Annotated in this window: 51 protein-coding genes and 6 pseudogenes (1 of these 57 cut by a window edge); 27 read left to right on the top strand and 30 right to left on the bottom strand. The window is 71.0% G+C overall.

Annotation, left to right across the window (positions count from 1 at the left end; genetic code table 11):
• The 8 genes and pseudogenes from ABZY91_RS14580 to ABZY91_RS14545 all read right to left on the bottom strand — a co-directional run.
• Positions 1 to 166 carry the start of a helix-turn-helix transcriptional regulator gene (locus ABZY91_RS14580; protein ID WP_355402435.1) on the bottom strand. It extends 380 nt beyond the left edge of the window, so the window shows 166 of its 546 coding nt (coding positions 1-166); its start codon is at positions 164 to 166; the stop codon falls past the left edge of the window.
• Positions 167 to 228: 62 nt separating this feature from the next.
• On the bottom strand, positions 229 to 597 hold the full coding sequence (locus tag ABZY91_RS14575) for a hypothetical protein (protein ID WP_355402433.1): 369 nt from the start codon (positions 595 to 597) through the stop codon (positions 229 to 231).
• 91 nt (positions 598 to 688) lie between these two features.
• Complete coding sequence (locus tag ABZY91_RS14570; protein WP_355402431.1) at positions 689 to 1,645, bottom strand: hypothetical protein; 957 nt, start codon at positions 1,643 to 1,645, stop codon at positions 689 to 691.
• Positions 1,646 to 1,765: 120 nt separating this feature from the next.
• A complete protein-coding gene (locus ABZY91_RS14565) occupies positions 1,766 to 2,446 on the bottom strand; it encodes a hypothetical protein (RefSeq protein ID WP_355402429.1) in 681 nt (226 codons plus the stop codon).
• 332 nt (positions 2,447 to 2,778) lie between these two features.
• A complete protein-coding gene (locus ABZY91_RS14560; RefSeq protein WP_355402427.1) occupies positions 2,779 to 3,501 on the bottom strand; it encodes a hypothetical protein in 723 nt (240 codons plus the stop codon).
• A 240-nt stretch (positions 3,502 to 3,741) separates the two neighbouring features.
• Positions 3,742 to 4,437 (bottom strand): hypothetical protein, encoded by a 696-nt coding sequence (locus ABZY91_RS14555; protein WP_355402425.1) that lies wholly within the window; start codon positions 4,435 to 4,437, stop codon positions 3,742 to 3,744.
• Between the two features lie 427 nt (positions 4,438 to 4,864).
• A pseudogene (locus tag ABZY91_RS14550) lies at positions 4,865 to 5,399 on the bottom strand (transposase).
• The gene (locus ABZY91_RS14545; RefSeq protein WP_355402423.1) at positions 5,396 to 5,935 is read right to left on the bottom strand and encodes a winged helix-turn-helix domain-containing protein; all 540 of its coding nucleotides are present in this window, start codon (positions 5,933 to 5,935) and stop codon (positions 5,396 to 5,398) included. The pseudogene ABZY91_RS14550 and the gene ABZY91_RS14545 overlap by 4 nt, the downstream one beginning before the upstream one ends.
• A gap of 190 nt (positions 5,936 to 6,125) precedes the next feature.
• Here ABZY91_RS14545 and ABZY91_RS14540 point away from each other — a divergent pair, with 190 nt between their 5' ends.
• Complete coding sequence (locus ABZY91_RS14540; RefSeq protein ID WP_355402473.1) at positions 6,126 to 6,689, top strand: EF-Tu/IF-2/RF-3 family GTPase; 564 nt, start codon at positions 6,126 to 6,128, stop codon at positions 6,687 to 6,689.
• Between the two features lie 1,658 nt (positions 6,690 to 8,347).
• On the opposite strand, the gene ABZY91_RS14535 is transcribed toward ABZY91_RS14540, so the two are convergent.
• Positions 8,348 to 8,659 (bottom strand): hypothetical protein, encoded by a 312-nt coding sequence (locus ABZY91_RS14535; RefSeq protein ID WP_355402421.1) that lies wholly within the window; start codon positions 8,657 to 8,659, stop codon positions 8,348 to 8,350.
• A 95-nt stretch (positions 8,660 to 8,754) separates the two neighbouring features.
• A complete protein-coding gene (locus tag ABZY91_RS14530) occupies positions 8,755 to 9,009 on the bottom strand; it encodes a hypothetical protein (RefSeq protein WP_355402419.1) in 255 nt (84 codons plus the stop codon).
• A gap of 657 nt (positions 9,010 to 9,666) precedes the next feature.
• On the opposite strand from ABZY91_RS14530, the gene ABZY91_RS14525 reads away from it, so the two are divergent.
• From ABZY91_RS14525 to ABZY91_RS14505, 5 genes are all read left to right on the top strand, one after another.
• The gene (locus ABZY91_RS14525; protein WP_355402417.1) at positions 9,667 to 9,927 is read left to right on the top strand and encodes a hypothetical protein; all 261 of its coding nucleotides are present in this window, start codon (positions 9,667 to 9,669) and stop codon (positions 9,925 to 9,927) included.
• A gap of 623 nt (positions 9,928 to 10,550) precedes the next feature.
• Entirely contained in the window at positions 10,551 to 11,051 is a 501-nt protein-coding gene (locus ABZY91_RS14520) for a hypothetical protein (protein WP_355402415.1), read from the top strand.
• A 65-nt stretch (positions 11,052 to 11,116) separates the two neighbouring features.
• A complete protein-coding gene (locus ABZY91_RS14515) occupies positions 11,117 to 11,980 on the top strand; it encodes a hypothetical protein (RefSeq protein ID WP_355402413.1) in 864 nt (287 codons plus the stop codon).
• 105 nt (positions 11,981 to 12,085) lie between these two features.
• A complete protein-coding gene (locus tag ABZY91_RS14510) occupies positions 12,086 to 12,217 on the top strand; it encodes a peptidoglycan-binding domain-containing protein (protein ID WP_355402411.1) in 132 nt (43 codons plus the stop codon).
• Positions 12,218 to 12,333: 116 nt separating this feature from the next.
• A complete protein-coding gene (locus ABZY91_RS14505; RefSeq protein WP_355402409.1) occupies positions 12,334 to 13,317 on the top strand; it encodes a hypothetical protein in 984 nt (327 codons plus the stop codon).
• A gap of 906 nt (positions 13,318 to 14,223) precedes the next feature.
• Here the strand turns inward: ABZY91_RS14505 and ABZY91_RS14500 are convergent.
• Together ABZY91_RS14500 and ABZY91_RS14495 are read right to left on the bottom strand one after the other, a co-directional pair.
• A pseudogene (locus ABZY91_RS14500) lies at positions 14,224 to 15,023 on the bottom strand (FAD-dependent oxidoreductase); the annotation flags it as partial.
• A 36-nt stretch (positions 15,024 to 15,059) separates the two neighbouring features.
• Positions 15,060 to 15,488: an arsenate reductase ArsC gene (locus tag ABZY91_RS14495; RefSeq protein ID WP_355402407.1), complete on the bottom strand. Its 429-nt coding sequence runs from the start codon at positions 15,486 to 15,488 to the stop codon at positions 15,060 to 15,062.
• A gap of 139 nt (positions 15,489 to 15,627) precedes the next feature.
• Between ABZY91_RS14495 and ABZY91_RS14490 the strand changes: the two genes are divergently transcribed.
• On the top strand, positions 15,628 to 15,933 hold the full coding sequence (locus ABZY91_RS14490) for a metalloregulator ArsR/SmtB family transcription factor (protein WP_355402405.1): 306 nt from the start codon (positions 15,628 to 15,630) through the stop codon (positions 15,931 to 15,933).
• The gene (arsB, locus tag ABZY91_RS14485; protein WP_355402403.1) at positions 15,933 to 17,027 is read left to right on the top strand and encodes an ACR3 family arsenite efflux transporter; all 1,095 of its coding nucleotides are present in this window, start codon (positions 15,933 to 15,935) and stop codon (positions 17,025 to 17,027) included. The genes ABZY91_RS14490 and arsB overlap by 1 nt, the downstream gene beginning before the upstream one ends.
• Before the next feature lie 381 nt (positions 17,028 to 17,408).
• On the opposite strand, the gene ABZY91_RS14480 is transcribed toward arsB, so the two are convergent.
• Together ABZY91_RS14480 and ABZY91_RS14475 are read right to left on the bottom strand one after the other, a co-directional pair.
• Positions 17,409 to 17,882, bottom strand: coding sequence for an N-acetyltransferase family protein (locus ABZY91_RS14480; RefSeq protein ID WP_355402471.1), 474 nt, complete (start codon positions 17,880 to 17,882; stop codon positions 17,409 to 17,411).
• Positions 17,883 to 17,926: 44 nt separating this feature from the next.
• A complete protein-coding gene (locus tag ABZY91_RS14475) occupies positions 17,927 to 18,286 on the bottom strand; it encodes a metalloregulator ArsR/SmtB family transcription factor (protein WP_355402401.1) in 360 nt (119 codons plus the stop codon).
• Positions 18,287 to 18,415: 129 nt separating this feature from the next.
• Here ABZY91_RS14475 and ABZY91_RS14470 point away from each other — a divergent pair, with 129 nt between their 5' ends.
• Positions 18,416 to 19,768: an NAD(P)-binding domain-containing protein gene (locus ABZY91_RS14470; RefSeq protein WP_355402399.1), complete on the top strand. Its 1,353-nt coding sequence runs from the start codon at positions 18,416 to 18,418 to the stop codon at positions 19,766 to 19,768.
• Between the two features lie 758 nt (positions 19,769 to 20,526).
• On the opposite strand, the gene ABZY91_RS14465 is transcribed toward ABZY91_RS14470, so the two are convergent.
• Positions 20,527 to 21,792 (bottom strand): MFS transporter, encoded by a 1,266-nt coding sequence (locus ABZY91_RS14465; RefSeq protein ID WP_355402397.1) that lies wholly within the window; start codon positions 21,790 to 21,792, stop codon positions 20,527 to 20,529.
• A 284-nt stretch (positions 21,793 to 22,076) separates the two neighbouring features.
• Here ABZY91_RS14465 and ABZY91_RS14460 point away from each other — a divergent pair, with 284 nt between their 5' ends.
• A complete protein-coding gene (locus ABZY91_RS14460; RefSeq protein ID WP_355402395.1) occupies positions 22,077 to 22,673 on the top strand; it encodes a TetR/AcrR family transcriptional regulator in 597 nt (198 codons plus the stop codon).
• Between the two features lie 459 nt (positions 22,674 to 23,132).
• Positions 23,133 to 23,675, top strand: coding sequence for an SMI1/KNR4 family protein (locus tag ABZY91_RS14455; protein ID WP_355402393.1), 543 nt, complete (start codon positions 23,133 to 23,135; stop codon positions 23,673 to 23,675).
• A gap of 153 nt (positions 23,676 to 23,828) precedes the next feature.
• On the opposite strand, the pseudogene ABZY91_RS14450 reads toward ABZY91_RS14455, so the two are convergent.
• Positions 23,829 to 24,377 (bottom strand): annotated as a pseudogene (locus tag ABZY91_RS14450) (transposase).
• A 296-nt stretch (positions 24,378 to 24,673) separates the two neighbouring features.
• On the opposite strand from ABZY91_RS14450, the gene ABZY91_RS14445 reads away from it, so the two are divergent.
• Both ABZY91_RS14445 and ABZY91_RS14440 read left to right on the top strand, forming a co-directional pair.
• On the top strand, positions 24,674 to 25,099 hold the full coding sequence (locus ABZY91_RS14445; RefSeq protein ID WP_355402391.1) for a hypothetical protein: 426 nt from the start codon (positions 24,674 to 24,676) through the stop codon (positions 25,097 to 25,099).
• A 780-nt stretch (positions 25,100 to 25,879) separates the two neighbouring features.
• Positions 25,880 to 27,049 carry a serine hydrolase domain-containing protein gene (locus tag ABZY91_RS14440; protein ID WP_355402389.1) on the top strand — a complete coding sequence of 390 codons (1,170 nt, stop codon included), beginning with the start codon at positions 25,880 to 25,882 and terminating at the stop codon, positions 27,047 to 27,049.
• Between the two features lie 857 nt (positions 27,050 to 27,906).
• Here ABZY91_RS14440 and ABZY91_RS14435 read toward each other — a convergent pair.
• Positions 27,907 to 29,529: an amidase gene (locus tag ABZY91_RS14435; protein WP_355402387.1), complete on the bottom strand. Its 1,623-nt coding sequence runs from the start codon at positions 29,527 to 29,529 to the stop codon at positions 27,907 to 27,909.
• Between the two features lie 359 nt (positions 29,530 to 29,888).
• Here ABZY91_RS14435 and ABZY91_RS14430 point away from each other — a divergent pair, with 359 nt between their 5' ends.
• On the top strand, positions 29,889 to 30,014 hold the full coding sequence (locus ABZY91_RS14430) for a hypothetical protein (RefSeq protein ID WP_355402385.1): 126 nt from the start codon (positions 29,889 to 29,891) through the stop codon (positions 30,012 to 30,014).
• 752 nt (positions 30,015 to 30,766) lie between these two features.
• Here ABZY91_RS14430 and ABZY91_RS14425 read toward each other — a convergent pair.
• From ABZY91_RS14425 to ABZY91_RS14405, 5 genes and pseudogenes are all read right to left on the bottom strand, one after another.
• Entirely contained in the window at positions 30,767 to 31,201 is a 435-nt protein-coding gene (locus tag ABZY91_RS14425; protein ID WP_355402383.1) for an insecticidal delta-endotoxin Cry8Ea1 family protein, read from the bottom strand.
• 131 nt (positions 31,202 to 31,332) lie between these two features.
• Positions 31,333 to 31,410, bottom strand: a pseudogene (locus ABZY91_RS14420) (hypothetical protein); the annotation flags it as partial.
• A gap of 560 nt (positions 31,411 to 31,970) precedes the next feature.
• A complete protein-coding gene (locus ABZY91_RS14415; protein WP_355402381.1) occupies positions 31,971 to 32,870 on the bottom strand; it encodes a hypothetical protein in 900 nt (299 codons plus the stop codon).
• Positions 32,871 to 33,496: 626 nt separating this feature from the next.
• A complete protein-coding gene (locus ABZY91_RS14410; RefSeq protein WP_355402379.1) occupies positions 33,497 to 33,910 on the bottom strand; it encodes a hypothetical protein in 414 nt (137 codons plus the stop codon).
• Between the two features lie 93 nt (positions 33,911 to 34,003).
• Positions 34,004 to 34,258: a hypothetical protein gene (locus tag ABZY91_RS14405; RefSeq protein ID WP_355402377.1), complete on the bottom strand. Its 255-nt coding sequence runs from the start codon at positions 34,256 to 34,258 to the stop codon at positions 34,004 to 34,006.
• A 101-nt stretch (positions 34,259 to 34,359) separates the two neighbouring features.
• Between ABZY91_RS14405 and ABZY91_RS14400 the strand changes: the two genes are divergently transcribed.
• The 5 genes from ABZY91_RS14400 (at position 34,360) to ABZY91_RS14380 (ending at position 39,326) form a co-directional block, all read left to right on the top strand.
• Positions 34,360 to 34,806, top strand: a complete 447-nt coding sequence (locus ABZY91_RS14400; RefSeq protein WP_355402375.1) for a transposase — start codon at positions 34,360 to 34,362, stop codon at positions 34,804 to 34,806.
• Positions 34,807 to 35,252: 446 nt separating this feature from the next.
• Complete coding sequence (locus ABZY91_RS14395; protein WP_355402373.1) at positions 35,253 to 36,110, top strand: serine hydrolase; 858 nt, start codon at positions 35,253 to 35,255, stop codon at positions 36,108 to 36,110.
• 140 nt (positions 36,111 to 36,250) lie between these two features.
• Entirely contained in the window at positions 36,251 to 37,165 is a 915-nt protein-coding gene (locus tag ABZY91_RS14390; RefSeq protein ID WP_355402371.1) for an endonuclease/exonuclease/phosphatase family protein, read from the top strand.
• 123 nt (positions 37,166 to 37,288) lie between these two features.
• Complete coding sequence (locus ABZY91_RS14385; RefSeq protein WP_355402369.1) at positions 37,289 to 38,059, top strand: response regulator transcription factor; 771 nt, start codon at positions 37,289 to 37,291, stop codon at positions 38,057 to 38,059.
• 4 nt (positions 38,060 to 38,063) lie between these two features.
• On the top strand, positions 38,064 to 39,326 hold the full coding sequence (locus ABZY91_RS14380) for a HAMP domain-containing sensor histidine kinase (RefSeq protein WP_355402367.1): 1,263 nt from the start codon (positions 38,064 to 38,066) through the stop codon (positions 39,324 to 39,326).
• Here ABZY91_RS14380 and ABZY91_RS14375 read toward each other — a convergent pair.
• A complete protein-coding gene (locus tag ABZY91_RS14375) occupies positions 39,256 to 39,549 on the bottom strand; it encodes a hypothetical protein (protein ID WP_355402365.1) in 294 nt (97 codons plus the stop codon). The two genes, ABZY91_RS14380 and ABZY91_RS14375, sit on opposite strands and share 71 nt — an antisense overlap.
• A 387-nt stretch (positions 39,550 to 39,936) precedes the next feature.
• Between ABZY91_RS14375 and ABZY91_RS14370 the strand changes: the two genes are divergently transcribed.
• Positions 39,937 to 40,071 carry a hypothetical protein gene (locus ABZY91_RS14370; RefSeq protein WP_355402363.1) on the top strand — a complete coding sequence of 45 codons (135 nt, stop codon included), beginning with the start codon at positions 39,937 to 39,939 and terminating at the stop codon, positions 40,069 to 40,071.
• A 397-nt stretch (positions 40,072 to 40,468) separates the two neighbouring features.
• A complete protein-coding gene (locus ABZY91_RS14365) occupies positions 40,469 to 42,733 on the top strand; it encodes a glycoside hydrolase family 97 catalytic domain-containing protein (RefSeq protein WP_355402361.1) in 2,265 nt (754 codons plus the stop codon).
• Between the two features lie 909 nt (positions 42,734 to 43,642).
• On the opposite strand, the gene ABZY91_RS14360 is transcribed toward ABZY91_RS14365, so the two are convergent.
• Entirely contained in the window at positions 43,643 to 44,641 is a 999-nt protein-coding gene (locus tag ABZY91_RS14360; RefSeq protein ID WP_355402359.1) for a WYL domain-containing protein, read from the bottom strand.
• Positions 44,642 to 44,741: 100 nt separating this feature from the next.
• Between ABZY91_RS14360 and ABZY91_RS14355 the strand changes: the two genes are divergently transcribed.
• A complete protein-coding gene (locus ABZY91_RS14355) occupies positions 44,742 to 45,143 on the top strand; it encodes a Rid family hydrolase (protein WP_355402357.1) in 402 nt (133 codons plus the stop codon).
• Between the two features lie 593 nt (positions 45,144 to 45,736).
• Here ABZY91_RS14355 and ABZY91_RS14350 read toward each other — a convergent pair.
• From ABZY91_RS14350 to ABZY91_RS14335, 4 genes and pseudogenes are all read right to left on the bottom strand, one after another.
• Positions 45,737 to 46,138, bottom strand: a pseudogene (locus ABZY91_RS14350) (hypothetical protein); the annotation flags it as partial.
• A gap of 41 nt (positions 46,139 to 46,179) precedes the next feature.
• Complete coding sequence (locus ABZY91_RS14345) at positions 46,180 to 47,109, bottom strand: Crystal protein ET79 (RefSeq protein ID WP_355402355.1); 930 nt, start codon at positions 47,107 to 47,109, stop codon at positions 46,180 to 46,182.
• Positions 47,110 to 47,221: 112 nt separating this feature from the next.
• Positions 47,222 to 47,710 carry a hypothetical protein gene (locus tag ABZY91_RS14340; protein ID WP_355402353.1) on the bottom strand — a complete coding sequence of 163 codons (489 nt, stop codon included), beginning with the start codon at positions 47,708 to 47,710 and terminating at the stop codon, positions 47,222 to 47,224.
• Positions 47,707 to 47,883 (bottom strand): hypothetical protein, encoded by a 177-nt coding sequence (locus tag ABZY91_RS14335; protein WP_355402351.1) that lies wholly within the window; start codon positions 47,881 to 47,883, stop codon positions 47,707 to 47,709. The genes ABZY91_RS14340 and ABZY91_RS14335 overlap by 4 nt, the downstream gene beginning before the upstream one ends.
• A gap of 869 nt (positions 47,884 to 48,752) precedes the next feature.
• On the opposite strand from ABZY91_RS14335, the gene ABZY91_RS14330 reads away from it, so the two are divergent.
• From ABZY91_RS14330 to ABZY91_RS14320, 3 genes are all read left to right on the top strand, one after another.
• Positions 48,753 to 48,968 (top strand): hypothetical protein, encoded by a 216-nt coding sequence (locus ABZY91_RS14330; protein WP_355402349.1) that lies wholly within the window; start codon positions 48,753 to 48,755, stop codon positions 48,966 to 48,968.
• Between the two features lie 106 nt (positions 48,969 to 49,074).
• Positions 49,075 to 50,295 (top strand): response regulator, encoded by a 1,221-nt coding sequence (locus tag ABZY91_RS14325; protein ID WP_355402347.1) that lies wholly within the window; start codon positions 49,075 to 49,077, stop codon positions 50,293 to 50,295.
• Between the two features lie 528 nt (positions 50,296 to 50,823).
• Positions 50,824 to 51,252, top strand: coding sequence for a peptidase inhibitor family I36 protein (locus ABZY91_RS14320; protein ID WP_355402345.1), 429 nt, complete (start codon positions 50,824 to 50,826; stop codon positions 51,250 to 51,252).
• A gap of 627 nt (positions 51,253 to 51,879) precedes the next feature.
• Here the strand turns inward: ABZY91_RS14320 and ABZY91_RS14315 are convergent.
• On the bottom strand, positions 51,880 to 52,656 hold the full coding sequence (locus ABZY91_RS14315; protein ID WP_355402343.1) for a hypothetical protein: 777 nt from the start codon (positions 52,654 to 52,656) through the stop codon (positions 51,880 to 51,882).
• Positions 52,657 to 54,087: 1,431 nt separating this feature from the next.
• On the opposite strand from ABZY91_RS14315, the gene ABZY91_RS14310 reads away from it, so the two are divergent.
• Both ABZY91_RS14310 and ABZY91_RS14305 read left to right on the top strand, forming a co-directional pair.
• Entirely contained in the window at positions 54,088 to 54,681 is a 594-nt protein-coding gene (locus ABZY91_RS14310) for a hypothetical protein (protein WP_355402341.1), read from the top strand.
• Positions 54,682 to 54,858: 177 nt separating this feature from the next.
• A pseudogene (locus ABZY91_RS14305) lies at positions 54,859 to 55,107 on the top strand (helix-turn-helix domain-containing protein); the annotation flags it as partial.
• 5 nt (positions 55,108 to 55,112) lie between these two features.
• Here ABZY91_RS14305 and ABZY91_RS14300 read toward each other — a convergent pair.
• Positions 55,113 to 56,375: an MFS transporter gene (locus ABZY91_RS14300; protein ID WP_355402339.1), complete on the bottom strand. Its 1,263-nt coding sequence runs from the start codon at positions 56,373 to 56,375 to the stop codon at positions 55,113 to 55,115.
• Positions 56,376 to 56,644 lie beyond the last annotated feature (269 nt).

Below are 56,644 nucleotides of genomic sequence, written 5' to 3'. Positions count from 1 at the left end.
CCTTGAGCCAGCGCTGCACGGTCCGCTGGCTGACGCCGAGCTCGGCCGCCAGTGCCTTGGTGGAGCCCTTGGTGCCTTTGAGTAGGAACCGCATCCGGGCAGACAGGGACTGCGGGATCGGGCGAGTGCGCTCGGCGCGCTCCAGGCCCTCGTCGATCTCCCCCATTGGGCTGTCCTTCCTCGGGGTCTTGATGGTGGTGGGGACCACCCGGCGCCGGGCGGTCGGGTTCAGCGGGTCCAGCCGATGAGGGTGAGGCGGTGGCCGCGGTCTTCGAGGTCGCGGCGGGAGACGGCTTCCTCGCGGGCGGTCACCAGCGGCAGCGCCAGGTCGTCGTCGCCGCCGTCGGTGGTCGGGGCGTCGTTCCACACGCCGCCCTGGTCGTCCAGCCACAGGGCGGTGTGGTCCTTGCTCGGCGCGGCGGCCGGCGCCACGATGCCCGCGGTCTGCGCGGCGCGCAGCCAGGCGTCGGCCTGCCCGGTCAGCTCGGCCCGGACCTCCGGCTTCAAGCGGGTCCAGGCGGCGGACCCCGACCTGGTGTGGTTCCAGTAGGCGGCGGCGAGCTGCTCGGCGCGCGGGTCGTGCTCCGGGTGCTCCATGGCTCCTCCCCTGTCGGTCGCCGGTCGGCGGCCCACTGCTGGTTGTGGTTGTGAGGCCGGGCCCGGCCGGTGCGGGCCCGGCCGGGACCGCCTATTCGTCGTTGGAGACGACGCCGCCGGTCTTGATGTGCCGGGCCGGGTTCGCGTCGGCGGCGAGCAGTTCGGCGATCTCGTTCATGGGCCTGCTGCCCTCGAACTTCACCAGCCCTGGCGACACCCCGAGGCGCAGGGAGGTGGTGAGGGTGCCGTCCGGTGTGGTGAGGATGTCGAGGGCGCCGGGGCCGTGGGCGGCGAAGACGGCGCAGTCGGAGAGGATGGCGATGGGGTGGCGGCCGGTGTCGCCGGCCATCTTGCGGAGCTTGCGGTGGCGGTTGACGATGGCGGTGTCGATGACCAGGGCGCGCATCAGCGGGTCCCAGGTCGGCCGCTCCAGTGCCGCCCAGCGCTCGGGCTTGTAGCCGTGCCCGCGGGGGCGTTCGCGCATCTTGCCGATGGCCCCCTTCGCGGTCTGCTTGATCGCGGTGAGCACCGCGAGCTCCGCCGGATCGCCCTGGCCCGCCTTGATGGCCGCCATCTTCTCCAAGTAGGCGACGGGGTCGGTGTCGGCGAGGTTGAGCGGGACGCCGAGGGCGGCCATCGTGTCCAGGTACGCCTGGCGCAGCCGCTTGTGCCACGGGTCGAGGTAGGGGCCGCTCTCGTGCCGCAGCCAGCCCTCCAGCGGTTGCGGGCGGGCGCCGAGCTCGATGGCGTAGGCGACCTTCACCGTGGAGTACCAGGCCGGCCCGGTCGGCCGGGAGCCGTCCGGGGTGAACGGCGACGGGAGCAGCGGGTCGGTGTCGACGTGAGAGAGGTCGACCAGCCAGGAACCCGGCAGGTTCGGGTCGAACACCGGGTTCAGCTCGTGGACCGGCCCGGAGAGCGGCAGCGTCAGGCGACCGGCGGCCGCGAGGAACGCCGTGTTCACGTCCAGGCCGACCGCGTACGGCGCCGCTTGCTCCTGCTCGGTGAGCGGGCAGGACCGGTCGGGTCGCGGCCTCGACCCGCGCACGGCGGGCGGCCGGGCTGGTCTCTTCCAGCAGGTTCGCAAGCCTCAGCCCGCGCTCCTCCCCCGGGTCGGGCACAGGCAGTACCGGACCCGGCGCGGGGACGGCCGGGGCGGTGGCGTTCCTCATCCGGCCGCTCCCGGCGCCGTGTGTCCGCGGTCGCCGGCCGGAACGGCCGCTACCGGGTTGGTGGACGTGCCCGGGCCGTCGCCGGGTTCGTCGGCGTGGGGCAGGATCCGCACCGCGGCCGGGTCGTAGAGCAGCCAGGCGCTCTGCCTGTCCTCGCCCCAGCGCGCGTGGGCGATCCACGGCACGTCCGGGCCCGGGCGGCGGCGCGCGGTGACCAGGCCCGAACGCCAGCCTCCCCCGATCCGCACCCACGCCAGGCGCCAGCACCGGTCCGCACCCTCCGGGTCGGGCACGCCCGCGAGCTCGGACGGCAGCGTGAGCGCATCGCGCCACACCCCGTGGAACGGCGCCCGGGCCGGCGGCCCGTCGCCGGGCTCGGGCAGCGGGCGCACCGTCGTTTCGTCGTAGAGAAACCAGCCCCAGGCCTGTCCCTCGGATGCGGTCGCGTCGTCGTCCCACCGCACGTGGACCACCCAGCTCGTACTGCCGGGCGGGCGCCGCCACACCGTGAGCAGCCCCGGCCGCCACCGCCCGCCCAGCAGGATCTCCACCAGCCGCCACCTGCGCACGTCCCGGGACGCGCCGGGCAGTGTCATCAGCTCCCGCGGCGCCCACACGGCGTCGCCCGGCCGCTCGGGCGAGCGGTGGGGGCGGGAGAAGGGCACGTCGGCGGTCACTCCCCCATTATTCGAGCACGTGTTCGAGTGACCAAACGTCAGCCAGGCCCCACCCTCGCATCGCCTCCTGTGCCTGAACGCGATACCTGTCACTTCAACGCGGAAGGTGTCACCAAGATCGTCCCGGAGGTCCGGACAGGTGAGCCGTGACACGGTAGTTGGAACTTGGTCACGGTTGTCGGAACCGGAGCGGGCCAGCACTGGAATCGCCCGCCGCCGGGGCCTGGTAGAACCGGGCCCAGTGGCGCCTAGGCCACGAGGCTCTGGGGGTGACATGTCGGGACCGGCGGTCGGACAGGAGGGTGTGTCGGCGGATGGCGTCCGGATGTGGGTCACGGTGTGAGGGCGGCGGAGACCCGGGCGAGGTGGTGGGCTGACAGTGCGAAGTGGTTGGCGGGGTTGCGGTAGGAGTGGTGGCCGTCGTTGATTCGGATGCCGTCTTCGGTGGTCGTCCAGTGCGCTGGTCCGGGCTGTCCCTGTTCGGTGAGGAGGAGGGCTGCGAGCCGGTCGGGGTCCTCGACAGTGGTGCGGGCGTGCAGCGCGGCCGCGAGGCGGGCGACGGCGCGGCCGGGTACGGCGTGGTCTCCGAGGGCGGGCAGCAGAAGCAGCAGGCGGGCGTGGGGGTCGTCGGTGCTGCCGCCGGGGATGCCGTTGTCTGCAGCGGCGGCGAGTTCGGGCCAGGACAAGGCCGGGCCCATGAAGTGGCCGTCGTCCTGGGCAAGGAGTTCGGCGCGTTCCCAGTCGGGGTGGTGAATCAGGTAGTCGGTCCCCCGGTCGCCGTCGAAGGTGCGATAGACGACATGGAAGCGGTGGCCGGCGGTCAGCGGGACGGTGACGAGCGGCCAGTCGGCTCTGTCCCAGACCTGGCGGTAGAACTCCTCGCCTGCCTCGTAGTCGGGGCCGAACAGCAGTTCCTGGGCCTCCTCGAGGTGGGCGCAGGAGGCGAGGTGCGCGAGCCAGAAGAGGTGCTCGTCCAGGAGTTCAGGGTGTGGTGTGTAGGGGCCACCGTCGTAGCCCGGTATCTGGGCGGGGTGCGGGTCTGCGCTGTTCGTCATGGCGGCCATCATGGCGTGCGGCCGCCGATCCCGCCGCGGCGAAGGTGGTGGCGGTGCTGCCCCGCGAGGGCGACGACGTGCGGGTGCTCCAGGGCACGGTGGCCTTTCTCGGCGCAAGTGCCTTGGGCGCGCTCGCCGTCGGCAACGACGCACGGGCGGCGGCGGCCATCGCCGAAGCGAACGCGATGGCGGCACGTACCCACATGCAGATGATGGACCCGTACATCCAGTCCTTCCAGGTCATGCTCGACTGGCAGGCCGGACGCTGGGAGAATGCTGAGCGGGGACTGGCCGCCTTTCACGAGCGTCATCCGGACAATCCGCTGGACGCGGGTGGGTTTGCAGGCCACCGTCCGGGGCCTGATCGCCGGCGCCCGTGGCCGCACCGCCCAGGCCGCTACCGCTTTCGAGCAGGTCCTCACCCGCGAGGGCCTGCACCTGGACGCGCTCGGCGCCGCCCGCCTCCACCTCAATCGAGGCGACCGCCAGGCCGCTTGGCGCGCTCTGGCGGACCCGCTCGACTTCCTCGCCTTCCTTGACCGCAAGGAGGCCTGGGCCCACGCGCCGCACCTTCTCTGCAGCCATCAGGACCGCATGCGCCATGGAGGTGCGAGGACGTGTGGACGTCCACACGAGGGTGCCCTTCCCGTCCGGTGCGTCGAAGCTGGTCGACATGTCCGGGAAGCGACGGATCGTGATGTGCACGTCACTGTTTCGGCGACGAAGAATCCACCGCGCCTCTGCCGGTTCAAGGTCGAACGAGAACCGCTGGATGCCATGGGGGCCATAAAGGCCCGACACGCCCTTCAACAAGTCGGCGAGCGCGTTTGTACAGTAGCTGACGCCCTCCCGGTGCTTCGTCGAGCTGTCCCAGATCCTGCACGTCGCCCAGCCGGAGCCGCTCAGTTCCCAGCTGAAATGCAAGGACCTCGTCACTGAACCCCCCTGATCGTCTGCGGACAACGCTACAGCGGTGCTGAAGACGGGGGACGGCCGGGTACGCCACGCGAGAGTCAGCTGGACCAGTGCGTCAGGCACTCCGAGGAACCCAAGGGGCTCGATCACGGCATGCTGTCGCAGTGCTCTCGCTTCGTGTGGGGCGGGCCCTGGCCACGACTTGTCAGGGAGGCAACCCGGGCCCGCGACCACACGTTATCGACGACGCCGACCCGGTCATTTCGGACACTCCGCCCAGACCCGCCCGGTCACCCGATCCATACCGTTCGTCGTGGGCCGTTCCGGTCATTCGTAGGATCGGGGCACCCAGGGGTGCTGGGTATGGCTGTCACCCGACCGCCGATGATGTGGCTTCCACTGATTGGCCGCCCGGCACCCCGCGACGACTCGGCCGCTACTGAGGTTTTCAGGGTGGGGTCGGTGGTCTGAGAGTCAGGCCGGTGGCGGTCAGGCAATCCGTCGATCAGGTGGGGTCGGAGTTGGATTCGGCGCAACTCGCGGCGGAGTGTGCGGTCGACGTCGTCGGGCGTTCCGAAGGCGGTGTTCGCCATCGCTCTGCACACGAGTGACCAGGGGGCCTCGACGGGGTTCAGGTCGGGTGCCTAGGGCGGGAGACGGACGGTGGTGAGCCAGTCGTGTTCGGCCTCGTACCGTTTCAGCCCTGCTGACAGGTGGGTGTTGAGATTGTCCCAGACGACCACGATCGGTCCGCCGAGTTGGATGTGGGCCCGGACGAGCAGATCGCGGTAGTCCTTCCAGGAGAAGCTCTTGCGGGCTCCCTTGAGGAGGAGATGGTTGCGGGGCCGGTAGATCAGCCGGCTCTCGCCCGGGCGATAGCAGCACAGGGCGGCCACCGAGGTCCGGCGGCGGGATCTGCCACGGACCCGGACGACGGGGGTGTCTCCGCGCCGGCCCCAGGTGCGGGCGCGGGGCGGCGTCATGGAGAGTCCGGCCTCGTCCTCGAAGACGATCCAGCCCCCACACGCCGCCCCGATGCTTCTACCCGCGGCCACACCTCCTTCTTCCACAGCTCCACCGCATGCTCGTCACGCTCGAGGGCCCTGCGGGCGGGTGCCTGCCAGGACCAGCCGTGCCGTTTCAGCAGCCGCCACACCGTCGGGACCGAAAGACTGAGCTGCAGCCGGCGCTGAATCACGCTCCGCACCCGGGCCGGCGTCCACCGCTCATCCGCGAAACCATGCGCGGTCGGCCCCTTGCCGAGTTCCTCCTCGAGCACGGCGAACTGGGCGTCGGTGACAATCGGGGAGTTGGCCGGCCCAGCTGAACGCAGTGCCTCCATCCCGCCCTCACGCCAGGCACGACGCCGGCGTTCCACCGACCGCACGCTCACCCGCAGATCCTTTGCGATCACCGTGGTCTTCTCACCCACCGCGAACCGCATCCCGGCCTGGAACCGGATCCCCTCACGAAACGCCCGACGCTCAGCGGTCAGGCCCCCACCCTCCGGACACCTCACACCAACGGCATACCGCAGGGATCACGAACCGTCACTACCCGACGACAACCCGAAATGCTCAGTAGGTCCTGTCCGAGTAGTCGCGCGGGGGTATCTATCCAGTAAGCGCTGGACGACCCGTGATCATTGTTAGTCTCGGACATCTGTTCGCAACTACGCACGAGGCCCTCGGGGAGCACTGGTGAGCGCCATGGAAAAGCCGTTCCTGATGCTTGTCGAGGATGTCTTCTTCCCGAGCGAGGGCAGGCTGGTCATGCCGACGGGCCGGATCGAGCGCGGTCGGGTTCGCAAGGGCGACGCGGTGGAGCTCGTCGGCTTCGGCGGCGATGCGCTCGCTCATGTCACTGACATCGACGTGAGCAGGCTGCGTGCCAACGAGGCGAACGCGGGCATGAACGTGGGGCTGCTGCTGCCTGGTGCGATGGCGGGAGCAGTTGAGCGGGGGCAGATTCTTGCGGCGCCGGGCTCAATCGGCGCACACGTCGCCTTCGCTGCGGACATCACGCTGCTGCCGGAGGAACAGGGCGGAGCGGAAGTGCTCACCGGGGAGAGCCTCGACTTCTACATCCGGGCTGCCGCAGTGAGGGGCATGGTGACGCTGCCTCGTGAAACGGACGCGCTGCAACCGCTTCACATGGGTGCGGTGACGGTCAAGCTCGAACGGCCCGTCGCTCTTGAGGACGGCCAGTCATTCGCCTTCCGTCTCCACGGCCGCGCTGCCGGCTCGGGAACTGTGACCCAGCTCCTGCACTGAGTCTCATGAACGGATCCACAGCCTGGTCTGGAGAGTCCCCCGTCCGAGTGAAGCCGCCGGGCGGCGAAGACGTGCTACCTGTCCCGGAAACGAGACACGTGCTCTCACGAGCCTGTGTATGTCACCTCAACCTGACCGCCGTCAAAAAGCGACACGAGCCCTATGGGACACGGCGGTCGCGGAAACAAACTTCTTCGAGCAGTACTTCGGCCGCCGGCCCTTGCCCGCCCATGCCAGCTCCGCCCCGCACACCGCGCAGGCCGGACCGCCGAACAGCATCGACTCGGACACCGCACTAACCCCCGGGGAGAAACTCATGGTCGCGATGCTAGCCCCGCGACCAGCGCTGCTTTCCCCCGGGGTGAAACGGCCGGACGACAGGGCTGCTGCGAAGCGCCCCGCCGTACAGCTGTCCCCGCCGCGCAGCAGGTTGTCCCGCACCACGCATGCGCAGCGGGCGGCGCGCAGCACGGGCGGGCGCGCAGCACAGCGCCGCACCGGTGTAGCAAGGCCGCCTGTGCCGCGATGGGGGCAGCAGCACGCCTCGGTGCAGCAAGGGCGGCCGCATCCGCTGCTCGTGCTGCTGCCGGTGACCGGCCGGGTCTCCGTCTGGTTGCACGGGTATGACGCCTTCTCCGTTGTCCCGGCCATCGGCCGCGGTCCCGCTCGACGGCACTGCCGCCGGGCTGACCGATGAGGAACGCGCCGCGCTGCAAATCGTTGCGACCGCAGGTGAGCGGGCGGCCGCGCGGGTGCGCGCACTCGCCGCCCGGCAGCCGACCGACATCCACGGCACGGTGCTGGACTTGGCGGCCGCCGCGATCGAGCGGGCCACCGGTCACAAGGTCATCCCCGCGGCGACCCGGCGGGGCGGGATGGGAGTTCGAACGTGTGGGTGCGCCGGATCCGGTGCTGATGGAGAACGTGCGCTCGCCGGCGCGGCCTCAAGGCGGCCGCGGTGTGGTTCACGGCGCTGGTCTACCTCAACCCGAACGACAACCTGGGTGCCCGGTTCATCGCCCCGGACGGTCTCCGAGACTACCGGTTCTGAACAGTGCGGAAGGCTGCCACCCCGCGGGGTGGCAGCCTTCCGCGTGTCCGGGGCGGCCGGCGTGTACGTCCGGCCGCACCTGCGGGCGGTGCCGTGCGCGTCCGAGCGCCGTGGGGGTGTTCTTAAGAAAGTTTCTTCCAGGGCCACCGGCGTCGGGCCGAAGGAGGGTTCGAAGAGTGATTTACCTTCAGTTCCGAATATGCCTCTTCCGGCCTATTGTAGCCATAGTCAAGCTCTTCTCCAGAACTGCTATAAATTGAACCAGGACCATAGCTTGACCATACCGAAATTCCATCCGGCGTCACCTGGACGACAAACGGCACTTCCGTCTTCGCTGGAACCTCGCTAGTCACTGTCAGCGACTCTCCGGGAGCAATCCAGAAGTCACCGCCCTCAGGTTCGAGTGTCAACTCGACACTTTGGTCGATTTGATTCTCGATCTCGATCGTGTATTTTACCACTAAATCCACCGATCTATTATTGCGCGTGCCGGATTCGAACGTGAGGCCCTGTCGCGTCGGGCCCGGTTCCGCCGCGGACGAACGCGAGCACCCCTCCTTCACCGCTATCACGTGCGGCGTGGGGTAGCGAGGGCGGGACCCTCAGATCACCAGACCATCTCCCACCACCCGAAGCAGGCGAACACCGCCTTCTTCACCGAGCAGGACGCCAGATGTCCGACAGCCTTAAAGAACACGAAAGCCACGACCAGCCCAACGGCCGATACGCCAAACACGCTGGCGCCAACCATCGGACTCACGGTCAGCACCAAGACCGTGGCCAGTGCGGACATGATGAGAATTCCCCACAACGTCTCCCGAAGGATGGCAAAGAACGATACCAACCGAGGCTCCTCCTTCCATGCGTCAATCTTGGTGACCAGGTGGCGGGACGTATTGCAGAGACTTCGATCTACCATCAAGGATTCTCCTATACCAAGAGAGCGGGGTGGGCATCACTCCCCACCCCGCTCGGATTCTTACTGGAGAACTTGCCCATGAGCTCCCTGGGCGACTACTCCCCCTGGGTTCGTCGGGCCCGCCGCGGTGGTGACGTGAACCCGGCTCGCCGGGACCGGATGACGCCGGCGACCAACCCGGCGAGGACACCGAAGCCGACGGGCAGGACATAGGCGAGGTTCGCCCCCGGCTTGTTCCCGATCCGCTCGACAAGGGCTGCGGTGACGATACCGAAGGCCACCGCGTAGAGCAGAGCGTCGGCCCCGTCAAACCCTTCCCAGCCGTGGGCCACGAGCGCGGCAACGGTCATAGAGGGTCGTCGACCTGGTCGAGGGGTCGGCGAGCTCCGCGGTGGCGGCGGTGACCGCGTCGGCGCTCTCCAGCAGCACCGAACGGCGCCCGGGCGACATCCCCGCCTCCACCAACAGCCCGAGCGTCAGAACCGAGGATATTCGGCGCATCCAGCGCGATGAAAAAGCCCCGCCCGCGAACGCGGGCGAGGCCTGTGGCCTACGTGACATTATCCCTCAAAAGTCGTCAAAGAGTTTTACTGGCTTCGTCGAAGCCGCAGACAACCTTTCATTCCCCGGCGACTCCCAGGAACCGCCCAGGATGACACTCAAGTAACGAGATACTGACACGCCGTGACGTTGCCCCAGTTTGTCAGTAGACGATCAGAATTGACCAGCCGTTTGCACGCCAATCATGCCCATGCCAGTCTCGGATATTGAAACAGAACCGGAGCCGTCCACGCCGCCTCGACGAGGTCGACCCCCTGAACGACGGACACGGGGATCCGCAGAGCCCCTCCAGCCCGTCGGCGCGGCCCCGACCCTCCGTCCGAACCGAGCACACACCGGAGCACCGGCCGGGTGTGTTCGATCGGCCGAGAAGGTGGACGAGGGCGGCGCGAGCAGCGCCGTTCCGCGTCCTGACGGGATCGGTCGGATCAACGGGCGGACGCGGCTTGACCGTTCACCCCGAGCACTGCGGGTGGCCCGGGGCGCAGAGGCGCGCCTGCGGCCCCGGCGGCGCCACCGGCAGGACCGCCGGAGCCCTGGCGAAGTACGCGGCCGCCCTCTCCCGCCACGGGCGCATCGACGCCACCTCGGTACTGCGCGGCGGCCGGCCCGGCGACGCCCCGTACGAAGTCGACGGAGACGGACCCCCGCCCCCGGACCAACGGCACAACCGGTACACCGCCATCGAACTACGCCTCACCCGGTAACAGCCGTGAACAGAACCCGCCGCGCCGCGAGCCGGACAAGGACGCCCCCTGTGGCTGGCGTCGGCCAGGCTGTGGAGGCCAGCCGATCAGGCGGGACCGGCCGCCGTCAGGGGCCGTGGTGATCACCGCGGCCGGTCACGCGGGAGAATAGTGCGGGTGACCAGCACTCAGCCGCGCGGCCTGAACTCCCTGATCCCTACCGCCCGCACCGAGGCGACGCCCGGCGAGAAGGCTGCCGCCCAGCTTCTCCACCTGCGGTCGGCGACCGTCCCCGTGCCGATCCTCGCCGCGGCCGCCGAGCTCATCGCCCCGCACCTGGAGGACCCGGCCCCTGCCACCCGCGAGGCCGCCTGGCGCCGTCCACGCCCACCTGGTCGCCGCGATCGAGGACGCCGCACCCTGCCGGTAGCCGACCGGACGGGACGGATGTCCCAACGCGCTGCTGCTCTGCCTCTACAGACGCGGCCGGGCGCTGTGTGCAACGGACGGCCAGCACGACGCGCCCAGCCTCGACCAGTGCGTCGCCGGCTGCGGCAACACCGTTCGCACCGACCAGCACGCCACCCGGCTCCGCCGGCGAGCCGAGGACCTCGACCGCAAATCCGCCCACGTCCCCGGCCCCCTTGGCCGAACGCCGACACACCACCGCCACCAAGCTCCGCGAGCTGGCCGACGAACACGACCACACCCGCTTCACCCTCCAGGAGACCCCCGCGGGAGCCCCGCCTGACGAACGCGACCGCATCCGTGCCGCCATGGACCGTATCCTCGCTGGCGCCCCCGAACGCTCCAACGGAGCCCTCACCATCGTCGCCCTGGCCATCGCAGCCGGCATCCCCAGAAACGCCCTGGCCCAGCGCCACCCCGACCTACGCAACGAGTTCTACGAACACGTCAAGGCCCGCGGCGGCACCCCCGACGTCGAGACCCGCTTCCGCAAGAAGATCGTCGGCCTCAAGACGACCATCTCGAACACGAACGACGAATTCGCCCAGCTCAAGGTGGACGTCCAGGGTTTCCTCGCGGAGAACACCCGGCTCACTCTGGAGAACCAGGAACTCCGCGACGTCCTCGTCGGCAACACGACCAACGTCGTCCCCCTACGACTCGCACCACACCGCTGACAGGTCCGAGGGATGATGGTCTGCACAGGTCATGGTGCGGGCGAGTTCATATGGGGGATGCGACAGTGATCGAGGTAGAGCGTCACGGGGCATTCAACGTCAACCGTGTTGGGCTGGGTCGTCTGCCGTTCCCGCTGAGTTTCAGTGTCCGCGAGGCCGACGGCTCGTGGATGATCAGCGCGGCGGCCGCCCAGGCCGTAGAGTTGATCGATGTGCTCACCCGCACGGCGAACGACACGATCGTCGTCGTGAACCTGGCGACGAACAGCTTCCTGCACGAGGACTACCAGCAATGGCGGTCATCTCTGATCGCCGCGGAGCAAGGGGTCGACTGCACCGTCCACCCGGTCGGGGCATGGGCCTCTGACTCCATCGAGCTCGGCGAGGAGTTCCTGGTGATGCACCGGGAGAGCCTGCCCCGATTCCTGAGCAGCGACTGGTCGCCCTACGAGCTGTCGCTGGTCGACGTGCCGATGGGGGCGACCCCTGAGCAGCTTGATGGGCTCGCTCTGGTCATCGGCACGGCCACTGGCGATGAGCCGATCCTGCCTCGCCTCGATGGCTCGCGTTTCTGGTTCTCCGGGCACGACGACTGCTACCTGGCGGTCGAATCGACGGATCCGGCCATGCCCGCATCGGTCCTCGGCCGACTTCTGACCTTGCTGGCCGGCTCCGCTCTGATCGGTACCGATGGAGCCCCATCAGTCAGAGTTCCGGAACCGGACGGTGCGCTGCCAGAGCAGCTGATTCGTGAGAGCCCGCACTGGATCGGAATCATCGGGACCGCATCCGAGACCATGGTGACCGTCAAATTGTCGGCCCTGTCCCAGCGGTGGCGTCTCGGCCAGGAGCTACCGGAGCGGGCCAACCATGTGGCGACGCTCAACCTGGACCACGGCGTGTGGCATCTCGCCCCCGCCGCGTCATAGGGGCACACCTTCGGCCTCGCCAGTGACGTCGAGCAACGATACGAAGCACTGGCTGTCGGCATACAGGTGAACGTGGCTCTGGCGAGATTTTCGTAGAACGGCCTGTTGGACACCGAGAGCCGGAAGGCGCTCCAGCGCTTCCTCCAGGAGAGATGGGGCTACGTCGGTCCGATCGACGGCGTCGCCGGACCGAGTACCCGGGAGGCGTTCAAGCGCTTCGCCGCACCCAAGTACTGAACCCGGCGACGGACCCCGGCAGGGTCCGGGCCTCCGGGCGGGTCGGGGCGCGCTGCCGGTTGCTACGCTCCGGTGCGGCCGGGGAGCGCCCGGCGCGATGCCGTGGAGGTGCCGTGATGACGGACAGGTCAGCGGAGTTCAGGCCCGGCACGATCGACACGCGGCCGGTGCGGCGGGCCGCGTTCGCGGCGCTCGTGAGACCCCCGGCGGGGACCTCGACCCTGTTGGTGTCGGACGCGGACACCGGTGAACTCGTCGAGGTGGCAGGTCTCCCGCGCCGTCCGGAGCCGGTGCCGTTGGCACTCTCCTGGGACGGCACTCACCTACTGGTCCGCACGGGGCCAAAGGACCAGCCGGACCGGGACCTGGTGCTCCTCTGCCTCGCGACGAGGGAGCGGCGCGTGTTCGACGCGGACGCGGACGGCCTCGTCCAGCATGCGGCGCTCTCGCCCGACGGCCGGTCGATGGCCACGCTGGCCGACGAGAACGGCGTCCGGGTGGGCGTCACCGACCTGGCGACGGGCGCGCGGAAGCCGCTGTGGTCGGCCGAGGGCTGGCGGTCGGACGGCGGGGTGGCGTGGTCACCGGACGGCACACTGCTGGCGGTGGACTTCATCGACGAGGAGGAGGACCGCACCGACACGGTGGTCCTGTCCGTGGCGGACGGGTCGGTCCTCGCCCGCTACGAGGGGCTGGTCATCTTGGGCAGCTCCAACGGCGCGTGGACCGGCGGGCGGGAACTCCTGCTGGTCGAGGAGTTCCCCGAGGAGACCGTCCCGCCGCTGTTCCTGCACGACGTGACCACCGGATCGGTCCGGCGCTTCGACCAGGTGCCCTCCCGGGGCGGCGGGGTGTCCGCGGTGACCGCCGGCAGGCTGGTCCAACACCTGCCCGGCGGCCTCTTCAGCTGCGCGCTCGACCGTAGCGACCCCCGCCCCGTGCTCGGACTCCCCCCGACGTACGGGGTCGAATTCTTCGACGTGAGCGGTACCGGAGCGCCGGGACCGGCGACGAGGTCGAGCTCGCCACCAAAGTCCGACACGTCGGCGTCCGGGCCGCCGAGGCACTCCCCCACCACGGCGCAGCCACAGGTGCGATAAGCCCGCACCGGATCAGCGGCCCGCCACACCGCGGCGACCGTCCCCCGGTCATCGACAGCCGTCACATCGCCGTACTCCCCGCCGGCCCCGGCACCGACAGGCTCTTCTACCGAGTCCACCCCGACGAAACCGACCCTCCGACGCGGTTCGCCCCGATGCCGAACGAGCCGGCGACGAGCCCATGCCAGCGCCACCGGTAGAAGACACCGGTCATCGCCAGAAACAGCAGCGGACCACCGGTGGCGGGGCCGGGCAGGGCGGCCCGGCCGAGGGCGCGGCCGACGGCCGCGTAACACCCTCGTCCACCAAGTACGCACCGACCTGCCCGACCTGCTCCCCCGCCTCGACGCCCTGCGTCTCCCCGGGGCCCGCCGGATCCCCGAAACCCTGCACCTGACCACCGGCAACGACGCCGTCACCGCCCACGACGTGCCCGTCCTCACCGACCTCGGCCCGCTGCGCCGCCCCGGAGGCTTCGAGGGACACCCCGCCTACGGTGCGCCGGAGGCCGGACAGCGGGCGGACACCGACGCCCTGGCCGCTGTCGTCGCCGAGCGCACCGTCTGGATCGAAGCCTCGTTCTCCACCGCCCAGGAAGCGGAGACGATCCCCTGGGCCGAGACCGAGACCGAGTTCCGCTGGGCCGCGGGAGCCGGCATCCGGCCGGCTCGGCCGCTGGGCCAAGCCGGCCACGGAGGCCCTGGAAGCAGACGCCGAGATGGCCGAGCAGGTCGAAGGGCGGCGTCGGATTCCCGGGGAACGGGCGGCCGACCACCTCGACATCAGCTACAGGTGCGACTGGCCGTACGTCATCGCCGCAGGCTCGATCACCCCGGCCGGCTCACACCGCAAGAGTGTCGGGACGGTGCGTACCCTGGAGGTCGTGCTCTACCGCACAGGCGAGGGGGTGGAGGGGGCGTGGACCTTGAGGTAGCCCACGGCGTCCGGCTCCAGCCGGCCCCTGAAGAGTTCGGTGCGGGGGTCGTGGCCGACGGCGACGACCAGTCCGGCGGCGGGGTGCTCGCGCGGTTCGCCGGTGAACGTGTCGCGCAGGACGAGGCCGGCGAGCATGCCGTTGTCGGTCTCGGGAGTTCGGCGACCTCGATGTCGAAGGCGAAGGAGATCCTGTCGTCGGTCAAGGTCCGGTCCTGCCTGGCCTTGGAGGCCCGCAGGCTGGAGCGGCGGTGGACGATGGGACGGAGTCGGCGAAGCGGGTGAGGAAGGCTGCCTCCTCCATGGCGGTGTCGCCGCCGACCACGACGATGCCCTTGCCGCGGAAGAGGAAGCCGTCGCAGGTCGCGCACCCGGACACCCCGCGGCCGGAGAGTCTGTCCTCGCCCGGGAAGCCGAGTTTGCGGTGGCCGGCGCCGGTGGCGACGATGACCGCCCTGGCGCGGTGGACGGTGCCCCGGAGCCGGTGAGGTCCTCGACGTCGCCGGAGAGGTCGACGGAGACGAGGTCGTCGACGATCATCTCAGCGCCGAACTTCACGGCCTGGGCGCGTATGTCCTCGATCAGCTTCGGGCCGTCGACGGCGTCGGGGAGGCCGGGGAAGCCGGGGAAGTTCTCCACCTGGGTGGTGGTCAGCGAGCCGCCGACGAATATCGCGCGCTGCCGAACAGCAGCGGCTTGGGCCGGGCGCGGGCGGTATAGAGGGCGGTGGTGTACCCGGCGGGGGCGGAGCCGATGATGATGACCTCGCGCACGTCGGCGCCGGCCCGGGTGGTATCGGTGACGGGTAATCAGTTCTCCTGGCCGGTCGCGGTCTTGGCGTCGATCTCGGCGATCAGGCCCTCGATCAGCGTCTTGATCTCGTCGCGGATCGGGCGGACGGCTTCGACACCCTGGCCGGCCGGGTCCTCCAGCTCCCAGTCCAGGTACGTCTTGCCGGGGAAGTACGGGCAGGCGTCGCCGCAGCCCATGGTGATCACGTAGTCGGACGCCTGGACGGCCCCGGTGGTGAGCACCTTGGGCGTCCGGTCGGAGATGTCGATGCCGAGCTCCGCCATCGCCGCGACGGCGGAGGGGTTGATCTGGTCGCCCGGGACGGACCCGGCGGAGCGGACCTCGATCCGGTCGCCCGCGAGGTGACGCAGGAAGCCGGCGGCCATCTGGGAGCGGCCGGCGTTGTGGATGCAGACGAACAGCACGGCGGGGGCGGGGGCGGTCATCGGTGATTGTCCTTCGCTCGGTCAACGGCCGGGGCCGGGGCGCCGGGCCGCGGTGCGGGTCCGGCCGGGGCGGGGCCCTACTGCCGAACATGTCAGCCCGGGCTGGTATCAGCAGTAGCTGATGTGACAGTATCAGCCCATGCTGATGTCAGTCGACACTGAACTGTTGCGGGTGCTGTCCGACCCGCTCAGGCTCCAGATCGTGACCCTGCTGGCCCGCGAGACCCTGTGCACCACGCACCTGGTCGAGGAGACCGGCGCCCGCCAGACCAACCTCTCCAACCACCTCAAGGTGCTGCGGGAGGCCGGGGTGGTGGACACCGAACCCTGCGGACGGTTCACCTACTACCGGCTCAAGCCGGAGGTCATGGAGACCCTGTCGGGCCAGTTCGCCGACCTCGCCGCCACCGCCCGCGCGAACGCCGACGCCAAGAGGTCCTGCTGATGGCCCGCGCCGAAGCAGCCCGGGACACCAGACCCGGCCAGGCGGAGTCCGTCGCCGGAAGGCTGTCCTTCCTCGACCGCTACCTCGCGGTGTGGATCCTCGCCGCGATGGCCGCAGGCCTCGGCCTGGGGCGTCTGGTACCCGGGATGAACGACGCGCTCGCCAAGGTCGAGATCGGCGGGATCTCCCTGCCCATCGCCCTCGGACTGCTCGTCATGATGTACCCGGTGCTGGCGAAGGTCCGCTACGACCGCCTCGACGCCGTCACCGGCAACCGCAGGCTCATGGCCTCCTCCCTGGTCGTCAACTGGGTGCTCGGACCCGCCCTGATGTTCGCCCTCGCCTGGATCTTCCTGCCCGACCTGCCCGAGTACCGCACCGGCCTGATCATCGTCGGCCTGGCCCGCTGCATCGCCATGGTCATCATCTGGAACGACCTCGCCTGCGGCGACCGCGAGGCCGCCGCCGTCCTGGTCGCCCTCAACTCGGTCTTCCAAGTCATCGCGTTCGGCCTGCTCGGCTGGTTCTACCTCGACCTGCTCCCCGACTGGCTGGGCCTCGGCGAAGGCGAGCACCTCGACATCTCCATGTGGAAGATCGCCCTCAACGTCGTCGTCTTCCTCGGCGTCCCCCTGCTGGCCGGCTTCCTCACCCGCCGCCTCGGCGAGAAGAAGCTCGGCCGCGAACGCTACGAGACGAACTTCCTGCCCCGGATCGGCCCCTGGGCCCTGTACGGGCTGCTGTTCACGATCGTGATCCTCTTCGCCCTCCAGGGCAGGACCATCACCTCCCAGCCGCTCGATGTCGCCCGCATCGCGCTCCCGCTGCTGGCCTACTTCGCGATCATGTGGTTCGGCACGTTCGCCCTCGGCAAGGCCCTGGGCCTCGGCTACGACCGCACCGCCACCCTCGCCTTCACCGCCGCCGGCAACAACTTCGAGCTTGCCATCGCGGTCGCCGTCGCCACCTTCGGCGTCACCTCCGGCCAGGCCCTCTCCGGAGTCGTCGGACCCCTCATCGAGGTCCCGGTCCTGATCGCCCTGGTCTACGTCTCCCTCGCCCGGCGAAGGAAGTTCACCACCGCAGCCACCTGAAAGCCACACCCGGCACCCCCGGGTGATCCGGACCTCACGACCGGCCCGACCGACCCATCGACAACGTAGGGCCGCCGGACCGATCGCGGCGGCGAGGACCCGCGCGGGCCGGTGACAGGATGGCCCCGTCACCGGCCCGCGCCGTTCGTTCAGGACGGCAGGGTCACGGTCTCGACCCGGCGGACCAGAACGCTCAACGCGCCAACTACTCCGGGGCCTCGCCCTCGGGCAGCCCGGCCCCGGGACTGTCGGAGCCGCGGACAGTGGCGAAACAGCCCTCCCCGAAGGCCGCCCCGCGCCGCGGCGGACGCCGGCGAAGGTTCTGCTGCCCCCGTCGACCAACAGCCACCAGCAATCTTGCGAGTCCCGGCAGGATGCCGCTCAACCCACCAGGGCGCTGCGGCGCTCGATCACCACCACGTCCCGCCACACGCCCCGGTGGCGGGCGATCCGCTCCCGGGTCCCGATGACCCGGAAACCCGCCTTCGCGTGCAGGGCCAGGCTCGCGGTGTTCTCCGGGAACACCCCGGACTGGATCGTCCAGATCCCCGCCGACTCGGTCGAGGCGACCAACGCCTCCAGCAGAGCGCCGGCGATGCCGAAACCACGGAACCCCGGGTGCACGTAGACGGAGTGCTCGACCACCCCCGCGTACGCGGGCCGCGCCGAGACCGCACTGACGGCAGCCCAACCCAGCACCTCGCCGGCGAGCCCGAGCGCGACGTGGCGGTGGCCGGGCAGGCGAGCGGCGCCGAACGCCTCCCAGGACGGTGCGGCGGTCTCGAAGGTGGCGTTGCCCTCCTCGATCCCGGCCCGGTAGATCGCCAGGACCTCGTCGGCGTGCCCCGGCGCCATCGGGGCGATGAGAGGGATGACGTGCGGCAACAAGCGCTCCCCGGTCAGCGGTTGAGGTCGAGCAGGGCGGCCATGCCGGCCACCACCGAGGGGGCGACCCTGTAGTAGACCCAGGTGCCACGGCGCTCCGAGGTCAGCAGCCCGGCCTCCCGCAGCTTCTTCAGGTGGTGGGAGACGGTCGGCTGGGAGACCCCGACGTCCTGGATGTCGCACACGCACGCCTCCCCTCCCGGGTGCGAGGCGACCCTGGAGAACAGCCGCAGCCGCACCGGGTCGCCGAGCGCCTTGAACATCGCCGCCATCCGTACCGAGTCCTCCGCCGAGAGCTCGGCCGAGGTCAGCGGCGGGCAGCACGGCACCACGTCCGGCTCGGCCAGCGGCAGCTCAACACTCAGATTCGACATACGTCTATGTTGACATCCGTCTAATCCCGGTGGCAAGGTCGGAGACGCCACCACATCGATAATCGTCGAATCAAGAGGGTGGGGGCGGCCCAGCGCCGCCCACCCGACGCGAAGGGGAGAGAAACCGCCATGACCTCCGACACCGGCCTGCCCGTCCTCGTCATCGGCGCCGGCCCGATCGGCCTGGCCGCCGCCGCCCACCTGCTGGAACACGGCATCGAACCGCTCGTCCTGGAATCCGGCCCCACCGCCGCCACCGCCGTACGCTCCTGGGGCCACGTGCGGCTGTTCTCCCCCTGGGCCGAGGTCGTCGACCCCGCCGCCGAAAAGCTGCTCGCCCCCACCGGCTGGACCCGCCCCGACGGCCAGGCGTACCCGACCGGCCGCGACTGGGCCGACCTCTACCTCCAGCCCCTCGCCGACGCCCTCGGCGACCGCGTCCGCTACGACACCCGCGTCACCGGCGTCGCCCGCGCCGGACGCGACCGCGTCGTCGACGCCGACCGCGACGAACAGCCCTTCACCGTCCACACCGTCCACCCCGACGGCCACGAGGAACGCCTGCTGGTCCGTGCGGTCGTCGACGCCGCCGGCACCTTCTCCACCCCCAACCCGCTGGGCGCCAACGGCCTGCCCGCCCTCGGCGAGCGCGCTGCCGCCGACCGCATCTCCTACCGCGTCCCCGACCTCAAGGACCCCGCCGACCGCGCCCGGTACACCGGCAAGCGCACCGCCGTCGTCGGCACCGGAGCCTCCGCCTTCACCGCCCTCGCCCACCTCGCCGACCTCGCCCAGGAGGAGAGCGACACCCACGCCGTCTGGGTCCTGCGCCGCGGCATCACCGGCTCCACCTACGGCGGCGGCGCCGCCGACCAGCTCCCCGCCCGCGGCGCCCTCGGCCTCGCCGCCAAAGCCGCCGTCGACAACGGATACGCCGACGCGCTCACCGGCTTCCGCACCGCCACCGTCGAGCAGAACGCCGACGGGAAACTCACCCTCGTCTCCGAGGACGGCACCCGCACAGGCCACCTGGACCAGATCATCATCCTGACCGGCCTGCGCCCCGACCTGTCCTACCTCACCGAACTACGCCTCGCACTGGACAACCGCCTCCAGGCCCCCACCGCCCTCGCCCCGCTGATCGACCCCAACCAGCACTCCTGCGGCACCGTCTACCCCCACGGCGCCGCCGAGCTCTCCCACCCCGAGAAGAACGTCTACCTCGTCGGCATGAAGTCCTACGGCCGCGCCCCGACCTTCCTCGCCATGACCGGCTACGAGCAGGTCCGCTCCGTCGCAGCCCACCTCGCCGGCGACCACGCGGCCGCAACCCGCATCGAACTCACCCTCCCCGAAACCGGAGTCTGCGGCGGCACCGGCCTCCACAACCAACCCACCCCGACCGAAAACCCCGACACCGGCTGCTGCACCACCCCCACCACACCCCACCACACCACCCCCACCACCAACCGCAGCTGCTGACGCCCGACGAACAACCAGAGCCCCGACCACACCCACCAGAAGCACGGCCGGGCCTCATGATGGCAGTGCAGCATCGAGCGGGGTTCCTCCGAATGCGGCTCGCCGGCGCCCGCAAAGAGACCGAAAAGGGTCCAGCCGAGCGGGCCCGCAACAGCAGACGGCTGCTGTCGGCGGCGCGGACTCGGGTGCCAGCGCCACACCATCCCGTGCAGCATGCCGAGAGACAGCCCCATGAACGGCAGCTCGCGAAGGCCGAAGCCGCGATTGCGGATCAGCGCCCCAGGCACGGCGAAAAACCGGGTCTCGGCGGGGCGGTGACCCTGCCGGGCGGCCCCGTAGGCCACACCGACTGCACGAAGGGTTCCGGAGCCGCGAGGCGGGGCAGCGAGCGGACGAACGTCTCCAGCGCGACGAGCTGCGAGTGACCACAGTGACCGACACGGTAGGCGAACCGCCTCATGACCCCGTCGTCTCGCTCAGGGGAAGAAGTTCCGCCCGCACCCGGCCCGGTCGGCTTAGCCCTCCAGGACCTTGACCTGATCCTCGGCACCGGCCAGGAACCGATCCGACACATTCAAGGGCTTCATCGCCGCGACCGGACCCTTCCTCGACCCCCACCGCCAGCACCTTGAAGCACCGAGGTCAGTAACGATCGCCTATACGAAACGATCGCCTCCCACCCGCACCTGTCCATCGACCACCAAGCGGTACTCCGGGACCTGTGGTGGGCGGCAGCGGACCGCCCTGCAGCGTCGTCGTCAGCTCTCCGAGTCGTGCTGGTGCGGGATCCGGGGAACGTCAGACTGCTGCGGCTGTGCGTTCTGAGTCGACATGACCTGGGTGGCCTGCTGCGGTACTCGGGTGGCGCGGGCGGTCGCGAGACCGGCCAGGAGGCCCAGAGGGAGCGCGGAGAGCCATATCAGGGCCGGAGGTCCGATGCGGCCGAGGGCGAGTCCGGACATCGGGCCGATCGCGGAGCCGATGTCCTGTGTGGTGGACAGGGCGGCCTGGTAGGTGGCGCTGCGCCCCGTGGGGGCATGGCGGCTGATGAACGCCGAGGCGGTGGGGCCGTAGATCATCATCCCGAAGGAGGTGACGAGGGCCGCCGCGACGAGGGCGGGGTAGCCGAGGCCGGCGGCGGCGAAACCCGCGAGGCCCACGCCTTGGAGGGCTGCGCCCAGGAAGAGCAGCCGACCGGTGTCACGGCGGCGGGCCCAGCGGCTGACCGGTAGCTGGAACAGGATGATGGCGATGGCGTCGACGGCGAACAGGACTGCGTAGGCGGTGGGGCTGATGGCGTCCAGGCGGTTCAGGAGGACCAGACCGTCGGCTTCCCACCAGGTGAAGGTGATGGTCAGCAGGCTGCCGCCGACTATCAGGAGTGCCAGCCTGCGGTCGCGCAGGATGTGGGTGAACGAGCTGTACACCTCCTTGGCCTCTCCCCCGATTCCCTCCGCTCGGGCCTCGGGGCCCAGGACGCGATCCGCAGGGACGGCCACGAACACGGCGACCGCGGCGCCGACAAGCAGCACGCCCGCTGCGGCGAACACGCTCGACAGCGAGAAGGTGACGGCGACCGCTCCCAGGATCGGGCCGATCACGCCGCCGATGCTGGAGACCACGCGGGTCTGTCCGTAGGCGTGGTGGAGGTCCTCCTCCGCGTGCAGGTCGCCGATGAGTGCCGCGATCGTGGGGTGGAACGCCGACTCGAAGAGCCCTGCCGCCAGGAACAGCAGGACGGCGAACACTGCGTGGTGGACCAGGAAGAGACTGCCGTAGCCCAGAGCCATCCCCGTCGTGGAGAGAAGCAGCATGCGACGGTGCCCGATCCGGTCGGCCAGGGCGCCCCCGGCCAGGCCGCCGGTGAACTCGCCGACGGCCTGGACGAGGAAGAGGGCCCCGGCCGCCGCTCCGCCGAGCCCGCCGACACGGTGCGCCCACAGGACGACGAAAGGCAGCATGATGCCGTCGGCGAGCGCGCCGAGCAGCCGTACCGTGAGAAGTCCCCGAAACGCGAAGGTCACCTGCCGTGGAGTCGGTCCGCCGCCGACCCTGGGCGCCGTGGCGCTCACGTGAGGTCCCTCTGAACGGCGGCCGGCCGACTGTCGGAGGTCGGGCGGGCCTTCGCGGGTCCGGCCGGGTGAAGGGCCTGCAGCGGCCTCGTGCGGCGCTGTGTGGTGTGCATGAGAGCTTCTTCCGCCGTCGAGGGCAGTCGGGCATCGCGCAGCCGCCCACCCAATTACGTGACATGCTGTCTCGAAAAAGGCTAGCACCATTCCGAGACACTGTGTCTTGATAAGCTGATCCCATGCAGAGCACCCCCCAGGAGCACGCTTCACCCGGGCGCCCCCGCAGCGAGGCGGCGCGGGTCGCCGTCCTCCACGCCGTCGACGACCTGCTCGTCGAGCAGGGATACGCGGCGATGACCATGAAGGGAATCGCCGAGCGGGCCGGCGTGGGACGCCAGACGGTCTACCGGTGGTGGTCCACCAAGGCCGAGATCCTGCTCGAAGCCAGCGCCTGCGACGCCGCCCACGAACTGGCCACGGAACCCCGGGCCCGCCCCACGGACGACCTCACCGCATTCCTCGAAGCGCTGACGTCCTTCCTCACCACCTCACCCGCAGGCCTCGCCTACCGGGCCCTGCTGGGCGAAGCACAGCACGACAGCGCCGTACGCGACCTCGTCCGCACCGCCGACCTCCTCTCCACCGCAGCCCAGGCCGTGCTCACCCGCATCAGCCCGCACGCTGCCCACATGCCCCCCGCCCCGCTGGCCGCGGCCCAGCTCACCGGGCCCGCCGTCACCGTCATCCTGGAGACCGGCAGCCCACTGCCATCCGCCCTCCTCGCGGACCACGCCGAAATCCTGTTCGGCGCCTGGACCACGAAGCCCGCCCACTGACCCGCCCCTGCCGTGCGCCCGGGCATCGCCTGATCCGCATCCCGGCGCGCACCGGCGCCCGGCACCAGGACCCGGCGGTCACACGGGCTGCTCGCCGTCGCCAGGGCCCACAGGGGGCGACGGCCCGGCCCCCGGGCCCGAAGAAGGGGCGGTTTCCAGCGGTCCTTGCAACACGCGGTCGGTTGACCAGGCCGGGGTGAAGGAGCAGATCGACAACAAGAGGGTCGTTCTCTATCAGGTGACCCCGCACTATGCCGGGGGAGGCTCGCCCCCTATGAGGTCGAGACGACCTATGTGGCATGGGATCGGAACGGGTTTCTGGTTGGCGCCAGTTCGGACACCGTAATCTGATCTGCACGACCGGAAGCGGCTGGAAGAATCTCGGCCTGTCGATGGACAGTCGATCGGGCGAGGACGCCGGGTCGTTCGGCGATGGGTGACGAGGAAAGACGAGAATTCATGCACCAGATGATCGGTCGCTTGTCCGGCATCCTCGGGATTTCGGAAGCTCAAGGTGATGTCGTCGACTGGGAGGAACTTGCGCGGAGCACGGGCCTGCGGCTTCCGGCGGACTATCGGGACTTCGTCGCGGTGTTCGGCGACGGTGAGCTGAACGAGTACCTCGCGGTCCGCATCCCGCCGGCGGAAGGCCGCCCCGAGAGCCGGCTGCTGGACGGACTCGGGTTCGATCCGCGGGAGGAACCACAGCCGGACGGCGGAGCCGGCGCCATGGAGCTGTCCGAGGAGGGCAGGCTTCTTCCCTTCGCGACGACCATCAACGGTGACGTGGCGTTCTGGATCTGCGACTCGCTCGATCCCGAGAGCTGGGACGTCGTCGTCTTCAGGCGCCAGGTGTCGTACGGAACCGACCCGTGGCGCCGGTACGGGATGGGCTTCGGCGAGTTTCTCGCCAGTGCTCTGGACGGGGCACTGCCCAATCCCTTCAGCGACGATTCCTGGAACCTTCCCCCGCACGAGTACCGGGACTGGCGAAAGGACTGACGGCCTCAGCTCGACTCTGCCGCTCAACGAAACCTCTTCAACCGCTTCATGGGGATGCTCTTCCACTGCCTTCAAGCCGGAGAGCACTACGACGAGGCGAAGGCCTTCCCGACCCAGCCGGCCCAGGCCGAGGAAGGCCTCCTCCTGAGGCGTTCAGGGTGGAGTCGGTGGGGTGAGTGGCAGGCCGGTGCCGGCCAGGCATCCATCGACAAGGGCGGGTCGACGTTGGATGTGCCGTAGTCCGCGTCGGAGGGTGCGGGTGAGATGATCCGGATCGGTGAACGCGGTATTCGCTGTCGGGCCGCGACGCAGGAGTGACCAGATGCCCTCGACCGGATTGAGGTCCGGTGCATATGGGGGCAGTTGGAAGACGGTGAGCCAACGGTGAGCCAGTCGTGCTTCGCCGCGTACTGCTTCGTGCCGACGGCCAGGTGAGTGTTGAGATTGTCCCAGACCGGGCGATCGGGCCGCCGAGCTGAATATGTGCTCGGACGGCGAGATCGCGGTAGTCGGTCCAGGCGAAGCTCTTGCGGGCTCCCTTGAGCGGCATGTGGAAGCGGGGCCGGTAGATCACCCTGCTCTGCTCGCCGGGCTTGTAGCACCACAGCGCGGCACCGAGATCCGGGTCCGGGAACGTCCCCGGACCCGGACCACGAGCGTGTGCCCGCGCCGGCCCCAAGTGCGGGCGCGCGGCGGCGTCATCGCGAATCCTGCCTCGTCGCCGAGTAGGCCAGGGGCGCGGTGCCGGGATTGCTCCCGGCCCGTTTCCCCGGACCTCTCGCCGAACCCGCCAGACCCAGGCCGTCCTCGCCCTGGCCCGCCGCCGCGTCAACGTCATCTGGGCCCTCCTACGCGACCAACGGTGCTACCAGCCCGCACCACCGATGTCAGCCACGGCATGACGCCCCTGCTGACGATCCCTGCCTCCGCACAACCCGGTCGCCAGATCCCGCTGCGTGCGGCAGGATCATCCAGATCGATGCCGTTGGGAGAGACCAGTGATCACCGCCACCCAGGGAGTGAAGCTCACCTCGCAGTGTGACAGCTGTGGTGGCGAACTGGTCAGAGACGTCGGTCAGTTCATCGAACAGGGTCGGTTGCGGTGGGGCGCTGAAGGGCAGTGCCAGGACTGCCCGAACGCATGGTGCGAGACGGACACAGGCTCGGCTCCCGAAGAGATCAGGCAGGCCCTGCTGACTAAACACGGGGCCGCTCGGCTTCGCCTCGCGAACCAAGACGCGAGCCTCGTTCCAGTGCTGCGGGCGCTGCGCGAGATGCAGCACCTGTCGCCGGGCGAGGCGCGGCGGATGACCACCGACTTTAAGGAAGTCGGCCTGGTCGGCACATCCGTTGAAGTGGCCTACCTAGCCCAGGGTCTACACAACCGATCCGTCGCCGTGACCATCGCCCCGTCGCCCAGCTGACCCCCTGAACCTGACCGGAACGGGTTGACAAACAGCATTAGAAATCGATGCGACGGGTCAGCCCGCCGCGAGGCCGCGTCCTCGGACACGGGTTCGGACATGGCGATCGGGCAGCTCCCACACGGGGTCCGACGGCGCATACAGGCCAAGCCCAGGACGCAGCGACGCAGACAGCGCGCCGATGCACGCCGGACCCCCGGCACCGACGACCGCACCGGGGCGGGAGGGAAGCCGCCCCGGCGCGGCAGAAGGCCCCGGCTGCGCGAACCTCCCGGACGGTGCCACCCGCGCGGGGAGGCCGTCACCCGGCCGGACCGACCTCCCGTTCCCCGTCCGCAGGCGGTCCTGCGGGGGGAAGCGCCGGTCGAGGACCCCGGCCCAGACGGGCAGGGTGACGAAGCGGCCGGTGAGGTCGAAGAGGCAGCCGAAGACCAGGCCGCCGGGCAGGGAGTGCTGCATCCCGCCCGGCCGCTCGCGCCGGATGCACACACGGCCGTCGTGCACGCACACCCGCGCCCGGACCTGGCCGGTGCCCGCGTTGGCGGTCATCGTCGGTACCAGGTCGGGCAGGCGGGGCCGTGCCCGCCGTGGCCCCGCCCCGCACGGCACCCCTCGGGGTGTTCCCGGGGTTCGCTCAGGGTTCCCGATGCGCCGTCAGGACGACGGCGAGGGTGCGTGGTCATCCTCGGTGGCGACGGCGGCCGACAGGGCCGCGTGATGTCCTGATCCCGCCCGGAACACCGGCACCTTCGTACACGTTCCTGCCCGAGGAGGCCTCTCGTGAACTCTCCTTCCCCGTACCGGTCCCGCTCCCTGCGCCGGGGGGCGGTGGCCGCCGCCGTCGCGGCCGGAGCCCTCGCCCTCGGCTCCCTGGCCCCGTCCGCCGTCGCGGTGCCGGGAGACGGTCCCGCCGCGGCCCCGGCGAAGAAGGACGCCGTCCAACTGCGGCTGAGCGCCCTGGTGGCCGACGACGGTGCGCCCGGCGCGCTGGCGGCGGTGCGCGACCGCAGCGGCCGTACGCGGACCTACACGGCGGGTGTGGGCGACCTGGCGACGGGTGCGAAGGTGCCGGCGGACGGGCAGGTCCGAGCCGGCAGCAACACCAAGAGCTTCGTCGCGGTAGTGGTCCTCCAGCTGGTGGCGGAGGGCAAGGTGGAGCTGGACGCCCCGCTCGACACCTACCTGCCCGGCATCGTCCGGGGCGAGGGCGGCGACGGCCGCAGGATCACCGTCCGTCAGGTGCTCCAGCACACCAGCGGGCTGCCGAACTACACGGAGGTCATGGAGCTCTCCGACCCGTACCGCTACCACGAGCCGCGCGAGCTGCTGGACGCGGCGCTGGTGCACAAGGCCGACTTCGCCCCGGGGGAAGGGTGGAAGTACAACAACACGGGCTACGTGGTGGCCGGGCTGATCGTCCAGCAGGTCACCGGGCGGCCCCTGGGGGAGGAGATCACCAGGCGGGTGATCGACAAGGTCGGCCTGAAGCACACCTACTTCCCCGCGCAGGGGGACATGACCATCCGCGAACGCCACCCCCACGGGTACGTCAAGGAGGACGGCGCCCCACCGCTGGACATCACCGAGATGGATCCCTCCTGGGCGTGGGGCGCGGGGGCCCTGGTGTCGACCCCCACCGATCTGAACCGGTTCTTCTCCGCAGTGATCGGCGGTGAGCTGATGCCCGCGGCGCAGCTGGCCCAGATGCGCACGACCGTACCGGCGGAGTACGTGGGCCCCGGCGCCCGCTACGGGCTGGGTCTCGCCAGCCGCCCGCTGCCCTGCGGGGGCCTGTCCTGGGGCCACGGCGGCACCCTTCCCGGGTACGTCACCCGGGGCGGTGTGACGGAGGACGGCCGGGCCGTGAACGTCGCCGTGACCGCGGTGCCCCCGTCGCCGGGGGCGAAGCAGCGGGTGGCCGACGCCGTCGACGAGGCGCTCTGCCGCTGAGAAGGTGTCGGGCAGTCGATCAACTGCGTGAGGTGGTGTGCCGGCGGTGGTCCTCGCGGTCGAGGTGTCCGCGGAGATCACCGCTATGTGTGTCTGCGCGTGCAAGCCGCCCTGCGACTCGTCGCCGCGTGCACGGCTGTGACCTGCACCGGTGAGGCCGGTTGGGCGGAACCCACCGGCCGCCCGGGGGCGGAACCCACCAGGGCGGCGGAGAACTCACCGGCAGGTGTGGGTGATGGGGATCGTTGAATTTGGCTCTGACCGGATCTGCGTGAATGATCAAGGCGAGAGCTGACGGCAGGTCATGTTGTGGGGCGGGGCGGGCCGGTACCTTCCAGGCGTGCATCAGGGCAAGTACGACGCGTCTTGCGTCCCGACGGTCGTAGCCCGTTGCCGAGCGGATTTCGCTGATCGCCGCTGCCACTTTCCCGTGTTGGATGAGCTCGCCGGCGCGCTCCTGTGCCGAGCGCGGCACCGGCAGCCGCAAGGCCCTGACGATATCGGGATCCCAGCCCTGCCTTCGCGCACGCCACGATCGCAGCCGTGGCCCCATCGACCAGTTCACTGTTCCCCCAGAGCTGCCGTGGCCGTTCAGTAGTTCTTGGTGAGGATACGGATCCGCAGGAGGCGGAAGGAGGCCCGGCCGTACATTTGCCTCTTGATCGTTCTGACCCTGTCGACGTTGCCCTCCACGATGCCGGAGCTCCAGGGGAGGCCGCCCCACCCGCCCGGCCGTCCGGGCGCCCGGCACCCCGAAAAGCCGTCGGCCTCGGCGGCCACCGGGGCCGGACACTGTCCGCGTCCGGCACGGTGGCCGCCGAGGCCGACGGCCCGCGCGGGTCCCACCCGCGGGCCGGTCAGGGCAGGGTGGGGAGGTAGTTCGGGGCGTGGCGGGCGTGGGTGGCCTGCTCGAAGGCGTAGGCGTAGCCGAGCAGACGGGCGTCGCTGAAGCGCGTCCCGAGGAAGGAGACCCCGAGCGGCAGCCCCTGGTCGGTGTAGCCGGCCGGCACGGTGATCTGGGGGTAGCCGGCCACCACCGAGTTGTCGGTCGTGCTGGCGAACGGGCTGGGTGCGTCGGGCTGGAAGTCCACCGGCGTGGCGGGGAGCGTGGTGGGGGTGACGATCGCGTCGAGCTTGTGGACTGCGAGGGTGTCGTCGATGGCGCGCCGGGCCAGGTCGACCGCGGCGGCGCGGTGGGCCCGGTACTGCGGATCGTCCACGTTCCCGTCGGTCCGCTGCGCCAGTTCGAAGTACTCCTGTCCGAACCTCGCCATGTCCTCGATGTCGGCGTGCTCCTCGTTGTACGCGATGAGGCCCGCCAGGTCGGCCGGGTGGGAGCCCGGCGTGGCCGCGAGGTAGGCGTTGACGTCGTGCTTGAACTCGGTCATCAGGGCCGGGAGCAGGTGCTCGTGGAGCTTCTCGGGCTGCGGCACGTCCGCGCCCTCGACCACGGTGGCGCCCAGCTGCTTCAGCCGCCGGACGGTGGCGTCGAAGACCCGGTCCGCGTCGGGGCTGATGCCCGTGTGCCCCTCGCGCCAGACTCCGATCCGCTTGCCGCGCAGCGCCCCCCGGTCCAACACCGCGCGGTAGTCGGCCGGGAGCGTGCCCGCGGCGGGTGCGGTGTCCGGGTCCGCGGGATCCGGCCCCTGAATCGCCCACAGGGTCAGCGCGGCGTCGGTGACGTTGCGGGCGATGGGGCCGGCGGTGTCCTGGCGGCTGGTGATCGGCACAATGCCGCTGCGGCTCACCAGCCCCAGCGTGGGGCGCACGCCCACCGTCGACGTGGTGGCCGCCGGGTCCACGATCGAGCCGCCCGTGTCGGTGCCGATCGTCACCGCCGCCAGACTCGCCGCCGCGGCCGCCGCCGACCCGCTGGACGAACCGCTCGCACTGCGGTCGAGCACGTACGGGTTGTGGGTCTGCCCGCCGACCGCGCTCCAGCCCGCGACGGCCATCGGGGAGCGGAAGTTGGCCCACTCCGTCATGTTCGCCTTACCCAGGACGACGGCCCCGGCCTCGCGCAGCCGCCGGACCAGTTCCGCGTCCTTGGCGGGCTTCGCCCCCGACAGCGCCGTCGAACCGGCCGTGGTCGGCTGCCGGTCGGCGGTGTCCATGTTCTCCTTGAGCAGGACCGGGATGCCCTCCAGCGGTCCGCGCGCACCGTGGACGCGCCGCGCGCGGTCGCTCGCACGCGCGATGGCCGCCGCGTCGGGGTTGACGGCCACCACCGCCCCCAGACGCGGGTTCAGCCGACGGATCCGGTCGAGGTAGAGCCCGGTCAACTGCTCGGAGGTCAGCCGGTGGCGTTCCATCGCCTGCTGCAGATCCACAATCGTCACCCGGTCCAGATCCACCCCCGCGATCCGGTCCACAGCCCCGGCCGGCGCGGCGTCGGCCTGCGCCGCCACCGGCGCCAGCAGAGCCATCGACACAGCCGCGACCGCCGCGCAGCGCAGCGGAGTCCTGACGAACGAACGCATGGTTGTCTCCCACCCCTGATGCCGAGGCACCCGGCGCGGAGCACCCTTGCGGCTCCGCTCCGACGACGCCACCCAGCCCAAGTACGGAGGGTGCGGCGCGCGGCCTCGATCTCGTACCCACCACGCTAGGCACTCCGCCCGCCCACCGACACGAGGCACACCCCCCAAACGATCAAGGGCTCTCCCCCGAACCGCGAGTAGGGATTACCCCACCCCGTCACCGGCCGACCAGTGCCAACAGGCTGTCAGACCGGAAAACCGAGGAGCCGAGGAGCCGAGGAGCCGACGTACGACCTGGCGGCCGGGGTCGTCACCGGCAGCCGACCCGCAGACAGGCTGCCCGAGCGCCGGCCGCGGCAGTGCCCCGCACGGTGTTCGGCGATCCGGAGCGCGAGCTGACCGTGCTGGCCAAGACCACGGACGCCGCCGTCGAGGCCCGCCAGGCCGCCGCGCCCGGCCCGGAGGATCAGAACCCGACACCCTGAACGCCACCGGCCCCGGCGGTGGCCGGGGCCGGTCTGGGCGGGCGGGCGGCGGGCAGACGCGCGCCTCCAGCCCTCCAGCCGCTCCGCACTGTCCCGGCCCTCGGCGGCATCTTCGTCGAGGCATCGCTCAGCGTCCACGCGGTCGACCGCAAGGAGGTCGACGGCCGGGCCCGGTCGGGTTCGACGACCGGCGGGCGTGGTCTCGGCACTCCCGGCCTTGGCAAATCGGCCCCGGAGGGGGACATGCCTCGGCGCACTGCGCCGCGGGTGTCCCTTCCGCACGGGCGGAAGGGACACCCGCGGCGCGCGGGCGGCTCGCACCGATCAGGTCGCGCTGCACGGTGCACACGAGCGGCGCGGGCGCACCGGGTATTCGTCGTCCCTGACCCAGACCCGCTCGATCCTCCGCGCTTCTCGGCTACGACGCCGTCGAAGGTGCACTGGAAGGCGTCGAACTTGTCGTGGCACCAGACCGGGATCCGGTCCATGTGCTCGGGCGGGAGGGACTTCGGGAAGGCGACGTACTTCTGCAGGAAATTCCAGTCATCGCCGTCCAGGACGCTTCCCCACCGACCCCAGTAGACGTGGATGGAGCGGTAGACCTTGTGCCCCTGGGAGTACTTGTCGGGGTCGAGGTAGGGCCAGATCTCCTTGACGTACTCGACGGCGGAGACCGTCATCTCCCGCTGGTATTCCAGGCGCTCGCGCATCACCCGGCCGTACTCCTTGATGACCTGGTCCTGGCCCGCCTCCTACCTGTCCAGGATCCACCAGGCGCAGGAGTCCTTGGAGTCGGGGTCGATCTCCTTGAGCAGCTCGTCCTTGTACCTCTGCACGGTCGAGCTCGCGAAGCCCCACTTCTCGCCGTGCTTGACCACGTCGGCGAGCAGGAGCATCCGCATGTTCGTCAGCTGCGCGGACACGGGGATCAACGCGACCGAGTACCGGCTGTCGCGGAAGGAGGGGTCGGCGGCGAGGATGTCGTCGTGGGCGACGGTCCAGTTCGTCCTGATGTGTCCGAGGTCGGCGCCCTCCTTCGCGAGGTCGACGTAGAGGGAAGCGACCTGCTGGATCCCGGACAACCGGTTCTGCAGGTCGGCGAAGTACGCCTTCTCGATCTCCTCCTCGACGAGCTTCTCGACCCGGTCCTCGTGGGGCAGGTGGGCGGTGAAACCAGGTGCCGACACCGGAACGGCGCACTCTCCCCCGGACGCTCGGTCTCATGGTCCTGGACGAAGCACAGCACCGGCGGGTTGGGCAGCACCGCCAGATCGAGGCCGAGTTCCTCAAGCAGCTCCCGTCGCAGCGCCTCGGTGAAATCCTCGCCGTCCTCGGCCACGCCGCCGGGGAAGGAGAACTGGTCTCCGGCCGGGCGCTGGCGGCGGATCAGACACACCCGGCCGTCACGGACCAGCACCGCACACACCCGCACCCGGCCCGGACCGGCCACCCGTGCCGATGGTCACCGGGCAGGCGGGCTCGTGCCAGGTGGTGCGGACGACTACTCCGCCCGGAGTCAGGTGCTCGCTCGACCAGGCCCGGCAGCACGCGGCCCTGGCCCGGCCGGGCCAGGGCCGGCGCCATCCGGCGCAGACCGGAAAGGCGGGCGCGATGGGCGCGGCCGGACGGCGGCGCCCGGTCATGGGTGTCGTCATGTGCAGGCTCTGCCCACCCCGCCATCCCGCCGAGCCCCGCCACCACCCGAACGGCGAACCACAGTCCGTTCCAACCGGCCGCTGACCTGCGACGACGCCCGAAGCTCACCGGGTCCGAGGGGAAACTCACCGCCCCCAGCGGCGAAACTCTCCGGTGCAGGTCAGCGGCCTGCACCGGAGAGGGGGGCCGGGACAGAACGGGCGCCACCAGGAACCGCTGCACCCTTCCCCGCGCAGGTCCACGCCACGGTATTCGCCGGGTGCTCTTGGCTCCGTGCGAGGAGTCGACGACAGTGGCGGGTCAGCTGGCGGTGGTGGTCGGCGCGGTGAAGGTCTCACGCGGCCCGAAGTCGGTGTAGGTCAAGGTGATGGTGCTGGTGACGGCCTTACCACCGGTAGTCACCTTCATGGACTGCGTCTGGGCCAGGACGCGGCCGGCCCGGTCGATCCAGACGTCGAACTGCTTGCCGTCGACGCCCTTGTCGAGCATCTTCTGGTACTCCTTGGGGTCGATGGCCTTGATCTGGGCGGCCGTCAGAGCAGCACCGAGATGGTAGGCGGGGACCCCGTTCTTCTGTTCCATGCCCTTGCCGGCGGCGGGGCCGGCATCGACGAGCGCCTTGACGTAGGCGTTGAAGTCGTCGCCCCGGGCCTCGTTGACGACGTCCTCGGCGCTCCACGTGCTTCCCGGCTTGGTCCTGTCACGCGTGAAGATCATCGTGCCGGTGCTGACCGTGTCCATCCACAGCATCGGCTCGTCGTCGCCCCCGAGCGTCATCTTCGACTCGGTCCGGCCCTCACGGGTCGGCGTGTTGTAGTTGACCCGACCGGTCCCAGTGAGAACGGACCCCACCTGGCCGCCCGCCGTCGCGGTGGTCTTCATGGTCTCGGTGGCGGCGTAGGGCGCCCGGTCGGCATTCGCCAGGGCCACCGCTGGGTCGAACGCGCCGGCGGCGTCGACCGGCGCACCGGCGGGGCTCGGCATCGCGGTCGCTGCCGGAGTCGGTGCGACGGTGGGCGTGTCCGCGGTCGCAGCACTGCTCGCTGTCCCGGTCGGAGCGCTGCTGGTGGTCCCGCTCGGCGTGGCCGGGGCTCCGGCAGCCGTTGGGGCGGACTGCGCGTCGCCGTCGTTGCAGGCGGCCACGGCGGACAGGGCGAGCACCGTGGCAGCGGTGATCAGGGCGGAACGACGGCTCGTCACAATTTCTCCATCAGGTGAGGTGAACAGGGGAAAGATTCTCACGAACCACCGACATTCCCGAACGTAATTTCGACAGCCTCGCCGGATGCCCCACGGTCGACACCAGCGCGGGCGCAAACGGGAATCGGCGACTGATACCTCGGCATGGGGTCCGCTTCACCACTGTCCCCGAGCCGACCGAACGACGGCGCCGGACCGCGCGTGTCACTGCTGCCACCGGCCGGGTGACCGCTGTCCCGACCGGGGCGTCCACTCCGCGGGGCCGACACCGCAACGGCACCGGCCTGCCCTCCCGGGGATGAGAGCCCGCCGGGGTCCGGCGCGAGGAAGACGATCGACGCCGTGTCCGGGGAGCGGTCACCAGGACAGGCGGCACTCCCGACAGTGGCCGGCCCGTACTCCCGCGCGCGCCGCAGGCCGGCGTACCTCCGATCCCGGCTCAGGCCGGCCGGTCGGTGAGGGTCCGAGCAGTGTCCTGCCGTGCCTCGTCCTCGTAGATGCCGGTGAAGATGCCGCCGCTGCGGCGGGGCCCGGGCGAGTTCCGCGTGGATCTGGGGCAGGGCGGGGGCGTCGGCGAGCGGACGGACGCTCTCCAGGACTCAGGCGGCATCGGTTCAGAAACCGGCCTACGCGTGGAGGGCCGCGGTTGCGCCGCGTTGCTGGTCCTGGCGCACGCAGGTGGTGAGGGCCTCCGCGAGTGCGGGCACGGCCGCCGGGTCGCCGAGCTGGCGAAGGACGGCAACCAGCGCGCAGGCTTCCGACCAGGACCAGCCCTGGGAGAGGTCCGCGTCGGCCAGGAGCCGGGGCAGCCAGGGAAGTAGTTCGCCTGCGGCCTGTGGTAGGTGGACGACGGCGCGCCAGGCATCGACATCGGTGTCCAGTGCCCTGCGTCCACCGGCACAACCGGGACCCGAAAACCGCCCGTACCCGAGGCGTTCGGCCGCCGACGCAGGTGGTGCCGCGCGGACTCGGGCGGGTTCCTCGGTACGGCGGCGTCCTGCCGTTGCGTTCCGAAGCCCTCCGCCATGGGCAGTGATCATGGCGGAGGGCTTCGGAGCGGAACGCGGCGGTCGTCCCGGCGCCGGGGATCACCTTCGACGCGAATCCCGGGCCGGCATCGGCCTGTGAACGGGTCAGCGCAGGGTGCGCAGGAAGATGTCCGCCTTGCCGTTGGTGTCGCCGGGGACGAGGTCCTCGGCCGCGGACTGGAAGACCACGTGGCGCCCGCCGGCGCTGACCGTGTCGATCCCGGCCGTGGTGGGGCGGTCGGTCACGGTCTCGTCGGTGCCCGTCTCCAGGTCGCGCAGCGTGAGCGGCGCCGGCCCGACCGTACCCGACGGGGTGTGCAGGAGGTAGCGGCCGGTGGGGTCGACGGCGACGCCCTTCACGCCGGGTACCACCAGGGCGGTGCCGGACGCGACGTCGTGGACGTACGTGTCGGGGCCCGAGAGGTAGACGACCTTGTTGCCGTCGTCACTGAGCTGGACGAGTGTCGATAGCAGGGATGGCCTGCTACAAGCAGGGCGAGCGGTCCCGACTGATCTACGGCTTCCGTGTCCACCGGGGCCGCAAGGGTGAGCCGAAGGCCTCTACCTGCCTGGACTACCAGGACCTGATCGTGCGAGCTCGAATCCGGCTCGGCGGCCCGATCGTGCTGGTCCGGGACAGCTTGTCAGTCCATCTGCTGCCGCAGATGAAGGAGTTCATCGCTCCGAACAGCGACTGGCTCACCGTCTTCCAACTTTCGTCGTACGCACCGGACCTCAACCCGCAGGAGGGCATCTGGGCGCTGATGAAGCGCGGAGTCGGCACCTTCGCCTTCATCAACGTCGACCACCTGGCCAAGACAGTCGAACGACGCCTCAGGAAGATCCAGTACCGCCCTCACCCGATCGACGGCTGCCTCCGCGAGGCCGGGCTGATCATGGACGGCTGACGGCGACCAGGCCCGACACCACGCTTTCAAGTTCAGCAGCGGAGTGAGGACACCGGCTGGCCCGGTGGTCCCCCCACCGTCGGGACCACGGCAGTCATTCAGTACACGGCTGATACACACCCGCGCGTCAACGGAAGCCCCGCTACGCGCAGGCTGAAGTGCCGGTCGCGGAGTCTGTAGGCACACCTGGTGGCCACTGCCACCGGGGTTCTTCGTCCCTTTGGCTCCGGGAGGCCGCTGTCGTGTCTGTGCCCACGCAACCTGAAGTCCGAGACCCGCACACCACCGCCGGTCGGCTCCCTCTGAGGCGCCGTGGGGCGATGTGGGCCTTGGCCGTCGTCATACTCGTCGGTGTCGGCGCCGGGGGTGGCACGCTGGTCCCTCGGGAGGGCGGCGGTGCCGGACAGGTCAACGACAGCCGGGCGGGCCGGGCGCTGGTGCTACCAGTGTCGGACGCAATCGCCGCTCTCGGCCTCCCGTGGCCGCAGGAGGGGCAGTCGGCCGTCGCGGCGGCGAAGGTCGGCGTACTCGGCGTCAGAGGGGGGCAGCAGCCGGTGCCGATAGCGAGCGTGACCAAGGTGATGACGGCGTACGTCGTTCTCCGGGACCATCCGCTCAAGGACGGCGAGGACGGGCCGACGATCACGGTCGACGCGCAGGCCGCCGCCGAGGCGGGTTCGGCGGACGAGTCGACCGCTCCCGTCACTGCTGGGCAGCGCCTGACCCAGCGCAAACTGCTGGAGGTGATGCTGCTGCCCTCCGCCAACAACGTGGCGCGGCTGCTGGCCCGGTGGGACGCGGGCAGTGAGGAGGCGTTCGTGTCCCGGATGAACGCGGAGGCCGCCCGGCTGGGGATGACGGGCACCACCTACACCGGGGCCAGCGGCCTGGAGGCCACGACCGTGTCCACCGCCGCCGACCAGCTGAAACTGGCCCGTGAGGCGATGAAGGAGCCGGCGCTGCGGGCCACGGTGGCCCTGCGCAACACCTCGCTGCCGGGCCGGGCCGAGCCGCTGCACAACACCAATCGGCTGCTCGACCTGCCCGGGGTGGTGGGTCTGAAGACCGGTTCGACCACCTCGGCGGGCGGGAACCTGATGTGGGCGCTGGAGGTCGCCGACGCCGAGAGCGGCTCGGGGCGCCGGCTCGTCTACGGTGTGGTGCTCGGCCAGCGGGCCGGCGCCGCTCCCGCGGACGGCATGCGGGCGGCTCTGGAGAACAGTGGCCGGCTCGTGGACGCCCTGCGGCGGAAACTGCCCGGCGTCCTGCCGACGCTCGACGGCGGCCAGCGGGAGTGGGCGTGAGCACCCGCACCGGCACGGTTCCGGCGACGACGCCTCCGGCAACGGTTGTCACGGTCCCGGCCCACGGGTCGGGCGACGGCGACGGGCCGCGCCGCCGGACGGTTCGCAGCCGTCTTCCTCGCCGTCCAACCCGTCGGGCCGTGCGGCGGCGCGGGCGGCTGATCGCGGGGGCCGCCGCTGTGCTCGCCGCCCTGACGGGGCTGAACCCCTGGCTGCCGAACGGCCCGGTCAACCTCGCCAGCCTCTGGCAGACCGTGCTGCCCTGGTCGGGCCTGGGCATCATGGTGCTGCTCCTCCTGGCGGCACTGCGACGCTCCGCCCCGGCCGCGGTGGCCACGCTGCTGCCCGCCCTCGTCTGGAGCGTCCTGTTCGCACCGGCTCTTCTCGACAAGCGCACGGGCGGCGGGGACTTCACGATCGTCAGCCACAACGTCAACGAGGACAATCCCGACCCCGCCCGGACGGCGCGTGCCCTGGCCGGTTCGGGAGCCGACGTCGTGGCGGTGGAGGAACTGGCGAGCCGCGCGCAGGAGGCATACCGGCGCGAGCTGGCCACCGCCTACCCCTACTCCCAGGTGCGCGGGGGCATCGGGCTGTGGAGCAAGTACCCGCTGCAGGGCGTGGAGCCGGTGGAGATCATGCCGTGGACCCGGGCCCTGCGCGCGACCGTCCAAACGCCCAAGGGCCCCGTCGCCCTCTACACGGCCCATCTCGCCTCGGTCCGGGTGCGCTTGGACGCGGGATTCACCACCGCCGGCCGCAACGACGCGGCCGCCAAGCTCGCTGCGGCCGTCCGGAGCGAGCCGCTCGCGAGGGTCGTCGTCCTGGGCGACTTCAACGGCTCCTTCGGCGACTCCGCGCTGCGCGCGCTCACCGGGCAGCTGCGCTCGGCCCAGCAGGAGGCCGGGGACGGTTTCGGCTTCACCTGGCCCGCACAGTTCCCGGTGGTGCGCATCGACCAGATCCTGGTGAAGGGCATCACCGCGCGGTCCGCGTGGACTCTGCCCGACACCGGCAGCGACCACCTCCCGGTCGCGGCGTCCCTGCAGCTGTGACCGCTTCCGCCCGCCCGCACCCGCCGGGGCAGCGACCCGCGCACCACTGCCCCGGCGGCCGCGAACGGTCCCCGACGTGTTGGAATGGGCACCCCACCCCCAGGCGACGACATCGGAGAGCTCTTGTCCGCCACCCGAGTACCCCACGCGGTCAACGTGCTGCTCGTCGAGGACGACGCGATCATCCGCCGCTCGGTCCAAATGGCCCTGGAACGCTACGGGTACCAGGTCGACGTCACCGGCGACGGGCTCGACGGCCTGGACGCCGTCCGGGCCGGCGAGCACGACGTCCTGATCTTGGACGTGATGCTGCCCGGCCTCGACGGCATCAGCCTGTGCCGACGCGTCCGTGAGCAGACCCTCACCCCCATCCTGATGATGTCCGCCCGCGGCGACGCCCTCGACGTCGTGGCCGGCCTGGAGGCCGGCGCCGACGACTACGTCGTCAAGCCCGTCGACATCCCCGTGCTCGTAGCCCGCATCCGCTCCCTGCTGCGCCGCGCCACCTTCCACGACCGAGCCGCCGCGCAGCCCCCACGGGAGGAGCAGCCCGCGCCGGGCGAGCCGCACAGCCCGCCCCCGCGCTCCCCCGCCGGGCACGTGCCGGACCTGCTCACCTTCGGTGCCCTCACCATCGACCTCCGCGGCCTGGACGTGTGTGTGGACGGCCGGGCCGTCCCCCTCACTCCCACCGAGCTCCGCCTGCTGCTGGTCTTCGCGGAGAACCCCGGCACGGTCCTGGACCGCCGCCGCCTGCTGCGGGAGGTGTGGGACTACGGCTGGGAGGGCGACACCCGGGTCGTCGACCTGTGCGTGGTGCGGCTGCGGAAGAAGATCGGCGCCGAGCGCATCGAAACCGTCCGGGGCTTCGGCTACAAGCTCGTGCGGAGCTGACGCGATGACCGCACGAGGCGTCGGCCCGCGCCTGCTGGACCCGCGCTCCCTCCGCTGGAAGATCACCGCCCTGGTCGCGCTCGCCTGCGGTGCGATCGCCGTGGTGATCGGCGTGCTCGTCCACCGAGCGACCGCGGAGCGGGGCGACCGGATGGGGCGCGACCTTGCGATCGCCCGGCTGGGCTCCGCGGAGCAGGAGTTCTCCCGTACCGGCCGCCGCCCCGACTACGCCTCCCTCCAGCCCAGGGACAGCCTGCCCGGGCCGCTGGCCCAGGCGGTCCAGGACTCGCCGGTCCCCGGTGAGTACGCGCTGTGGTACGACGTCAAAGCACCGAACTGGTACTGGATGTGGGCGGCCGTCCCGGTCGGCGACGACCAGGTGCTCACCGTCCGTACCGACTTGAGCGCCACCGTGCGCAGCCTCCAACTGCTGGACCGCAGCATCGTCAAGGCCGCCCTCGCGGCCCTCGCCGTCGTCGTACCCGTCACCGCGCTGGCGGCGGAGCGGATGAACCGGCGCCTGCGCCACACCTCCCGGACCGCCCGCCGGATCGCGGACGGCGATCTCGACGCCCGCATCGGCCCCCGGGGCCGCGCCCGCGACGAGATCACCGAGATGTCCACTGCCGTGGACGAGATGGCCGCGACGCTGCAAGGGCGGCTCGCCGCGGAGAAGCGCTTCACTGCCGACGTCGCGCACGAACTTCGCACCCCGCTGATGGGCCTGGTCACCGCCGCCGGCTTGCTGCCCGAGGACGATGAGGCCACTGACCTGGTGCGTACCCAGGTCCGCGCCCTGCGCGGCCTGGTGGAGGACCTGTTGGAGGTCTCCCGTCTCGACGCCGGTGCGGAGAGCGCCCGCCTCGACGAGGTACCTCTGGGAGACCTCATCGACGAGGTGAGCAGGAAGGGCGACGGCGCCGTCCGGCTCCGGCTGACGACACCCGCCACCGTCCGCACCGACCCGCGCCGCGTGGAGCGGATCATCACCAACCTTGTCGCCAACGCCCATCGGCACGGCGCCGCCCCCGTCGAGGTCATCGTCGCCGGCAGCCGGATCACCGTGCGCGACCACGGACCCGGTTTCCCGGACACCCTCCTCGCCGATGGGCCGCAGCGCTTCCGCACCGGGGCCGCGGAACGCGGCCACGGCCACGGCCTCGGCCTCACCATCGCCACCGGCCAGGCCGCAGTCCTCAACGCCCGTCTGACCTTCGCGAACGCCCCAGATGGCGGAGCCGTCGCCACCCTCGACCTCCCCGCCTGACCCCGGTGGCTGCGGTGGCGCCGATGGGACCGGGGATGTACGCGACCTCGGCGACGACCTCGACCGTCTTCCTGAGCCACTTGGGCATGCCCCAGTTGCCGTCGAGGTCGGTGCAGTTGACCGGGTCGCCGGTGCAGTAGTCGTACGGGCCGGCGTTGCCGCCGGTGCCGGCGGCGAGCCGGTCCTCCGGCGGCGGGTGGGTGGGCGGGTGGGCGGTGGTCATGGCTGTTCCGTTCGGTGTGGGGTGGGGCGGCTGCCGGGGCGGGGTGGTGGCGGGGTCCTCGTGGGGGCCCGGCTGTTGTGGTTGCCGCGGTTCTCGACCGGGGGGCGTTCCAGGCGTCACGGGTGCATGCCGGATGCTGTCGATCGGCGCGTACCGTCCACCGAGACATGGGATGTACTGTCGAGCACTTGCGCCCGGCCGTCCGGCCTTCCGTCGGGAAGAACGGTAGACATGCAGTTCACCGCAGCAAAGCCGTCCGCCGGAAAGAACAAGTTCCGCCGGGAAGGACTCAATTGATGGGATGTCCATTAGGCTGGTTCCACCCGCACAGCCCTCCAGGGCATGCTCCGCCGTGTGCCGCCCGGCCGTCGCCCGAGGAGTCCGCCGTTGTCACTGACCGACATGACCGTCGCCCGGATCCACGTCACCACCGGCGAGAACCGGCCCCGGACGCACCTCCGCCGACCGGAGGGCGGCGACCGGGCCACAGCCCCGGCAGGGGAAGCCCGGGTGGCGCCCTGACCCACCACCCGCCCCGTCGGGATCACCGAACAGCCTGAGCGGCCCGAGACCCGGCCGACCAGGCAGCCCGACACCTGTTCCGACCGACCCGGCCGGACTACGCACGATTCACGCACAGGTCAACAGTGCACAGGTCGACAGTGTCGCAACCCGATCGTGGCCGACCGTGAACCCGCCCCCACCAACACCGCTGTGCCGGAACGACATCCCGATCAGCGCCGGGGCGCATCTCCGATGCACCGTCATGTCCAAGAACCGGGGCACAGCGGACACGCCGTGCCCCCCGCGCGCCCGCGCACCTGCCGGCGCACGCCGCCGCGGCCGACCACGCCCCCCACCCCGCCCGTCCCCCCGGGCCTCGCCGTGGTCGCCCTCGGTCCACCCAGGAAGGCACCTGATGAACCACACCACCGCCCGACGCGAACTCGTCGTCGCGGCCGCCCTGCTGGCCCTCACCGCCGGCCTCGTCACCACCACCGCGGCCCCGGCCTCCGCCGCGACCCCCGGCAGCTGGACCTCCGTCCAGCCCGGCGCCACCACCGGCGGCTGCGACGGCGTGCGCGCCACCGTCGCCCTGGACGCGAGCGGCACGCCCACCCTCGGAGCCGACTGGAACTGCCGCCAGGTCCTGCGCCCCGCACCGATCGGACTCGTCACCACCACCGCCGACTTCAGCACCGGCCTGACCTTCGTCGGCCGGACCGACCGGACCCTCGCGGAGACCTACACGACCGTCAGCGGGAACTCCCGGACCCGCACCCGCACCGCGACCGAGACCCGGCTGGTCCTCGCCAAGGGCAGCGAACGCCTCACCGTGCACGTGCGCACCTCGGCGGACGGCGTGGCGCTTCGCTACGAACTCCCGGGCGCGGCGACCGTCTTGCGGGAGACCACCTCCTTCGAGCTCCCGACCGACGCCCAGCTGACCCGCGCAGCGTTCAACGACGCCCACGAGGAGAACCACAGCACGTCCGCGGTGGCCACGGTGGCCGGCGGCGAGTACGACATGAGCCTGTACGGTCAACTGCCCAACGGTGCCCGCGTCCTGCTCTCGGAGTCCGGCGTCGACGGCGGATACTCCGGCGGGCGCTTCACCCACACCGCGGGCAGCGGCCGCTTCACCGTGAAACTCGCGGACGCGCAGGTCGTACGGACCGCCGCGTTCACCACGCCCTGGCGAGTGGCAACGCTCGGCACCGCGGCGACCGTCGTGGAGTCGACCCTGGAGGACGACATCGCACCGGCGTCCAAGGTCGCCGACACCTCCTGGATCAAGCCCGGGATCGCGGCCTGGCCCTGGTTCGACGGATTCGAGCCCGCCCAGGCGGACCTCGGCAAGCTGAAGTCCTGGGCCGACTACGCCTCCTCGCAGGGCTGGCCGTACCTGCTGGTCGACGACGGCTGGAAGGGCGTCACCTGGATGCCCGACCTGGTCTCCTACGCGCAGGCCCGGGGCGTGCGGGTCATGCTCTGGTACAACTGGAAGGACCTCGACACCCCGGCGAAGCGTGCCGCCGAGTTCACCAGACTCAACCAGTGGGGCGTCGTCGGCGTGAAGATGGACTTCATGGGCTCCGAGGCCCAGGAGCGCCAGCGGTGGTACGACGAGGCGCTCGCCGACGCCGCCGACCACAAGCTGATGGTCGACCTGCACGGCTCCCGGCTCCCGGTCGGCGTGGGCCGCACCTGGCCGCACGTGCTGACCTCGGAGGCCGTCCGGGGCGAGGAGTACAGCACCGGCCGCCCCCTCGGAAACGTCACGGCGATACCGTTCACCCGCGGCGCGCTGGGTGCCACGGACTCCTCGCCGATGAGCTTCCAGCGGGAGAACCCGGACAGCGACGCGGCCGAACTCGCCCTCGGCGTCCTCTACGAGAGCGCCCTGATGCTGCCCGGCAGCACGATCTCCGACTACCGGGCCCGGCCCGAGGCGCAGCGCTGGATGCGGCAGTTGCCGACCGTGTGGGACGAGACCAGGTTCGTCCAGGGTGATCCGGTCGGCGGCTCGGTGATCGCGCGGCGGAGCGGCGACCGCTGGTTCGTCGGCGCGATAACCGGCGGCGGCGCCGGCGCCATCGCCTACCCGACGTCCTTCCTCGGCGCCGGGACCTGGCACGCCGAGATCACCACCGACGGGCCGAACGGGCTCGTGCGGACCAGCCGGGTGATCCGGGCCGGGGACACCCTGAGCGTCCCCAACGTCGTGCACGGCGGACACGCCGTCAAGCTCACCAGGACGGCCGCCCTGCCCGCCGGCTACCGCACCCTGACGGTGGCCGGCAGCACGGACACCCTCGCCGTCGGCGGCCCCGCGGGGTGCGACGTGCCGATCGTGCGGGCGCCGCGTGACGGCAGCGCCGACCGCACCTTCGAGCTGAGGCCGCTCGGCGACGGCTACGTCAGGCTCGTCAACCGGGGCAGCGGCGAGGACGTGGTCGTCTTCCAGGCCTCGCGCGACGCCGGCGGCAGGATCGTCCAGTGCGGCTACGCAACCGGGGAGCACACCAACGACGAATGGCTCGCGGAGGACGCGGGCGGCGGCCGGATCCGCCTCGCCAACCGCTACAGCGGCCTCTACCTGACCGCCCCCGGTAGCGCGGGCGGGCAGTTCGAGCAGCGGCCGCTCGGCGGCTCCGGGGCGCAGCTGTTCACGGTGGACTGACGCACCTCGCCGCCCACCGCTGACCTCCCGGCCGAACCCGGCGCCGTCGGAAGCCCGACAGCGCCGGGTGACCGACTTCGCACACCGGCCAGGGCCGAGGTCCTGACCGGACCGCCCCGCCACCAGCCCCGCCACCAGCCCGGCCGGCCGCCGCGAAGGACCGCCGCGGCCGACGGCGACGAGGAGACGGCTGTCGGGTAGGCGGGGTGATCTCAGCGGTTCCGGGCGTCGTCATGTGTCAGCCCCCCCGCAGCCGAGCGCTTGAGGGTGGTCCTTGAGATGTGCGACGTCGAAGAGGCCGTGCGGCGCGTTGAAGTGTTCGGGCGGTGTGTCGAGCGGGTCGTCGGCGAAGCCGTAGGTCGCGAGCTGTTCGGGGCGTTCCGGGCGGTCGCTGTCGCCAGGATGTCGGTCAGGGCACACATCAGAGTCGTGTTGGGCCGCCCGACGGAGCGCTCCGGCTGGGCGCCGGGCGAAGGGGTTCGGAGCTGCCTGCGCAGACGGTTCGTCAGGGGCTGCAGTCCGGCGAGGCGTTCACAGCTCTTCGCGTTCGCCTCGGGGTGTTCACGGCGATCGCACCGTCCACCTCTGCCGGGCCCTGTCCCGGCCGGTGTCCCATGGGTGTCCCGGGAGAACGGTGAGGCGGTTCTTCGGGAGCGCCTCACCAGGGCCTTGGTCTGTCCGGAAGGCCCTGGCGAGGCGCTCGTCTCATCGGTGCGCGCCGGGTGAGAAGGTCGCCGGTCGGGGCGGTGACGCCGAGGACCTCCAGGGCGTCACCGACACCGCCGGGGTCGGCACTCGTCTTGTCGGGCCCCAGACGGTCACGACGCCCTTCCGCGCCTCGGCCGCCTTTCCTCCGGTGCCTACGTCGGACCGCGGGCATCGAACTCCGGCGGTGTCCCGCCTCGGGCCTCAGGTATCGGAGCGCAGGCCTCGGGGCGTCGCGTTGTAGGAGGCGGCGATCGCGGCGGCGCGGTCGCGCAGGCGGTCGCGCAGCCATTGCGGGGCCAGGGCCTCCGCGTCGGTGGCGAGCTGCCAGAGCGCCCATTCGGCGTGCCGGGGGTCCTGGAAGGTCGCTTCGAGCCGCAGCCGGCCGTCCGGGCCCTCGACTTCTCCGGCGTGGACGGTCAACGCGGTGCCCCCCAGCTCGTCCCGCCGCGCCGGGTCCACCCGGAGCAGCACGGTGACCTGGTCCCCGCCGGTGCGGAACCGGGTGCTGCGCTCCTCCCACGCTCGGCCCAGGTCGATCCGGTCCGGCCGCTGGGCCGGTTCGGCGAGCTCCTCGGCGGCCACGATCCGGGACCGCCGGTAGGTGCGGTCCTCGCCTGACCTCGCGGCCAGCAGGTAGCCCTGGTCGCGGACGGTGACCAGCCCGATCGGGTCCACCGTGCGCCACTTCGGGGCCTGGTCCACCGCCGCGTAGTGGATGCGCAGCTTCTGTCCGGCGAGCACCGCGAGCCGGACCTCGGCCATGACGGCGTCGGGCACCTCCTCGGCGTTCCGTCGACGCGCGAGGAGGTCGGTGTCGGGATCGACGAGCAGTCTCCGCACGGAGCCTGCCGCGGTCGCCCGGGAGTTCTCGGGCAGGGCGTCGACCACCTTGCGCATGGCGGAGGCGAGCGCCGCGCCGAGGCCGAACGCCTGGGTGCCCCGCCGGGATCCGGCAACCAGCAGGGCCAGTGCCTCGTCATGGCTGAGTCCGGTGAGCTCGGTCTGGAATCCGGGCAGCAGGGCGAACCCGCCGTGGCGGCCGCGTTCGGCGTAGACCGGGACGCCGGCGACGGACAGCGCCTCGATGTCGCGCAGGACGGTGCGGGTGGACACCTCCAGCTCGGCGGCCAGGGTGGCGGCCGACATCCGGCCGTGCTGCCGGAGCAGGAGGACCAGCGATACCAGGCGGTCGGCGCGCATGGGGAAACCCTACGGGAATACACGACAGAGGACGTCGTGATTTGTTGGGAGGCTTGCCGGCAGGACGAACAAGCCCTGCCGCATTCGAGAGGTGATCCCCTTGGCGCACGCCATCGTCAATCCGGACGGTCTGCACGACCCGGTTCCGTTCGGCTACAGCCACACCGCCGCCGTCCCCGCAGGCACGGAACTGGTGTTTGTCGCCGGCCAGTACGGATCGGGGCCGGACGGCGCGGTCGTGTCGGCCGACTTCGCCGAGCAGGTGAAGCGGGCGTTCCACAACATCGGCGTCGCCCTCGCTGCCCATGGGCTCGACCTCGGCCACGTCGTCCAGCTCAGGACGTACGTGGTGGACCACGACCTCGGCAAGCTCGGGCCGATCGCCGCTGCCGTGCAGGAGGGCTGGGGTTCGAAGCCGCCCACGCAGACCCTCATCGGCGTCGCGAGCCTGGCCGCGCCCGACGTGCTGTTCGAGGTCGAGGCGCTCGCCGCCCGGCCCTGAACCGCTGAGAGGGCGGAGCCGGGACCGGTCTGCCGGTGCCCGGCCCCTCCCGCGGTGCCCTGCCACACCGTCCCGGCCCGGGTGACTGGTCCGTCGCCCGGTCACGGCCAGCTGTTCGTGGCCCGAGCGGACATCGGTGTTGCCCACGCGATGGCCCTGCGTGCGGCGCAGGCCGAGGATCGACACGGTCGGCGTGGGCGCCCGGGGTGGCCATAGGCCGGACCGACCGTGCGGTAGTCCCGGGGCCGGGTGTCGGTCGGGGTCCGTGCCGGCGCCCTTCTCCTACGCCAACTGTTCGACGATTCGTGTCCGGCGGAGGTCGACGGCCGCAGGATCCAGCTGCCCGGGCGCGGTCGTTCCGATCTCGCGGCCTTCCGATCTCGCCACCTTGCGCAGCCGGTGGGCGGTGGTGGCCGGCGCGCCCGCCGCGGTAGAAGCCGCCTTTGGTGAGCACCTGCCAGTGGTGCTCGATCCGTAGCGGGTCCTCGCCGAGGAGGTGGTCGGCCAGTTCCCCGACGGCGGCGCGGACGGTCTGCCGTCAGCAGGGCGCGGTGGAAAGCCAGGTCCGCCTCCACGGCGACGTCGGTGTCGTGTCCGGCTTCGGCGATGCGTTCCAGGGCGTGGGCGAAGCCGGCAAGGTCGGCCTCGCCACGGCGCTCGGCGGCGAGGCGGCCGGCGGCCGGCGGCCGGCGGCCGGCTCCATGATCGAGCGGGACCTCGCCCAGGTTGGCCAGGAAGCCTCGGTGCGGGACGTCCGTAGCCCGCCGGCGCAACACGTCGACGTCCAGCAGGTTCCAGTCCGCGCGGGGCCGGACGAAGGTGCCCCGCTTCTGCCGCGATCCGATGAGACCTTTGGAGGCCAGGACCCGCAGCGCCTCGCGCGGTGGCGGTAGGAACTGCGGCCGGGCCCACGACCATCGCGGGAACAGCGGCCGGCACGGAGCGGTCGAGGCGCCACCACCGCTCCGCCGCCCCCGCCCCGGGGTCAGGTGCATGTGCCCCGGGGCGGGGGCAGCGGCGGTTCGGCGCGGCGCGGTCAGGACTGCGACAGGGTGAAGGAGACCGAGGCGTTGTTGCCGCCGCCACCCTGCCACGTGCACGTGTATCCGTACGGAGCGGAGCAACTGTAGCCGTTGCTGCCCACGTAGGGGTTGTTCCAGGACACCTTCAGCTTGCCGCTCACCCCGGCCACGTAGAAGGAGACCTCGCCCGCCGTGCCGGTCATGAAGCCGTCCGACTCGCTCGCCCACCTCCCGGCCGTACCGGGCGGGAGGCTGGTGGGGGGCAGCATGCCGTCGGACCAGATCCCACCGCTCAGGCTGGCCCCGTCCCGGATGAGCCCCTTGGGCGTGTTGTTGGTCAGGTTGACCGTCGTGCTCCGGGCCGCGGAGAGCGTGGACTCCGCCGCGGGGGTCGGGGCGCTCTTCGCCCCTGCCGCGGACCGGATGGTGAACACGACCTCGGCGTTGTTCCCGCTGCCGCCACTGCGCGAACAGGTGTAGCCGACCGGGGCGGAGCAGCTGTAGCCGTTGCTGCCCACGTAGGGGTTGCTCCAGTGCAGGTCGACCTGGCCGCTGCTGCCGGACAGCGCGTAGGAGATGCTCCCCTCGGTCCCCGTCGCAAACCCGCAGGACTCGCTCTTCCAACTGGACGCCACCCCGTGGGGGATGTAGTTCGACGGCAGCCCGTCCGCCGACCAGCAGCCGTGGTCGAGGTGTTCCCACGTCTTGTTCAGACCGTTCCCGGTGTTGTTGACCAGGGTGACCTTCGTGGACCGGGCCGCGGTGACGCCCGCCACGCTCTGCTCCGTCTCCCCCGTGTCCGGACGCTGCTGCGCGGACGCCTGCGGCCCGCTCGCTCCGGCCGCGGCCTGCGCCGCCGGAGCGAGGGCGACCGCTCCGGCCGTCAGAAGGGCGGCCGTGAGGGTACCTGCGGCCGCGCGGCGCAGATCCGCCATGGAAGTCATACGGGACATAGAACTACCAACTCTCTCGTCGAAGCTGGGCGGGCGGACACGTGTCACGCTCGCCTCGTCCTTGTTCCGGGACATCGCCGGCCGGACGCCGGCACCGGGGCGCTCAGTGCTGGTAGAGGTCGAAAACCCAGCCGGTCGTGCCACCGAGGTAGACGGACTCGATGATGAATGCGGCGGAAAGTCCCAGGAGAACCCGTATGTTTCCCACCGCGTTCGCGTCGGCCAAAGTCGTATAGCGGCCCTCCCAGATCCAGATATCGATCGCGGACGCCGACGGCTGGCTCTGGGTGACCGATGCCACGGCAGCGTGCGGCTGGACGGAGGCCGCAGTGGCGTGCGCCTGCGCCGTACCGCCGGCGAGAACCGCGGCGGCGACGGCAACGGCGAGCGAAACCCGGCGAATTCTTCCGTACATGACAAACTCCTTTTCCTGGATGTTCCGCGTGAACAGCGGGCCACCCGCACCGGTTCCGCCCGCCCGAACCGGGCTGCGGCTGCGGCTGCGGCTGCGGCTGCAATGACAGACTGACAACCGACCCCCGTGCCGGGCATCGTGGAAACCCACGAACATGGCATGGCTGGCTCCGTTCACTTCCAAAGGGCCTGGCTGACTTCGCAGTTGGACCAGAACCGAAACTCGTGGGCCGAGCCGGCCTGGGCGGGTCTGCGGTCGGTCAGGTCGACCTCGATGCGGTCGGTGCCGTACTCGGCGACAGACCGGCCGGTCAGGCCCACGTCCGACGGTCCGGCGAGATCGATGCTCACGCCGTCGGCTTCGTGGTGGGAGTCGATGTCGGCGAGCCCGGTACGGATCGCGGCGGCGTGCTGCCGAGACAGGAAGGCTCTTCGTGCCGGTCGATTCCCATCCCCGCCGTCGCGCCCGCGGCCGCTCGCCGTTGCGACCGGTTCGGCCGCGGGAGAACACCGGAGCCGGGGTACGACGGGATGTCCGCGACGTCTCCGGTGGCTTGTGCGGGCCGTGTCGGAGCGGTCGGCGGCCCGCGCAGGCCCGGGGGGTCGGAGGCGTTTGAGGAAGGCGCGGCGGGTGGGTTCGTGCTCGCGGGAGAGGACCAGAAGCTCGAGGACGACGAGGTTGACACAAACGATCTGGCCCGGCCGGTCGGCGCAGGCGTCATCTCCTGACGGTTCCGCCGGCCTCTCGCAGGGACTTGACCAGCCGTCCGGGCGGTGGACCGTCCGTCGGCCCGGTCCCGTTCGGCCAAGGGTCCGCGCGGTGAGATTCCTGACGGGACCCCCTCCACTCGCTCTCGCTCCCCCATCGTCCGGTACCGCGAACCACCGGACGGCCCGGCGGCGCCCACAGCGCCCCGGATCCAGGTCCGTACTCACATCCCGGGAGACGGAGAGGGAGAAGGGACGACACGGTGGAGATGAGGCCGCGCGGCGAGGAGCCGGGCGCGGCGGGGTCGGACGGCGCCGATCGGCTGGCATGGGCGCCGAATCCCATCCCCGGCCGGGTACAGCCCGAGGCCGCGGTGTTGCCATCTGGTGTTGTCGGCCCGGCAACGGAGGCGCAACACCAGGTGCCTCCTTCATCCTGTGATGCACCGTCAGGCCGATCCGGCTGGCGGGCAGGTCGTGGCGGCGAGTGCTACCACGGATCGAGGAGGTTGATGGTGCGGCATGCGCTGCTGTCGCCGAGGGCGGCCCTGGTGCTGCTGGTCGGCGTGCTCACGGGTATCGGCGCTGGGGTTCTGAGCGCCGCTGGGGGCACGCACCTGGCCCAGTGTGTCCTTTACGGCGTCGGCGCGTTCGGTGCGAGCGTGTCGTTCGTGAACCAGCTCGTCGCCGAGCCCCGAGAGGACCCTGCGGACAAGGAGACGGCCTGACGTGAAGGCTGCGGCCCGGGCGCCTTGGATTCCCGGGCCTCAGCCGACCCGATACTGCGAGGATGGTGGCGCCGTGGAGGCCTACGAGACACCGGGGGGTGGGCGGGTGGGAGACCTGCGAGCGCTGAGCCCCGACCTGAACAGCGAATGCCGGGCATTCGCCGAGGCCCTGCGCAGCCTGTTTACGGGCCTACGGCCCACCGCGTCGGTGCGCCGCTACGGCGCGCGCCGGCACCTGAGTGCGGGAGCCGTCTCCCGCTACCTGTCCGGACAGCGGATCCCGCCCTGGCAGTTCGTCCAGGACCTGCTCGCCGACGTCGGCGCCGACCGCGGCAGCGTCGCGACTTCCGAGACGATCGACCTGCTGCGTTCGCTGCACGCGGCGGCCCAGCGCACCAGCGCCTCGGTCAGCCACGCCCTCCAGCAGCTCCAGTTCCAGCTGGCCGAGGCCGACCGGCTCTCCCGGCGCTCGACCGCCCACAGCGACATCCTCGGCGAGGCCCTGCTCGACAGGAACCAGCGCATCGCCGATCTGGCGCTGCGCCTCAACCAGTTGGAGAGCGACTGGGCCCGCGAACGGGCCCGGGGCGACGAACTGGTCCTGCACGCCGGGGACCGCGAGGAACTGCTGCGCGAGCGCCGGCGCCTGGAGGCGGAAGTCGCGCGGCTGACGGCCGAGCTGGAGGAGTCCCGTCGGCGCCGGCTCGCCGCGGAAGCACGCTGCGAGCTCCTGGAGCGCCAACTGGTCGTGGCCGAGCAGCAGGCCGGCGAGGAACTGCAGCACTCCAGGATGACCCGCCCCGCCCCTGCGGGCGCGGACAGCCCACGGGTCCTCATCGTCGACGACCAGCCCGCGAACCTGATAGCCCTGGAGGCGGTCCTGACCGCCGCCGACTGCCAGGTGCTGGCGGTGGCCTCCGGCACGGACGCACTGAGGGCGCTGCTCCAGCACGACGACGTCGCCGTGATCATCCTGGACGTGCAGATGCCCGGCATGGACGGCTACGAGACCGCAGCCCGCATCAAGCGCCGCGCCCAGACCCGCAACATCCCGATCATCTTCGTCACCGCGATCGGAGCGGACCCCGAGAGCCTGCTGCGCGGCTACGACGCCGGGGCGATCGACTTCATCGCCAAGCCGTTCGAGCCGTGGATGCTCTGCGCGAAGGTCAGTGTCCTGGCCGAGATGTACATGAACTACCGCGGCGCCCCTCGCCGCGAACCGCCCTCCCGGCCCACGGACGACAGCACCAGTTGGCGCCTGCCCACGCTCCCCCAGCACAGCCCGCTCCAGGCCGCCGATCAGGACGAGGCCCCTCCTGGCTGACCGCTGCGGGAGCGGCTCCCCTTTCGCGGCCTCCGTCAGCGTGCTGGCGGCGTAGTGCGACGCCTTCGCCGACGCTCGGTAGCCCGGGGCGCCGGCCCGGTCACGCAACTGCCGCAGCCCCCCAGGCGAACCGTTCCACCGGGCCGGCCTGCGCGTCGGCCAACCGCTCCGGCCTGCCCCGACGGGCCCTGCACCCCGTCGCCGCCGGCCTCGCGTCCATGCCGCCACCCCTGGGCGGGCCCGTCCCGCCGCACACGCATCATTGTCCGGATTGAATGTCCTGCCCAGAGGGCCCTTTCGGACAATGCGCCGCCGCCACAGGGTTGTTGATGCACGGGGCGCCGCAGCGCGCTCCGCACACCGGGAGACGGACGAGCCGGGGACCTCACCGCGCAGCGGCAGGTCCGTACAACGGCTCTGAAACATCGGCCGCCCGTCGGGCGCCGGTTTGCCGGCTTCGGCACGAGGCCGGTTCTCCATTTGACACGTGCGCACAGTGCGTACGCTCGAACGAGGAAAGGGAATCTGATGCGTAAGCGAATCGCTCTCGCGGCGGCCGGGACTGCCATGATGTTCGCATCCACGGTGGGGGTGGCTTCGGCCGAAACCCTCGCCAACGGCAGCTCCGGAACCCCTGTGGTGATCCGGCCGATCACGGTGGACAGCCCGTCCGCGATCACCGCGTGGGACAACTGCCTGCACGGCCAGGCATGCGTGTTCCAGAACTCCAACGGCGGCGGCCTGCTGTGGGTGGTGCCCTGGGCCGGCTCCTTCAAGCTCGCCAACTACGACATGAACAACCGGATCAGCTCCCTCTGGAACCGAAGCGGCGGAACCCTGAGCCTGTACGACGGGGACAACTACAGCAACCTGCTGGGCCAGTACGGCGCCTACGGCCCGCCCATCAACGTCCCGACCGGGATCAACGACAGGGCCAGCTCCCTGACGGTCTACTAGAAGGACCGCTGCCGGCTGCCCTCCTCGGCACAGGGCCGGCGATCTTCACTGTCACCACTGCGACCCGGCCCGCGACGGGCCGGGTCGCGGCGGCCCGTTCCTTCACCCGGGCACTCGTATGCAGCACCGACACCGGAACTGTCCGCGCCGACCTCTGCCATGCCTTCCTCCCGAAGGTGCCTCCGCCCGTGTCCTACCAGACTCCCGACAACCTGGATCTCCCGTTCCCCTTGTCCGACACCCACAATGGTGAAGTCGGCTATTGGAACTGCCCGAATACCCCCTTCAAGCGGGTTGTGGCGCCGATCGTGGCAGCGTCAGTCGTCGTGCGTCGGCTGACTTCAGCTGCGTAGGCGGCCCAGTCTCCGGCGGCGGCTCGCTGCCATTTGACGGCGACGGTGATGTCGATACCGAGGGCGAGGACCGCGGCGGGGATGCCGTCGTGGACCGCCTCCCTCGCAAGGACGTGGGCGAATCCGCAGGTGTCCGGGCCGAGCTGGCGCCAGGCAGCCCACAGAGTGATCATCCCGAACCCGACCAACACCCCGCAGCGAAATGAGCAACAGAGTCCGCACGCGTCGCCGGGCCGGTCCCCGGTCCCGGGGCCGGCCCGGCGACGCGTGCGGATCAGCAGGTACCGAGGTCCTGCCAGACGCCCCACTCACCGGTGGTGCCGGGCTCCTCGCCCAGCGTCCACCACTTGGCGCCCCACTGGTGGCCCTTCCACGAGACGGTGCTGCCACCGGTGTAGACCTGTGCGCCGACCCAGGAGGCGGTGGAGCACGCCGGGACGGTGCCGGTCACGGTGAGCGTGTAGGCCGCGGAGGACGTGGCCGAGGTGCCGGTCAGCGTGCCCTTGACCGTCAGCGTGTAGGTGCCGGGGGCGACGGTGGACACGGTCGACACCGACAGGGCGGCGCTGGAGCTCCCGTTGACGGAGGACGGGCGGACCGAGGCGCTGACCCCCACAGGAACGCCGCTGACCGTCATCGCGATGGACGTGTTCGAGCCGTTGTTGATGATGGCCGTGCTCACGGTCGCGGTGGTCGACGAGCCGGCGGTCACCGTGCCCGAGGACGGGCTGACCCGCACCTGGATGGCGGACACCTGGACACTCGACGCGGAGGGCGACGGGGAGGGCGACGGGGAGGAGGCGGTGGCGGCGGCTTGGAGGAAGGCCATCGTCGGGTACTTGTCACCCGGCTGTGAAGCGAGCTCGGACAGGCTGTCGCCGGCCCGGGCCTCGACGTACGGGGCGAAGACCTGGGCGGGCAGTGGGGTGCCCGCCGCACGGGCGGTGCCGGTGCCGGTGCCGGTGCCGGTGAGCGCCACGCCGGCGATGGCGGCGGCGGTGACGGCTCCGGCGAGCAGGGCTCGGAGTGGTGCGCGAACGGGTCCGGCCATGGACCGCGCTCCCTTCGAAGGTGGGGACTTCGGCGACCTGAAGCACTCTGGCCTGGACCAATACTGGTGGTCTGGACCACCCGACTGTCAAGAGTCCCTACCAAGCTCTTGAGCTCAGCGGTCCCGCCCAGCTGTCCCAGCGCGTTCCGTGCGTCGACTCCCTTTGCAGCGAAGCGAGGTAGCTCTCCGCGGCGGCGTTGTCGTAGCCGACCTTCCCCGTGCTCCGCCGGATCCCGTGGCGCCGGCAGAGTCCGGCGAACTCGGCTGACCCGTACTGGGAACCCGTGCGAGTGGAAGATCACGCCGTCGACCTGGTCACCGCGGGTCGCCAGGGCGGCCGCCAGGGCGTCGGCGACCGGCCGGGTGCGCATGTGGAACGAACCCGACCAGCCCCGAAAGGCCAACCACGACACGGTGGTCCAACCAGCAGGCCCACGACGCCAGCTCTTCGGCAGCACTCCGAACAGACCACGGCCCGCGCGCTGCGCCCGACCCGCCTTGACGAGCCGTTCCAGAGTCGCGCGGACGTTGTCGTCGGTGCTGTCAGAGCCGAGAGCCGCGGAGACCTCGCCCGCGCGCAGCGGCTTGCCGGCCGCGGTCGGGGCGGCTCACCGTCGGCGATCCCCCGGGGTCGCTTCGCCGCCACCGGGGCTTCCGGAGCCGGCGAAGCCGTCTTCTTCGCGGCGGTCTTCCTCGTGCTCCGCGCCTTCGGCCTGCTCTCGGTCGACGGGGCGGCCTCGGCCGTCGCCTCGGTGGCCTTGCGCGGTTTGCGCGCGGCTCACTTGGCGGGCGCCGCCTCGGTGGTGGCGGCCGCCGGGACGGGGAGCCGGAGCCGGGTCGTCTTCTTCGGTGCCGGCGGAGTTCAGGAGGTTCTTCGTCAAGATCGACCAGGAGGTTCCCGCGGGGCTCGACATTCACCTTGCGATAACTACGGAACCCACAAGACTCCGGCGATCCGCGCGTGACTGGCCCAACACCCCAGTTTCCACATGCACTTCACCCGGACCGGATCCTCGTGGATCAACCAGGTCGAGCGCTGGTTCGGCTTCCTCACCGACCAGATGATCCGCTGCGGATCCCCCAAGAACGTCCAAGCCCTCGAACGTGACATCCGCACGTGGGTCAAGCGCTGGAACGAGGACCCCACGCCGTTCACCTGGACCAGGACCGCTGACGAGATCCTCGACTCCCTCGCCCGATTCTGCCGACGGATCTCCGGTGCAGGACACCAGTGCTGTGACCACATGGGTTCGCCGGATTGCTTGGTCACGCGGCGAGTGCGGGCCTGCCGCCTTTGTCGATGCCCCGAGGCCCACTCTTCCGTGTGAATTCCCTGGCCCCCCGGAACCGTTTGCTGCAGTCCGACTCCCGGACGGCGAGGATGGCCGACGGATCGAAGTCCGGCCACGCCGAACACTGAGGGGTACGACCATGTGGAAGTCACTGCTGCTGCACCGATCGCTGCGACGCACGGCGGTCGCCGCGGCCGGCTGCCTCGCCCTGCTGGCGGGCACCGCCCCGGCGTCGGCGGCCCAGGACACCGCGACCCGCGCCGCCGGTCACCGGTTCCCCGCGAGCGCTGCCCACCCAGCGCCCTCGAAGCGGGAGACCGTCTTCGACCCCGTCTACCTCGTCCAGGCCAACTCGGGCCGCGGGGCGACGTTCGAGGTGTACGCGGGCTGGGACTACGCGCTCCTGACGAACCAGCCGGGCAACGGCACCGCGCTGGTCTTCACCCTGCACGCCGACGACCTCACCTACAGCATCGAGTCGACGTCCGCCAACTGGGGCGAGTACCGCACCTGGTGCCTCTACGGAGCCGACATCAGGCTGGAGAAGAGCAGCTGTCGCACCCGCTGGCAGGTCGAGGACCTGGGCGGCGACGAGTTCTACCTCAAGGTGGCGGGGACGAAGAAGAGGATCAAGACCAGCAAGCTGCAGGACCGCAAGCGGTGGCTGGCCGCCGAGGAGGAGATCTTCATCGTCAACGAGGAGTTCGTCAGGTTCAAGCTCGTCCACCCCTGACCCCTGACCCCTGGACCCGGATGGCGTCGGAGCCGATCGACAGCACCTCCGCCATCCGGTCGCCTCACTGCCGGGTCATTGGCAGGTGACGTTGAAGGTGGTCTCGTGCGTAGCGGCGTCGTGCGTAGCGGCGTCGTGCGCCGGGGCAGCACCAGCACGGTGCGCTACCGACGGGCGATGACGCTGATGGCCTCGGCCGGCGGCAACCAGGTGCCGGTCATCGCCCGGCTGGTGCAGGCGGACGAGGACACGGTGCGTGACGTCATCGACCGCTTCAACGAGATCGGACTCGCCTGCCTGGACCCCCGCTGGGCGGGAGGGGGCCGGCCCGACCGGCTGCCGGCGACCTACCACCGCACCCACGGCGTGACCTTCTTCCACGGCTGCTACTCGATCGGCGACGACACCCTGTGGGGAGTGAACCGCCAGCACTAGCGTCGGATCGTGAGGGCGACGAGCGCGCTGCACACGCAGCACCCGGCCACGAAGAAGAAGATGAGGTCGGTGCTGCCGGTGCTGTCCATCAGGCCGCCGATGAAGGGCTCTGCGGTCCCGGCGAAGAGGTAGGCGAAGCAGTTGACGGCGCCGGTCGCGGTGCCGGCCATTCGCTTGCCGGCGATGTCGGGGCAGAGCGCCCAGAACGAGGACTGCGGGCCGTAGACGAAGAAGCCGGTGAGGAAGAGGACCACGATGCCGGTGGTGACGTTCAGCGGCGCGAGGTACATCGTCATGGAGGCGGCGGCGCCCAGGACCATGAAGAGGATGATCGGGCGGTCCCGGCGGGAGCCGAAGAGCCGGTCGGAGATCTGGCCGTTGGTGAGTGCGCCGACCGCCATGCCGACGGGCAGCGCGACCGAGATCCACAGCGGGTTGATACCGCCGCCGCCCTTCTTCCAGTTCTCGCCGAGGAAGTAGACCGGGACCCAGATCAGCAGGCCGTAGCGGGCGGTGTTCTGGAACCCGATGGCGATGCCGGTGGACCAGATCTTGGGGTTGCGCAGCACGGCCTTGTAGCGCTGGAACGAGGTCTCGCCGGCGAACGCGGCGGCGGCGTCCCGGTTGTCCTCCTCCTCGGCCTCGGTGACGGAGGCGGGGGGCTTGATGCCGGCCTGCTTGGGGTTCTCACGGGCGACGAAGTAGAAGGTGATGCCGCCGACGAGCATCAGCAGGACCGGAGCTCGGAAGATCCACTGCCAGTCGAGCTTGAGGGTGTCGACGACGATGGTGGAGGTGACGAAGGCGAGGACGGAGGCCATGCCGGCGGCGAAGGTGTAGAAGCCGAAGCTCTTGCCCCGCTCGCGGGGGCCCCACCAGTTGGAGATGACGCGGCCGCCGGAGGGCCAGCCGAGGGACTGCGCGAACCCGTTGGCGCCCCACAGGAAGCTGAGCGACCTGGAGCCGACGGAGAAGCTCGTGCACCAGTTGAGGATGGTGGACAGGACGGCGCCGGCGGTCATCATGCGCCGGCCGCCGAACTTGTCGGCGAGGTTGCCGTTGATCATCTGGCCGGCGGCGTAGGACCAGAGCAGGATGCCGCTGATGCCGCCGAGGGCGGCCTTGCTGAGGCCGAGGTCGGCCTGGATGCCGGGGATGGCGAAGCCGAAGGTCTGCCGGCCGGTGTAGAAGAAGAAGTAGCAGAACATGGCGGCCAGGAGCATGCGCCACTTGAGCTTGTTGTACTTGCCCTCGCTCACGAGTTCGAGGGTGGGGGTCCCGGGTCTTGGACCTCTTGTGTCCGATCTGGTGTTCTCGGCGTTCGACATGGTTCTCGACCGATCTGGGTGGGGTCCGGGGAGCGCCGCAGGGCAGACGGCGCGAGGTCGAGGCGGCGGCTGCCGCCGGTACCGTGGCCGCCCCCCGAAGGGGCGGCCACGGCGTGTCAGTGCGCGTGAGCGGTACCGCTCTCCTGCTGGGCGACGAGTGTGGTGGCCACCCAGAAGCCCTCGGAGTTGTGGTTGAAGGC

This window comes from Kitasatospora sp. NPDC002965 (assembly GCF_040611255.1).
Taxonomy (GTDB): domain Bacteria; phylum Actinomycetota; class Actinomycetes; order Streptomycetales; family Streptomycetaceae; genus Kitasatospora.
The sequence above is the reverse complement of the archived record's forward strand: the minus strand, read 5'-3'. Positions and strand labels throughout refer to the sequence as shown.

Excerpts from the sequence above, each read along its gene's own strand:
- ABZY91_RS14575 (WP_355402433.1), bottom strand. The coding sequence starts at position 597 with ATGGAGCACCCGGAGCACGACCCGCGCGCCGAGCAGCTCGCCGCCGCC.
- ABZY91_RS14560 (WP_355402427.1), bottom strand. The coding sequence starts at position 3,501 with ATGACGAACAGCGCAGACCCGCACCCCGCCCAGATACCGGGCTACGAC.
- ABZY91_RS14540 (WP_355402473.1), top strand. The coding sequence starts at position 6,126 with ATGGAAAAGCCGTTCCTGATGCTTGTCGAGGATGTCTTCTTCCCGAGC.
- ABZY91_RS14535 (WP_355402421.1), bottom strand. The coding sequence starts at position 8,659 with ATGGTAGATCGAAGTCTCTGCAATACGTCCCGCCACCTGGTCACCAAG.
- ABZY91_RS14530 (WP_355402419.1), bottom strand. The coding sequence starts at position 9,009 with ATGACCGTTGCCGCGCTCGTGGCCCACGGCTGGGAAGGGTTTGACGGG.
- ABZY91_RS14505 (WP_355402409.1), top strand. The coding sequence starts at position 12,334 with ATGACGGACAGGTCAGCGGAGTTCAGGCCCGGCACGATCGACACGCGG.
- ABZY91_RS14495 (WP_355402407.1), bottom strand. The coding sequence starts at position 15,488 with ATGACCGCCCCCGCCCCCGCCGTGCTGTTCGTCTGCATCCACAACGCC.
- ABZY91_RS14490 (WP_355402405.1), top strand. The coding sequence starts at position 15,628 with ATGCTGATGTCAGTCGACACTGAACTGTTGCGGGTGCTGTCCGACCCG.
- arsB (WP_355402403.1), top strand. The coding sequence starts at position 15,933 with ATGGCCCGCGCCGAAGCAGCCCGGGACACCAGACCCGGCCAGGCGGAG.
- ABZY91_RS14480 (WP_355402471.1), bottom strand. The coding sequence starts at position 17,882 with ATGGCGCCGGGGCACGCCGACGAGGTCCTGGCGATCTACCGGGCCGGG.
- ABZY91_RS14475 (WP_355402401.1), bottom strand. The coding sequence starts at position 18,286 with ATGTCGAATCTGAGTGTTGAGCTGCCGCTGGCCGAGCCGGACGTGGTG.
- ABZY91_RS14470 (WP_355402399.1), top strand. The coding sequence starts at position 18,416 with ATGACCTCCGACACCGGCCTGCCCGTCCTCGTCATCGGCGCCGGCCCG.
- ABZY91_RS14460 (WP_355402395.1), top strand. The coding sequence starts at position 22,077 with ATGCAGAGCACCCCCCAGGAGCACGCTTCACCCGGGCGCCCCCGCAGC.
- ABZY91_RS14455 (WP_355402393.1), top strand. The coding sequence starts at position 23,133 with ATGCACCAGATGATCGGTCGCTTGTCCGGCATCCTCGGGATTTCGGAA.
- ABZY91_RS14435 (WP_355402387.1), bottom strand. The coding sequence starts at position 29,529 with ATGCGTTCGTTCGTCAGGACTCCGCTGCGCTGCGCGGCGGTCGCGGCT.
- ABZY91_RS14410 (WP_355402379.1), bottom strand. The coding sequence starts at position 33,910 with ATGATCACTGCCCATGGCGGAGGGCTTCGGAACGCAACGGCAGGACGC.
- ABZY91_RS14380 (WP_355402367.1), top strand. The coding sequence starts at position 38,064 with ATGACCGCACGAGGCGTCGGCCCGCGCCTGCTGGACCCGCGCTCCCTC.
- ABZY91_RS14375 (WP_355402365.1), bottom strand. The coding sequence starts at position 39,549 with ATGACCACCGCCCACCCGCCCACCCACCCGCCGCCGGAGGACCGGCTC.
- ABZY91_RS14365 (WP_355402361.1), top strand. The coding sequence starts at position 40,469 with ATGAACCACACCACCGCCCGACGCGAACTCGTCGTCGCGGCCGCCCTG.
- ABZY91_RS14360 (WP_355402359.1), bottom strand. The coding sequence starts at position 44,641 with ATGCGCGCCGACCGCCTGGTATCGCTGGTCCTCCTGCTCCGGCAGCAC.
- ABZY91_RS14345 (WP_355402355.1), bottom strand. The coding sequence starts at position 47,109 with ATGACTTCCATGGCGGATCTGCGCCGCGCGGCCGCAGGTACCCTCACG.
- ABZY91_RS14330 (WP_355402349.1), top strand. The coding sequence starts at position 48,753 with ATGGTGCGGCATGCGCTGCTGTCGCCGAGGGCGGCCCTGGTGCTGCTG.
- ABZY91_RS14320 (WP_355402345.1), top strand. The coding sequence starts at position 50,824 with ATGCGTAAGCGAATCGCTCTCGCGGCGGCCGGGACTGCCATGATGTTC.
- ABZY91_RS14315 (WP_355402343.1), bottom strand. The coding sequence starts at position 52,656 with ATGGCCGGACCCGTTCGCGCACCACTCCGAGCCCTGCTCGCCGGAGCC.
- ABZY91_RS14310 (WP_355402341.1), top strand. The coding sequence starts at position 54,088 with ATGTGGAAGTCACTGCTGCTGCACCGATCGCTGCGACGCACGGCGGTC.